This window comes from Ramlibacter sp. 2FC, from assembly GCF_005503345.1.
GTDB lineage: Bacteria > Pseudomonadota > Gammaproteobacteria > Burkholderiales > Burkholderiaceae_C > SCMQ01.
In genome coordinates this window covers 54,692-101,208 of record NZ_SCMM01000010.1, presented here as the reverse complement: position 1 = coordinate 101,208, position 46,517 = coordinate 54,692, and the positions used below count along the sequence as shown (strand labels likewise).

The window sequence follows — 46,517 nt, the reverse complement described above, 5'->3', positions numbered from 1 at the left end:
GCTGTGGCTGGGCCTGTCGCCCGCCACGATGAAGGCCCTGGCCCCCCACGTCACGCTGCTGCCCACGCCCACCCCGGTCAACCTCAACACCGCCAGCGCCGAGGTGGTCTACGCGAGCATCCCGGGGCTGGACCTGGCCGGCGCGCGCAAGCTGGTCGCCGCACGCGAACGCGCGCCGTTCCGCACGCTGGACGAGGCCAGCCGCCAGCTGCCCGCCCAGGGCACCCTGCTCACCCCGGTCCGGCACGCCGTGGCCTCGCGCTTCTTCGAGGTGCGCGGCCGGCTGCGGCTGTCCCAGTACCTGGTCGAGGAGCGCTCCCTGGTGCAGCGCGACGGGCTCGACGTGCGCACGCTCTGGCGCGATCGCGGCGTGGCGGACGAGGCGGACGGCCGGCGCTGAGATCCGCCGCGTCCTCCAGGCCTCAGGGCGAGCCGCGCTCCGGCACGCCGCCGTCCGCGGCCACGCGGTCGCGGTACTCCTCGATCAGGCGCTCCCAGACGACCTCGAGCTCGTGGGCCGCCGAGCGGGCCAGTCCCTCGAGATCGGGGAACAGGGTGGAGTTGGTGATGTTCATGCGGTAGAGCGACTGCATCGCCGGCGCGCGCATCTCCGCAGGCAGCACGTACTTCACGATCATGGGCTCGCGCCCGGCGTAGCCGCGCAGGATGCTGTCCAGCGGCTGGTCGAGCACGCCGGGAAGCACGAACAGGCCCGACTGCGCCACCAGCCGCCGGTCCATCTCCGAGGGCTCGCCAAACCAGACGACAGGCGCCCGGTTGCCCAGGAAGTAGCGTTCGAAATTCCCGGACACGCGAGGGTCGATGCGCTCGCGCGTCAGCGCCGGATCGAAAGAAGGCGCGGCGGACCACAGCGCCGGTGTGTTCAGCGCGTACACCGCCGCGTCGGCGACCGCGTCCTCGAGGGCGAAGAACGCGGCGACATAGGGGGACTTCGTGAAGTCGAGCAGCCGCGTCGGCGCGCCATGGTGCTGCATCAGGGCCAGGCAGCGCAGATCGTCTTCGAGCGCCACGCGGTCGGACAGGTAGATGTGCGCCTTGCGGCGGAACACGCGCAGCGCGCGCGCCTCGCGCAGCGGCCACAGCGAGCGGTCAGCGCAATAGGTCTCGAGCCGCCTGGTCAGCGAGCTCACCAGCGGCCACTGCGCCGATGTCTCACCGCGAAAGGCCCAGCCGGGCTTGGACTCGGTGTGGGCCACGAACTCGGCCCACTGCGACAAACGAATCACCTCCATGCGCACCCCACGATAGGCTGAACCTTCGCACCCCAAGCGCGTATTGTCATCCCGAAAGCGATGCCGGTTCGCGCGCCACGGTCTGCCCGGCGATCCGCTCAGTCCGCCGTGAGGCCCATCTGCCGCGCCGCCTGCTCGAACCGGTCGATATCGACACGGATGATGCGCTGGAACTCGTCCGGGGTGCTGGTGGCCGCGGCGAAGCCGCGATCGGCCAGCTTTTGCCTGATGTCGGCCCGCGCCACGATCTTCCCGATCGCGGCGTTGAGCTTGTCGACGATCGCAGGCGGCGTCTTGGCCGGGACCAGGAAGCCGAACCACTGATCCACGTCGTAGCCGCTCACGCCCAGTTCCTGCACCGACGGCACTTCCGGCAGCAGCGACACGCGGTCCTTGGACGTGACGGCCAGGGCGCGCAGCTTGCTGCTCTTGAGGTGAGGCACGGTGTTGGCCAGGGTGTTGATGCTGACCTCGACCTGGCCGCCGAGAACGTCGGTCAGGGCCGGCGCGCAGCCCTTGTAGGGGACGTGGACGAGGTTGGCGTTGGTCGACATCCGCAGCAGCTCGCCCGCGAAATGCTGGGGCGTGCCGTTTCCACACGAGGCGTAGCTGACCTGCCTGGCGGCTTTCGCGCTCTCGATCAGCTCCCCCAGCGTGCGGACCTTGGAGCTGGCGGGGACAGCGATCACCGAAGGCGTCGACGCGATCAGGATCACGCCCTTGAGATCGTTTCGCGCGTCGAACGGCAGCTTGCGGAAGATCGCCGGATTGATGGCGTAGCTGCTGTTCACGACCAGCAGCGTCAGCCCGTCCGCCTGGCTCTTGGCGACGGCCTCGGCGCCGATGTTGCCGCTCGCACCGGGGCGGTTGTCGACGACCACGGGCTGCCCCACGCTCTGGCTCAGCTCGGTGGCGATCACGCGCGCCAGCGCGTCCGTGCCTCCCCCTGGCGGGAAGGTGACGATCATTCGCATCGGCTTGTCCGGGAAGGAGGCCGGATCGGCGGCCTGCACCTGGCCGGCCAGGCCGGCGATGCCCAGAAGCGCGGCGCAAGCGGTACGCCCCCATCGGATCAGACTCTTGTGCATGAAACGACTCCTCATGAATGGGCGACCGCATCGGCCGCGCTGCTGTGGGAATGAGCGTACTGCAGGGCGATGCCGCAGTCACTGGACGCTGCGGCCACGGCGCTCTCCAGGTCGGCCGCGGCGCTCGAATGGATGACGTAGAGCGCATCGCCGGCCTTGACGGCATCGGCCTGGCGGCACAGCAGGTCGACGCCGGCGCCCCGGTCCTGCGGCGCGCCGGCGCGGCGAGCCACCTCGGTGATCTGGGCAAAGTCGACGGCGCCGACGCGGGCGTCGCCGCGGGCACGCACGACGTGGGTCAGCAGTCCGGGGGCGATCGGTGGCGAGCGGCGTCCCTGGGCATCGACGATGGCGTCGAACTTGGCGCGTGCCTGGCCCGTCGCCAGCAGATGCTCGGCGCGCGCGCGCGCCTGCGCCGGACTGCCCAGGCCCGGGTCCCAGGCCAGGATGCGGCTGGCGAAGAACAGGGCTTTTTCGCGCAGATCACCGGGCGCGCCGGCCGCGTTGTCGAGCACCTGCAGCACGTCGCGCACTTCCAGCGCCGGGCCAATGCCGCGGCCAATCGGCCCGGAGCCGTCGGTTGCATGCGCCTCGACCGTCAGGCCCAGGGCCCGGCCCACGCGCTCGAACAGGCGGGCCAGCTCGACCGCCTCCTGGCGCGTCTTGAGCTTGGCCTGCGGCCCGAAAGGCAGGTCGACGATCACATGGCTGGAGCCGGCCGTCAGCTTCTTGGACAGAATCGACGCGACCGACCAGCGGTTGGACTCGACGCCCAGCGGCCGCGTGATGCTGTTCATCACGTCGTCCAGGACCGAGTGGTTGAGCCGGCCGTTCCAGGCGATGCAGCCGCGCGTGCGCCGCACCGTGTCGAGCAGTTGCGGCGCGCTCAGGTCGACGCGCGCCACGACGTCCATCGCGTCGGCCGTGCCGGCGGCCGAGGTGATCGCGCGCGACGAGGTCTTAGGAATCGCCAGGCCGTGCGCCGCGACGATGGGAATGACGATCAGGGTGATGCGGCTGCCTGGAATGCCGCCCATCGAGTGCTTGTCGACCACGATGGGCTCGTTCCAGTCCATGCTCGGCGTGAAGCTGGCGCGCACGCGGGCCAGCGACACCACCTCGGCATCGCTCAAGCTGCGCGTCGCGGCCACCAGGAAGGCGCCCACCTCGCTGTCGGGGTAGCGCCCCTGCATGATGTCGCGCAGCAGTTCGGCGTACTGGTCCTCGCGCAGTTCCTCGCCGCGGATCTTGGCGCGCAGCGCGGCCCGGCTCTCGGGCGCCGGGCTGCGGTGGATGGCGACGGCCGCTCCGGCAGGCAGGGCCAGATCCTCGAAGGCCTGCCGCGACAGGCCGACCTCGTCCGCGGCGAGCCCCTGGCCGGCGCCGACCACGTGAACGTTGGCGCGTATGCTTCGCCCGCCGCCGACGATGTCGATGCGCTCGGGGCCGAGGTAGCCCGCCGCGCCGACCAGGCTGTTCGGCGGCAGGTAGGCGGCAGGTAGGCGACAGGGTGGCGACCACGCGCAAAGTGCTGCTGGCCATCGCACGAAATCTTGCGCGGGACGAGGCATCCGCCGCAGGCACGGGCCGGCGCGTGAGGTCCACGCGCGAGGTCGGCCGGCGGCTGGCCGACATGTGACGCCCCCTCCCGCAAGCCGGCAGGATCAGTGACTTGTGCTCGCCTGGGCCCCGGGACTCGGGCCGATAGGCGAAGACTGCCGACACTCGCCGGGGCGGCCATCGCGCAAGCGTTTCGCCTGTGCGACGCTTGTCCCCTGCGGCAGCTCGACGCCGTTCTTCACCGCGAGTATTTCCGCCATCACGCTCACGGCGATCTCGGGCGGCGTCCTGCTGCCGATGTGGATGCCTATCGGTCCGCGCAGGCGGGCCAGCGAGCCCTCCGTGTGCCCGAAATGCGCCATCATCCGGGCGCGGCGCGCCTCGTTGTTGCGGCGCGAGCCTATGGCCCCGACGTAGAAGGCCTCGCTCGCTAGCGCCTCGAGCAAGGCGAGGTCGTCCAGCTTGGGATCGTGCGTCAGCGCGACCACGCAGCTGCGCCCATCGGGCTGGAACCCACTCACGATATCGTCCGGCATGTCGGCCGTCACGCTGACGCCGGGCAGAGACCATGCGGCGCGATGCTCCTGCCGCGGGTCGCACACGGTGACGGCAAAGCCGCAGGAGAGCGCCATGGCGGCGAGGTACTCGGCCAGGGGGCCGGCGCCGATCAGGAGCATGCGGTAGGCGGGCCCGAAGGTCGCGGACAGGGAGGTCCCGTCCATCTCCAGCGCCGCGGGCGAGGCGGCGATGCCGACGCTCACCGCGCCATCGCCAAGCCGCACGGTGCGGCGCATCAGGCGGCCGGCGGCCACGCCGCGGACCAACGCCTCCAGGGCCACCGGCGCCGGGTCGTATTCCAGCAGCAGCTCCAGCGTGCCGCCACAAGGCAAACCGAACCGGTGCGCCTCGTCGGCGCTGACGCCGTACCTGACGAGACGCGGCGCGCCGTCCGGCTTGGGCAGGCCCTCGCAGGCCTGCGCGTAGCGATCGACCAGGTCGTCTTCGATGCAGCCGCCGGACACCGACCCGACCACCGCGCCGCCTTCGCCCAGGGCCATGATCGAGCCCACGGGCCGCGGCGAGGCGCCCCAGGTGCGGACCACCGTGGCCAGCAGGGCGCGCCGGCCCGCCACCCGCCAGTCGAGCAGGGTGCGCAGCACCTTCAGGTCTATGTGTTCCATGCGCAGCCTCCTGCGGTCAGCGGTCGACGGCGATGGCCCGCTGCCGCATGGGTCCATCCATCCTCGAACACCAGGGCTCAGGCCGCCGTGTAGGCGGTCTTGACCGTGGTGTAGAACTCCGCCGCGTAGCGCCCCTGCTCGCGCGGGCCGTAGCTCGAACCCTTGCGGCCGCCGAACGGCACGTGGTAGTCGACGCCGGCCGTGGGCACATTGACCATCACCATGCCGGCCTGGGCCTCGCGCTTGAACTGCGTCGCGTGCTTGAGCGAGCTGGTGCACAGGCCGGCCGACAGTCCGAATTCGGTGTCGTTGGCCAAAGCCAGCGCATGCTCGAAATCCTCGGCCGCGATCACGCAAGCCAGCGGGCCGAAGATCTCCTCGCGCGCGATGCGCATGGCCGGGTCCGCGTCGACGAACAGCGCGGGCTCCAGGTAGTGGCCGCGCGTGCGGCGCTCGAGCAGGCGGCCGCCATGGGCCAGCCTCGCCCCCTCGCTGCGGCCGATCTCGAGGTAGGCCAGGTCCTGCTGCAGCTGCGCCTCGTCGACCACGGGCCCGATGTCGGTGCCGGCGGCACGCGCATCGTCCACCTGGAGCTGGCCCAGCCGCTCGACCACCGCGTCGACGAAGCGCGGCAGGATGCCCTTTTGCACGATGAAACGGCTCGAGGCGGTACAGCGCTGGCCGGTGGAGTAGTAGGCCCCCTGGACCGCGCAGTTCACGGCGGTCGCGAGGTCGGCATCGTCAAGCACGACCAGCGGGTTCTTGCCGCCCATCTCGAGCTGGACCTTGGCCAGGCGCTCGGACGCGGCGGCCAGCACGCGCCGGCCCGTGTCCGCCGAACCGGTGAAGCTGATGCCTGCCACGTCCGGATGGCCGAGCAAAGTCTGTCCGACCCGGCTGCCCGGGCCCATCACCAGGTTGAACACGCCGGCCGGCAGGCCCGCACGGCTGATGATCTCGGCCAGGGCCCAGGCCGAACCGGGCACCAGGTCGGCGGGCTTGAACACCACGCAGTTGCCCCAGGCCAGGGCCGGCGCGATCTTCCAGGCCGGAATCGCGACGGGGAAGTTCCACGGCGTGATGATGCCCACCACGCCCAGCGGCTCGCGCGTGATGTCCACCGTCACCCCTGGACGCACCGAGGGCAGGTGTTCGCCGCCGCCGCGCAGCACTTCCCCGGCGAAGAAGCGGAAGATCTGGCCGGCGCGGGCCACTTCGCCTACGGCCTCAGGCAGGGTCTTGCCCTCCTCGCGCGCCAGCAGCTCTCCCAGCTCGTCCTTGCGCGCCAGCAGCTCGGCGGCGATCTTTTCCAGGCTGTCCGCGCGGGCCTGCAGCGGCCCCCGGGCCCAGGCCGGAAAGGCCGCACGGGCCGCGGCGATCGCCGTCTCGGTCTGCGCGGCATCGGCGTGCGCGTACTCGTCGATCAAGTCGTCGAGATCCGACGGGTTGATGTTGCGGCGTATCCCCACGCCCTCGACCCATTGGCCTGCGATGTAGTTGCGCTTCACGGCGTGTCTCCTAATATCTTTCAAATGATGGAACTGCGCCTGAGCTCGGCAAGCGCAGGGGCGTCGAGCTGCAGCCAGTCGGCCAGCACCTCGTCGGTGTGCTGGCCCAGCTGCGGCGGCGCCTGCCGGTAGCGCACGGGCGTGTCCGACAGCCGGATCGGGTTGGCCACCAGCGGCACCCTGCCCGCCGACGGATGCGGCAGCTCGATGCGCATGCCGCGCGCCTGTACCTGCGGATCGGCGAACACCTCGTCGATCCGGTTGATGGGCCCGCAGGGCACGCCGGCGGCCTCGAGCGCGGCGACCCACTCGCGCGTCGTGCGCATCACCGTGGCCTGGCGCAGCAGCGGAATCAGCACGGCGCGGTGGGCCACGCGCTGCGGGTTGGTCGCAAAGCGCTCGTCGCTCGCCCATTCCGGACGGCCCGCGACCCGGCAGAACTTGGCGAACTGGCCGTCGTTGCCTATCGCCAGGATCATGTCGCCGTCGGCCGTCGGAAAATCCTGGTAGGGCACGATGTTGGGATGGGCGTTGCCCATGCGACGCGGCACCACGCCGCCGGCCAGGTAGTTGGAAGCCTGGTTGGCCAGGCAGGCGATCTGCACGTCGAGCAGAGCCAGGTCGATGTGCTGCCCGCGGCCGGAGCGCGCGCGCTCGGCCAGCGCGGCCTGCACCGCGATCGTGGCGTACAGCCCCGTCATGATGTCGGTGAGCGCGACGCCTACCTTCTGCGGCCCTGCGCCCTCCTCGCCCTCGGGCCGGCCGGTGATGCTCATCAGGCCGCCCATGCCCTGGATCAGGAAGTCGTAGCCGGCGCGCGGCGCGTAGGGCCCGGTCTGGCCGAAGCCGGTGATCGAGCAATAGACCAGGCCCGGGTTGCCTTCGGCCAGGCTCTCGTAGTCCAGGCCGTACTGCCTGAGCCCGCCGAGCTTGAAGTTCTCCAGCAGCACATCGGCGCGCCCCGCGAGCTCACGCACCAGTACCTGGCCCTCGGGGCGCGCGAGGTCGATGGTCACCGAGCGCTTGTTGCGGTTGGCGCACAGGAAATAGGCGGCCTCGGCGGTGTCGCGTCCGGCCTCATCCCTGAGGTAGGGCGGCCCCCAGGACCGGGTGTCGTCGCCGGCGCCGGGGCGCTCGACCTTGATCACATCGGCCCCCAGGTCGGCCAGCATCTGGCCCGCCCAGGGCCCGGCCAGCACGCGGGAGAGGTCCAGCACCTTGACGCCGGCCAGCGGCGCGGAACGCGGGCCCGCGGGCACCGCAGCGGCTGCGTCGTTCGAAGCGAGAGAAGGTATGTTCATGGTTGGCTTCAGAAGGGGTTACGGGGCCGAGGGCGTGGCGCGCACGCGCGCCACCGCCTGCTCGAGCTGGTCCCAGGCGGGCCGATCCGGCGCAAAACGCTGGCGCATGTAGCCGGCCAGTTCGGCGACCTGCCGGTCGTCGAACGCGTCCTTGAACGCCGGCATGAAGCCGATGTCGTGTGCGGCGGGCGCGCGGATGCCTTCGAGGATGGCGCGCAGCAGGTTGTCCGGCCGTTCGCTGTGCAGATTGCTGTTCAGCGCCAGCGGCACGTTCACCCCCAGCAGCCGGGGGCCGTCGCCGTCATGGTGGCAGGCGCCGCAGGCCTGGTCGAACATGCGCTGCGCCGGCCCCGCCAGCCCCTGGGCGGCGGCCTGTCCGCGCGCGACGGCGGCCTGCGCGGCCGCGGTCGCCTGGTCCTCGGAGACCTTGGGATTGAATGAGGTCAGGTAGTGCGCCATCGCGCGCACGTCCTCGTCGGGCAGGGCCCCCAGCTCGCGCACCACGGGCGCCATGGGGCCCGCAGCCACGCCGTGCTGGGCACTGTGGCCAAAGCGCAGGTAGCGGTAGAGCGCCTGTTCCGTCCAGGGCACAGGCGAGCGGCTGGCCGAGCTCAGGGCCGGGGCTTCCCAGCCCTTGATGAAGGCGCCGCCCAGGAAGGCCTGGCCGCTCCGTTCGGCTCCGAGCGCGTTGCGCTCGGTGTGGCAGGCGCTGCAATGGCCCAGACCGTTGACCAGGTAGGCGCCACGGTTCCACTGCGCCGAGCGCGCCGGCTCGGCCTGCGCGACCGCGCCGGGCGTGAGGAACAAGGCATTCCACATGGCCAGCAGCGGCCGGTATCCGAACGGGAACGCGAGCCGGCTCTCCGGCACCGGCGCGCGCACGGCTGGCTGCGCCATCAGGTAGGCGTAGAGGGCGGTGAGGTCATCGTCGGTGATACGCGTGAAGGCGGTGTAGGGAAAGGCGGGATACAGCCGGTGCCCGTCGCGGGAAATGCCCTCGCGCATGGCACGCTGGAAGGCGCTGAAGGACCAGGCACCGATGCCGGTCTCCACGTCGGGCGTGAGGTTGGTGGCGTACACCGTGCCAAAAGGCGTCTCCATTGCGCGCCCGCCCGCATAGGCCGCACCGCCCGGCGCGGTGTGGCAGGTGAGGCAGTTGCCCGCCGCGGCCAGCTGGCGGCCGCGCGCTATCGTTTCGGCCGTATAGACCGAAGCGTCGGGCCGGGTCACGGGAGCGATGACGGGGCGCCAGCCCAGCACGGCGGCGCCGAGCCCGATCGCCCCGACCGCCAGGGCCCCGGCACGGGCCCACCAGCGCCGCGCCTGGGGCCAGCGCGCGTCTTCCGGCGCAGCGCGGGCCGCCGGCTCGCGCCGCCGCGCGGCGACCGGCGCGTCGGCCGGAGGCGGCAGGGGATGAAGCGCGGCCCGTACCACTTCGGGCGTGAAGGGGGGCTGGCGAAAGCGCACCCCGGTGGCGTCGAAGATGGCGTTGGCGATCGCGGCCGTGCCCGGCACCGAGGCGGACTCGCCTGCGCCCAGCGGGGGCTGGTCGGGCCTGGGCATGGTCATCACCTCGATCACCGGCACCTCGCGGAAGCTCAGGATCGGGTAGCTGCCCCACTCGCGGCTGGCCACCATGCTGGTGAGCGGATCGACCCGCACGCTCTCCTTCAGGGCCCGGCTGGTCGTCTGCACCACGTTGCCGTGGATCTGATGGCGCACGCCGTCGGGATTGATCATCAGGCCCGCATCGTGGCCCACGACCACCCGCTTGACGTGCACCTCGCCGGTGACCTTGTTGACGTCGACGTCCGCCACCCAGGCCGCCCAGGCGGCGCCGAAGCCCGGCCACTTGCTGTGCACGTAGCGCGCGTAGGCCACGCCCTGGCCGTGCAGCCAGTCGCCGCTGGCGCCCTGCTGCTGAGGCCGGGTGTGCGGCAGCCATCCGGCGCGCTCGGCGGTGGCCTGCAGCAACTCGTGCGCGCGCGGGTCCTTCAGATGGCGCAGACGGTACTCGACCGGGTCGACCTCGGCCGCGGTGGCCAGCTCGTCGATGTAGGACTCGTGCGCAAAGGAGTTGGGCAGCGCGGACACGCCGCGCAGCCACGAGGCGCGCAGGATGGGCGGCATGTCGTTGACCGTGACACGCAGGTTGTCGATCTCGTAGGGCGGCCGCGCGGTGCGATCCCCCATCTCGAAGGCCTGCGCCTTGGGCTCGATGCTGCGCGTCAGCAGCAGGGCCAGGGTCGGCGCGCCATTGGAGGGGTAGGAGGTGGAGAAGTCGTAGGCCGCGATCGAGCCGTCGGACCGCAGCCCGCCGCGCACCTCCATCCACTGCGCCGCGCCCTTGGGCTCCCACAGATGCTCCTGCTCGCGCGTGAGCTGCACGCGCACCGGCGCCCCCACCGCGCGCGCCAGCAGCGCGGCATCGGCCGCCACGTCATCGGCGCAGTTGCGACCGTAGCAGCCCGCGGCCTCCATGCGCACCACCTCGACGCTCGTGTCGGCCAGCCGCAGCAGGCGCGCCAGGTCCGCCCGCAGCACGTGCGGGTTCTGCGTGCCGGCGTACACGGTCAGTGCATGCGAGCCGGCCGGTTCACCGTGCCAGAGGGCCAGCGCGCAGGAGGGCCCGATCGAGGCATGCATCTGGTAGGGCCAGGTGTAGCTGCGCGGCATGGACTGGGCGGCGCCGGCCAGGGCGCCCTCGACATCGCCCTCGTCGACCAGGCGGCGCGGCGTGGCCGGGTTGGCGCGCAAGGCCTGGCCGAGGTCGGCCAGCGGGGGCAGGCCAGGCCAGTCGCGCCAGCGCACCTGCAGCTGGGCTGCAGCCTGCTCCGCCTGCTCCTCGCGTTCGGCCACGACGCCTACGAAGTCGCGGATCACCACCACCGCGCGCACGCCGGGAATATGGGCGATCGAAGACTCGTCGACCGACTCGAGCGTGTTGCCTATGAAGTCGCCGTGGTCGGCGCCGGCATAGGGCGGCCGCACCACGCGTCCGTGCAGCATGCCCGGCACGCGCATGTCGTGGACGAAGCTGAGTTCGCCGAAGACCTTGGCGGGAATGTCGACGCGCGGCTGGGACTGCCCAACCACCCGGTATTCGGACACCGGCTTGAGCGGCGCGCCGCCGTCCAGGCGCAGCGTCACGCGCTGGCCCTGCAGCAAATCGCCATAGCTCACCCGAAGCGCGGTGTCGTCGCGCGAGCGAACAACTCCCTGCTCCACCATGAGCTGTGCCGGCGGAACCGCCAGCCGTTCGGCGGCGCGTGCCATCAGAAAGGCCCGCGCCTGCGCGGCCGCCTGGCGCAGCGGCACGGCATGGATCTGGATCGAGGCGCTGGCGATCGTCGGGCCCTGGTTCGGTGCCCGGGCCGTGTCGCCCAACACCATCTCGACCTGGGCCATGGCCACATCGAGCTCCTCGGCCACGATCTGCGCGAGCGCCGTGCGGATGCCGGTTCCCAGGTCCACATGGCCATTGAGAGCGATGACCTGGCCATCGTCCCAGACCGACAGCAGCACCTCCACCCCCTCCTCCGGGTTGGCAGGGATGATGGGCGGCTGGCCGGGTGCCGGCAGTGGGGGCGGCGGCGGATCCCGCGTGACCACGAGCACGCCCTGGGCCTGCAGGAAATCGCGCCGCGTGCGCAGCGCGGACAGACGCGAGTCCGCCTTCATGGCGCCTCCAATTCGTCGGCGCGCTGCCGCTCGAGCCGCTCAAGGATGTCTGACGCGCGCAGCACCGCGCGCACGATCTCGACATGGGTGCCGCAACGGCACAGGTTGCCCGACAAGGCCTGGCGCACCTGCTGATCGGTGGGACGCGGCGTGTGCGCCAGCAGGGCCACCGTCATCATGACCATGCCGTTGAGGCAATAGCCGCATTGCGCAGCCTGTTCGTCGATGAAGGCCTGCTGGACCGGGTGCGGCGTACTGGCGTCGCCCAGGCCCTCCAGGGTCGTGATGTCGCGGCCCGCCAAGCCGCCGGCGGGGATCACGCAGGCGCGCGCGGCCACGCCGTCGACCAGCACGGTGCAGGCACCGCACTGCCCCAGACCACAGCCATATTTGGGACCGTTGAGGCCCAGGTCATTGCGCAGCACGGTCAGCAGCGGCGCGTCGGGCGGCACGGACAGGGCGTGCCGCACGCCGTTGACGCTCAGCACGATCGGGGGAGCTTCGGCGGCCACAGGCTGCATGTGTCAGGGTCAGGTCGCGGCGCCGAGATCGGATATCCTGCGCAGCAGGGCGACCAGCGTCGCGCGCTCGGCCGCGTCGAGATCGGCGAAGGTGTGCTCCGAGATCTGCCTGGCGAAGGGCACGGTCTGCTCGATCATCTGCGCCCCTGCCGGCGTGAGGCTGACGGTCATGTGGCGGGTGTCGCCGGGCACATGGCTGACCATTACCAGGTCCCGCCATTTCAGGCGCTCGACGATGGCGCGCACCGAGACCTCGTCGATGGCGGTGGCGCGCACGATGGCGCCGACCTCACAGGGTCCGCCGTCGCGCACGGCGCACAGGGTCACGAACTGGGCGGCGCTGAGCTGCGCGTCGGGAACGGCCTCCTGGAAGATCGCCACATGCCGCTGGTAGGCTCGGCGCAGCAGGTGGCCGACCTGCTCGGAAAACTGGTAGTCGCTGGAAGGGGTAGAGGAAGACATGGAGGGCTCCGCGGTGGACTGAGGGAATGAGATGGGCTCAGACGCTGAGGTAGGCACGCCGCACCGTTTCGTTGGCGGCCAGCTCGTCCATCGAGCCGCTGTAGCGAATCTGCCCTTTTTCGAGCACGTAGGCGCGGTCGGACACCAGCTCGGCAAAATGCATGTTCTGCTCCGACAGCAGGATGCTCACGCCCTGCGCCTTGAGTTCGAGGATCATGTTCGCCATCTGCTCGACGATGACCGGGGCCACGCCCTCCGAAGGCTCGTCCAGCAGCACCAGGTAGGGGTTGCCCATCAGCGTGCGCGCCACCGTCAGCATCTGCTGTTCGCCGCCGCTCATGCGGCCGCCGGGGCGATCGGGCATCTCGCCCAGGTTGGGGAAAAGCCTGAACAGCTGCTGCGGCGTCCACAGCGGCGCGGCGCTGCCGTCGGGCCACTTGCGGGGCACCTGGCGGCCGACCTCGAGGTTCTCGGTCACCGTCAGGTCGGTGAAGATGCGCCGGTCCTCTGGAACGAAGCCCAGGCCATGCGAGGCCACCTCGTGCGGCTCGCTGTGGGAGATGTCGCGCCCCATGAACGACAGGGTGCCGCGGCGCTTGTCCAGCATGCCCATCACGGCCTTGAGCGTGGTGGACTTGCCCGCCCCGTTGCGCCCCATCAAGGCCACGACCTCGCCGCGCCTGACCTGCAGGTCCACGTCGAACAGGATCTGCGCCGCGCCGTACCAGGCGGCCAGGGCACGCACGTCCAGCAGCAGCTCGCCGCCCATGTTTTCCTCATCACTCATCACGCCGCCTCCTTGATGGACGTTTCCTTCTCGAAGGTCTTTCCGCTGCCGAAGTAAACCTCCTGAACCTTGGGGTGATCGCGGATCTCGTGCGGCCGTCCCTCGGCGATCAGCCGGCCGCGGGCCAGCACGATGGTGCGATCGGCATAGGCGAACACCACGTCCATGCTGTGCTCGGTGAACAGCACGGCCATGCCCCGCTCGACGACCAGGCGCTTGGTCAGGGCCATCAGCTCGTTGCGCTCCTTGGGCGCCATGCCCGCGGTGGGCTCGTCCATCAGCAGCAGCTTGGGGCGGTTGGCCATCGCCACGGCCAGCTCGACGCGCTTGACGTCGCCGTAGGCCAGCACGCTGCACGGCCGGTCGGCCTGCGCCGCCATGCCCACCTGGTCCAGCAGCGCCAGCGCCTCGCTGCGCTTGTGATCGGCTGCCCGGCGCCACATCGAATACAGGCGCTGATCGGCCGAGATCAGCGCCATCTGCACGTTCTCGACCACGGTCAGCGACGCAAAGGTCTCGGCGATCTGGAAGGTACGGCCGACGCCCAGGCGCCAGATCTCGCGCGGCCTGAGGCCCACGAGCTCCACGCCTTCGAGGCGGATCGACCCGGCGTCGGCACGCAACTGCCCGTTCACCATGTTGAAGGTCGTCGACTTGCCCGCGCCATTGGGCCCGATCAGCGCAAGCAGCTCGCCCGCCTGCAGTTCGAAATCGATGCCGTCGACCGCCTTGACCCCTCCGAAGGATTTGCCCAGGCCCGATACTTTCAAAAGGCTCATGACTGGAGCTCCCTGGCTTCACGCCTGCTGTAGACGATCTGACGCACGAAGCCTGCAATGCCTTGCGGGAACAGCAGCACCAGGATCAGGATGATGGCGCCCAGCATGGCGCGCCAGTACTCGGTGTTGCGGGCGATCGTGTCGTGCAGCCAGGTGAACGTCACCGCCCCCACCGCGGGCCCGGCCAGCGTCTGCAGCCCGCCGAGCAGGACCATCACGAGGCCGTCCACCGACTTGCCCACATGCAGGCTCTCAGGCGAGATGCTGCCCTTGGAGAAGGCGAACAGGGCGCCGGCCAGGCCGGCGAACAGCCCGGCCACGACGAAGGCCGTCCACTGGATGCGCTTGACGTCGATGCCGATGGCGTCGGCCCGCAGCGGCGAATCGCGTCCTGCACGCATGGCGTAGCCGAACGGGGAGAACAGGAAGCGCCGCAGCGCCACCACGGCCGCCAACACCAGCGCCAGGGTGAGGTAGTAGTAATGCCGCTTGTCGGCCAGCCATTCGGACGGCCAGACGCCGGTCAGGCCGTTGCTGCCGCCGGTGACGCTGTCCCACTGGTAGGCGATGGCCCAGGCGATCTGGGCGAAGGCCAGCGTCAGCATGGCCAGGTACACCCCGGACAGGCGCACGCTGAACCAACCCACGACCACGGCGCCGACCGCGGCGATCAGGGGTGCGACGAGCAGCGCCGCCTCCATCGGCAGCTGCAGCGAGCGCACCAGCAGCGCCGCGGCATAGGCGCCGAGGCCGAAGTAGGCGGCGTGGCCGAACGAGTGCATGCCGGCCGGCCCCATGATGAAGTGCAGGCTCGCGGCGAACAGCACCGCGATGAGCAGGTCGATCACCAGCACCGTCACGTAGGGCGAGGCCTGCGTCAGCGCCGGCAGCGCGACCAGCACCAGCGCCAGGGCGGCTGCGCCGGCCTTGAACAGGTTGTCGGCGGGCCGCAGCGGCGCTTCGGGTGAGCCGAGGTGGCGGCTCGCCGCCTGCGGCCGGCCCATCAGCCCCCAGGGCCGCACGACCAGCACCACGGCCATCACCAGGAATTCGACCACCAGCGTCAGCTTGGAAAACGAGATGCTGAAGCCGAACAGCTCCACCAGCCCCAGCCAGATGCAGATGGCCTTGAGCTCGGCGATCAGCAGCGCGGCGACGAAGGCGCCAGGTATCGAGCCCATGCCGCCGACCACGACGACCACGAAGGCCGCGCCTATGGTGTGCAGGTCCATCTCCAGGTTGGCGGGCTCGCGCGGCAACTGCAGCGCCCCACCCAGGCCGGCCAGCATCGCGCCCAGTGCGAACACGGCGGTGAACAACCAGGCCTGGTTGACGCCCAGCGCGCCAATCATCTCGCGGTCCTGCGTGGCCGCCCGCACCAGGGTGCCCCAGCGGGTGCGCGTGAGCAGCAACCACAGCAAGCCCAGCACCAGCGGGCCGACGACGATCAATAACAGGTCGTAGGCCGGGAACTGGCGATCCAGGATGGTCACCGAACCCGACAGTCCGGGGGCACGCGGCCCAAGCAGTTCTTCGGGTCCCCAGACCCACAGCACCGCATCCTTGATGACCAGCACCAGCGCAAAGGTGGCCAGCAGCTGGAACAGCTCCGGCGCACGGTAGATGCGCCGCAGCAGCAAGACCTCCACCAGCGCGCCGAGCGCCCCCACGGCCAGCGCCCCGAGCAGCAGGGCGGGCCAGAAGCCGAGACCGCTGCCCAGACGCTCCACCAGCGAATACGCGATGTAGACGCCGGCCATGTAGAACGAGCCGTGCGCGAAGTTGACGATGCGCGTCACGCCGAAAATCAGCGACAACCCCGCCGCCACGAGGAACAGCGAGGAGGCACCAGCCAGTCCATTGAGGAGCTGGACGAAAAAACCTGAGAAGCTCATGGGACGACCCTAGGGTTATCGGGGGAGCGGAAGGGGCGCCGTCACTCGGCCGGCCGCAGCTTCTTGACCTCGTCGGCGGAGGGCAGGAACTTGGCGCCGTCGAGGTATCGGTAGTTCACCATGACGCCCTTGCCGCCTTCGTTCTTGGTCCGTCCCACGTAGCCGCCCATCGTGGATTGATGGTCCTCGCTGCGGTAGGTGATCATGCCGAACGGAGTGGACACCTGCAGGCCCTTGAAGGCGGCGATCAGCTTCTCGGTCTCGGTGGACTTGGCCTTCTTCATGCCTTCCGCCAGCGACTTGATCGCGCTATAGCCGACGATAGAACCCAGGCGCGGCGACTCCTTGAACCGGCCCTCGTAGGCAGCCAGGAAGGTCTTGTGCTCGGGCGTCTGTATGCCGTACCAGGGGTAGCCCGTGACCAGCCAGCCATTGGGCGCCTCGTTCTTGAGCGGGTCCAGGTACTCCGGCTCGCCGGTCAGCAGGCTCACCACCTCGCGGCCCTGGAACAGGCCCCGCGTGTTGCCTTCGCGCACGAACTTGGAGAGGTCGGCACCGAACAGCACGTTGAAGATCGCATCGGGCTTGGCATCGGCCAAGGCCTGAACCACGCTGCCTGAGTCCACCTTGCCCAGCGGCGGCGCCTGCTCGGCGACGAATTCGACATCCGGCTGGGCGGCCTTGAGCAGCTGCTTGAAGGTGGCGGCGGCCGACTGCCCGTACTCGTAGTTGGGATAGACCAGCGCCCAGCGTTTCTTCTTGAGCGCCGCCACGTCGGGCACCAGCATGGCCACCTGCATGTAGGTCGAGGGGCGCAAGCGGAAGGTGTAGCGGTTGCCGTTCTGCCAGACGATCTTGTCGGTCAGCGGCTCGCCGGCCAGGAAGAAGACCTTCTTCTGCTTGGCGAAATCGGTCAGCGCCAGGCCTATGTGCGACAGGAACGAACCCGTCAGCACGTCCACCTTTTCCCGGGACATGAGCTCCTCGGCGACCCGCACGGCGTCGCCCGGGTTGGCGTTGTCGTCCCGCGTGATCAGCTCGAGCTTGCGGCCGTTGATGCCGCCGGCCGCGTTGATCTCCTCGACTGCGAGTTCCATGCCCTTCTTGTAGGGCTCGAGGAAGGCGGGCTGCGCCTTGTAGCTGTTGATCTCGCCGATCTTGATGACGCCCTGCGCGTGCGCAGGCATCGTGAAGGCGGCCACGCAGGCGCCGAGAAAGGCCGCATTCACCGCGTGCCGTAAGGATTGCATCGTCATCGTCTTCTCCTGGTTACGCCAATTGAGAGTGGGAAACTTGCGCGGATCGCGAGCGCTCAGCGCAGGCCGTCTTCGCCCTTGATCTCTTGCACCTGCAGGCCGCCGACACGCGGCAGCGGCCGGCCGCCGTCCGTGACCACGACCGCGACCACGATCTCGTCGGCCCTGGGCGCGTCGCTCACACGCGCCTCCATCGCGTCGAAATGGCTGCGCACGTAGGCGGCGTCCTTGTGACCGAGCGGCACGTCGATCGCGGTGCCGAGGCCGCCCCGCTTCTTGCTCGAGGGCACGAGCGCCGCCCCCTTCTCGACCGCCTGGCGCAGCGGCGCCCCGAGCTTGGGGTGCAGGATGGCGGCGGCGTGCTCGAGCTCGCCCGCCTCGCCGACGATCGCGGCCTTGCCATAGCTGTGAGCCTGGCCCGGCGCGATGCCCAGGGCCTGCACACATTTGCGGCCCAGCAGGCCGCCCAGTTCTTCGCCGACGGCGATCAGCTCGTCGAGGTTCTCGACATAGCGTCCCGCGCAGGGGTTGGCGATGACGGCCATGGCGAGCGCCTTGCGCACCGGCGGGTTGACCGTCTGCCCCAACTCGATGCGGGTCTCGTCGATCTGGACGATCAGTTTGCGGATCTGTGCGGACATGGTGTGCCTTCTTGGTCGATAGGGGTTGATGCGGGGCCCGCGCTCAGCGCAGACCGTCCCATTTGGAGATCTGTTCGGCCCGCAGGCCGCCCACGCGCGCGTGCACCCGCGGCCCCGTGCTCATGGCCAGGATGAAGACGATCTCGCCGGACAGCGGGGCGCCCGGCACGCGCACCTCGATCGCGTCGAAATGGCTGCGCACGTAGCTGGCGTTGATGTGCGTCAGCGGGACGTCGAGCGTCGCCCCCGGCCCGCCCACCTTCTTGGTCGAAGGCACGATGGACAGGGCGTTGCCGGGCTGGCCTTTCTTGTCCTCGGCCTCGCCCCTGGCGTAGGCGGCGCGGTCGCCCTTCCAGCCGAGCAGCTCCCGCATCGCGTAGCCGCCCGGCACATGCCACAGCGCGCCGTGCTCGAGCTCGCCCGCGGCCCCGACGATGGCGCCCTTGCCGTAGGCCTCGATGCGTTCGGACGGCACCTCCATGGCCGAGCACAGCCGCCGCGCCATGTCCACGCCCACCTCGCCCAGCGCGTCCATCATCGGCAGGATGTCGGGCTCGTAGCGCCCGGCAAAGGGATTGGTCAGCACCGCGGCGATCGCGCCGCGGCGCAGGGGAGCGGCCGCCACCGGCCCGAACTCGTGGTGAATGTCCTCCACATGGGTGTGGATGCGTCGTATCTCGATCATCTTCGTTTCCTTCGTCTGTGATCAATGCGCGAGAGCGGGTGCCGGCGGCGCCAGCTCGACCGCTGCGCCGCCGGTGCTGATCACCCGGCCCTGGCACACCAGCGCGCTGGACCAGATCAGCCCCTGGGATTGCAACTTGCGTGCCTGCGCCAGGCCCGCCGCGAGCGCACGCTGCACCGTTTCGGCGTCCAACGCCGGCACGTTCACCGTCACCGGGATGTCGCCCAGGTCGCTGTCGTCCTTGAGTGCGCTCGCGGGCCGGCGCTCGATGCGCGGATCGTCGACATCGACCGCGTTGGCGATCACCGTGGCCGCCGCATCGGCCTGAGCCGCCGTGGCGGCCAGCACCGTCACGCTGTCGGCGATGCCCAGCGAGAAGCTGCGCCCGCGCCAACCGCTGGTCGCGATGCCGCGCACCGGCATCGCATGGCCCACCTCGAAGCGACCGTCGATCTCTATGCCATCGCGCAGCTGGCGCAGGTCCAGGCGCGCCAGATCGGAGAACATGCCGACCCGCACCGACTGCCCAGGCGTCAGGTGCAGCGCAATGTCTCCGCCGTTGTTGACCCATGCCCGTTCGACGCCCTCGCGCTCGTAGGCGGCGATCAATTCCTGCGCCACCGCGCCCGCCACCGCCGCCATGGGCGTGATGTAGCGGTCGCGATACGGTCTGCAGGCCTGCCACATGCGCCGCGCCACGCGGCCGCGCAGGGGGCAACCCGCCGCCACCGGACGGCGCAGCAAGGGCAATTCGGCCACGAGCTCGTCGAGCAGCTGCGTGAAGCGCTGCCAGGCCGACTCGTGCGCCGCGGCGACAGCGCCGGCCTGGCCCTCTGCCTCTATCACGATGTCCATGGGCCCGTGCTGGAAATGCCAGCGGCCCGGTGACAATGCGGTACGTTGCGCAGACATGATGCACCTCATCCCAGCAGCGGCGGCCGGCCCAGCGGCCAGGGGTTCGCGGCGGCGATCCCCGTCCAGCGACGCGCGGTCGGCGCACCGTCGTTGTGCCAGGCCCCACGGCGCAGCACCTCCTCCAGCGTGCGCACCTGCTCCATGTGTCCACCCAGTGCGCGGTAGTCCTCGCGCCGCATGCTGAACTCGATCGGCGCCACGATGGCTGGCGTGGGCACGGTGCCGAAACTGTTGTCGGGCATGCGCATCACGTCGACCATCACGGTGATGCCGCCTCCCGGCCACACATAGGCCGGCGCCCCTCCGCAGGTCACGTTGACCAGCGCCTGCTTGATGGACCGGGTGAGCAGCACGGGGTTCTCCGTCACCCCCGCCCGCAGACTACCGCCCGCGCCGCCGAGGAACAGCACTGTGGTCAGCGAGGGCTCGCAGTTCTCGCCGATGCGGTCCACCACGGCGCGCACGTCGGCGGGCATCTCCTGCTCGCGCGGCGTCAGCGTTTCATCGAGCACGTACCAGGCTGCGTGTTCGCCGGTGGTCGACGTCATCAGCAGGCGCAGCCCCGGCCAGGCGACCTCGGGCTCCCAGCCCTCGATGATCGACAGGGGATCGGCGATGTCGGTACCGCCCCATCCCGTACCGGGATTCGCCACCTGGAAGTAGCGCCCGGGCGTCGACTTGCGCCCCCTCATCATGATGCCCGAAGGGCGCATGTCCAGGCAGCGGCCGGCCTGGTGGGGGGTCAGCACGCCGGTGATGTGGTCGTCGACCACGACCACCTCGTCCACGCGGCCGAACAACTGCTTGGCGAAGATCCCCACCGTGGCGGACCCGCAGCCCACGCGCATGCGCTGCTCCTCGACCCCGTTGACGATGGGCGGGCGACCCGCCTGGATCACAAGCTGCGCCCCGCCGTCTATGGTCAGCTCCACCGCCCGCTTGTTGCCCAGCGCCTCCATCATCTCGACCGTGATCCGCCCCTCCTTCTTGCTGCCGCCGGTTAGGTGATGCACACCGCCCAGGGACAGCATCTGGGACCCGTATTCGGCCGTGGTGACATGGCCCACGACCTCGCCCTTGCTGCGCACATTGGCCTGCTCGGGGCCGAGGTAGCGGTCGGTGTCGATCTTCACCTTGAAGCTGCAGTAGCTGAAGATGCCCTCGGTGACCACCGTCACCATGTCGACGCCGTCGACCTTGGAGCCCACGATGAAGGGGGCGGGCTTGTAGTCCGGATAGGTCGTCGACGATCCCACGCCGGTCACGAAGACCTCGTCGGCCAGCAGCAGGTCGCCGCTCCAGTCGGCGACGGCCTGCGCATCCTCGTGTGCCGCCGCGCCATCCGCCTCGCCTGGCGCCGGCAAAGCCGCCCGCCCCTCGAAAGGCACCAGCCGTCCGTCGCCGCCGGCCAGCGTCTTGCGCAGCAGCACCACGGGGTCGACCCGCACCAGGACGCCGCCGTGATTGGCATAGCGGTCGCAGGCGCCGGTGCGCCCGGGACCGATCTGGCACAGCACAGGACAGGCGTTGCATTCGACCTTGTCGCCGGCCATGCGCTCGTTGCGCAGGCGCGCCCGCTCCAGCACCTGCGGCAGCGGCGGCTCGTCCATGCCCGGCAAGCCATCGGTCTTGGTGTGTTCAGTCATCGAAGAACCTTTCATGTCGGAGCACTCACCCTTGTTGCCCCCGATACTTTCATGTAGTATTCGCTTAACCAACGTGTTGCGAATGCTACATGAAAAATAATGTAGTGCAACTTCTGAAAGAAGGCAACGAGTTTTTCCCCTAAGGCCTGACTGGCAAGACAAAGGAGACCAATATGACCCATGTGGTGACTGACAGCTGCATCCGGTGCAAGTACACGGACTGCGTCGACGTATGCCCGGTGGACTGTTTTCGCGAGGGACCAGAGTTCCTGGTCATCGACCCCGACGAGTGCATCGACTGCGCGGTGTGCATTCCGGAATGCCCGGTCAATGCCATCTACGCCGAGGAGGACACGCCGGGCGGGCTGCAGTCCTTCGTCGAAATCAACCAGCGACTGTCCAAGCAGTGGCCGTCCATCACGAAGCGCAAGGAGCCGCTTCCCGACGCCGAGCGCTGGAAGGACGTGAGCGGCAAGCTCGCGCAGACCCAGGCTTGACCACACCACCCACAGGAGTCCCAGCATGAGCGCACTCATTGAAGAACGCGTACTGAGCGTCCACCACTGGACCGACCGACTGTTCAGCTTCACGACCACGAGGGATCCCGCGCTGCGGTTCAGCAACGGCCATTTCACGATGATCGGCCTGCGCGTCAGCGAAAAGCCCCTGCTGCGCGCCTACAGCATCGCGAGCGCCAACCACGAGGAGCATCTGGAGTTCCTCAGCATCAAGGTCGACGACGGCCCGCTGACCTCGCGCCTGCAGCACATCCAGGTCGGCGACACCGTGATCGTCGGCCGCAAGCCCACCGGCACCCTGGTGGTCGACTACCTTCTTCCCGGCAAGCGGCTTTACATGCTGGCCACCGGCACGGGCCTCGCACCGTTCATGAGCATCGTGCGCGACCCCGCCACCTACGAGAAGTTCGAGCAGGTCATCCTGGTGCACGGCGTGCGCATCGTCGACGAGCTGGCCTACCACGACCTGCTGCTGGAGCACCTGCCCTCGCACGAGTTCCTGGGCGACATGGTCTCCAGCCAGCTGCGTTACTACCCCACGGTGACGCGCGAGGACTTCCGCAACACCGGCCGCATTCCCGACCTGATCGAAAGCGGCAAGCTGTTTGCCGACCTCGGCGTGCCCGAGCTCGACCCGGCAGAGGACCGCGTGATGATCTGCGGCAGCCCCGGCATGCTGCGCGACCTCAAGCACCTGCTGGAACGCAGGGGCTTCAACGAAGGCAACACCTCGAAGCCGGGCGACTTCGTCATCGAGCGCGCGTTCGCGGAGCAATGAACGCTGCGGGACTGCGAGGCGCGCTCACAGGCCCTTTGCACCCACCGGCGACAATCAAGCGCTCAAGAGGAGGCCCCAAGCATGAACACACGAAGCACTGCACGCGCCGCAGCAGGCCGGTCCGGAACGGCCCGCAAGCCGGGCGTGAGGGAACTGGCGGCGCAGGCCACGCGCGACAGCCTGCTGCGCGCGGCGATCAAGGTCTTTTCCAAGCAGGGGCTGGACGGCGGCAGCGTCGAGCAGATCTCCAAGGCGGCGAAATCCTACGACCGCATGATCTATTACTACTTCGGCAACAAGGAGGGCTTGTACCTCGCCGCGCTGGAAGAGATCTACCGCCGCTTCAACGACGCAGAGTCCGCACTCGAACTGAACTTGGAGCAGCCCGTCGCATCGCTGCAGGCCGTGGTCCGCTTTATCCTGAACTACTACCGGAAGAACCCGGAGTTCGTGGCGCTGCTCAACACTGAAAACATGCATCGCGGCAAGCACATCGGCAAGTCGCTGCGCGCGCGCGAGTATTCGTCTCCGGCCATCGGCGTCATCGAGCAGCTGCTCAAGAGCGGGGCGGCCCAGGGCATGTTCCGAAACGACCTGTCGGCGCGCGACCTGTACCTGATGATCGCCGCGCTCGGCTACTTCTACCAGTCCAACCGCTTCACCCTCTCCGCCTTCCTCGGCGAGAACCTCGACGCGCCCGAGGCGACCGCGCACTGGGAGGCCTTCGTCACCGACGCCGTGCTGCGCACGGTCGCATCCCATTCCATTGAAGCCTTGCAAGGCCTCGACGCGCCATCCGCGCCAGGGGCCTCCCCCCAAGCCACCTAGCATTGAAGGAGAAACCCATGGCTGACGCAGCAATCTCGGAAAAACCCGGCAAGCTGGTCATCAGGAACATCGGCCTGCTGCTGTCGGGCGACATCGACCGGCCCATCCTGGACGCCGACACCATCGTCGCCCGTGACGGCCTGATCGTGGCCGTCGGCAAGGAAGCCGACTGCGACACCGCCGAGCCCGATGTCCTGATCGACGCGCGCAAGACCTGCGTCAGTCCCGGACTGATCGACAGCCACGTGCATCCGGTGTTCGGCGACTGGACGCCCCGTCAGGGCCAGATCGGCTGGATCGACTCGACCATGCACGGCGGCGTGACCACCATGATCTCCGCCGGCGAGGTGCATCTGCCCGGGCGCCCCAAGGACATCGTCGGCCTCAAGGCCCTGGCCATCACGGCGCAGCGCGCCTTCGACAACTTCCGCCCCGGCGGCGTGAAGGTGCTGGCCGGCGCGCCCGTCATCGAGAAGGGCATGACCGAGCAGGACTTCAAGGACCTGGCCGAGGCCGGCGTCAAGCTGCTGGGCGAGGTCGGCCTCGGCTCGGTGAAGGCCGGCGAGGAGGCGCAGCGCATGGTGGCCTGGGCACGCAAGTACGGCATACAGAGCACCATCCACACCGGAGGCCCCTCGATTCCGGGCTCCGGCCTGATCGACAAGGATGTGGTGCTGGAGGCGGATGCCGACATCATCGGCCACATCAACGGCGGCCATACCGCCCTGCCCGAGGCCCATGTCTGCGAGCTGTGCGAGAAGTCCACGCGCGGCATCGAGATCGTGCACAACGGCAACGAGAAGGTGGCGATCGCCGCAGCCCAGGCGGCGATACAGCTCAAATGCCCGCACCGCGTGATCCTTGGCACCGATGGGCCCGCCGGGTCGGGCGTGCAGCCCTTGGGCATCCTGCGCATGATCGCGCTGCTGTCGAGCCTGGGCGGCCTGCCGGCCGAGCTGGTGTTCTGCTTCGCCACCGGCAACACCGCTCGCATGCGCGGACTCAATTGCGGCCTGGTCGAGGCCGGGCGCGCCGCGGACTTCGTCTTCATGGACCGCGCCCAGCACTCGGCCGGCAAGGACCTGCTGTCCAGCGTGCAGCTTGGCGATATCCCTGGCGTGGGCATGGTGGTGATCGACGGCATCGTGCGCTGCGGACGCAGCCGCAACACGCCGCCAGCCACCGAAGTTCCGGTGGTGCAGACGGCGCATTGAGCGCATTTGGCTCGCAGCTGTTTTCTATAAGGAACCCAAGATGAAAATCCTCGTCCCCGTCAAACGCGTGGTCGACTACAACGTCAAGGTGCGCGTCAAGTCCGACGGCAGCGGCGTCGACCTGGCCAACGTCAAGATGAGCATGAACCCCTTCGACGAGATTGCCGTCGAGGAGGCCGTGCGCCTCAAAGAAAAAGGCGTGGCCACCGAAGTCATCGCCGTCTCCTGCGGCGTGGCCCAGTGCCAGGAAACCCTGCGCACCGCCATGGCCATCGGCGCCGACCGCGCCATCCTGGTCGAGACCAGTGAGGAACTGCAGCCCCTGGCCGTGGCCAAGCTGCTGGCGGCCCTGGTCGAGAAGGAAAAACCCGGCCTGGTGATCCTGGGCAAGCAGGCCATAGACGACGACGCCAACCAGACCGGCCAGATGCTGGCGGCTCTCGCCGACCTGCCCCAGGCCACCTTCGCCTCCAAGGTCGAAGTGGCGGGCGACAAGCTCAGCGTCACGCGCGAGATCGACGGCGGCCTGGAAACCCTGTCCCTGTCCCTGCCGGCCGTGGTCACCACCGACCTGCGCCTGAACGAGCCGCGCTACGTGACCCTGCCCAACATCATGAAGGCCAAGAAGAAGCCGCTGGACAACGTCAAACCGGAAGAGCTCGGCGTCGATGTGACCCCGCGCCTGAAGACCCTCAAGGTCGCCGAGCCGCCCAAGCGCGGCGCCGGCATCAAGGTGCCCGACGTCGCCACCCTGGTCGACAAGCTCAAGAACGAAGCCAAGGTCATCTGAGGCAAGGAACAGGAGAAACACCATGACCGCACTCGTCATTGCCGAACACGACAACGCCTCCATCAAGGGCGCCACGCTCAACACCGTCACCGCCGCGGCAGAAATCGCCAAGCTGGGCGGCGGCGAGGTCCATGTGCTGGTGGCAGGCCACAACGCAGGCTCCGCCGCCCAAGCCGCCGCAAGAATAGCCGGCGTCGCCAAGGTGATTCACGCCGACGGCGAAGCCCTGGCCCATGGCCTGGCCGAGAACATCGCCGCCCAGGTGCTGGCCCTGGCACCGGCCTACAGCCACATCCTGTTCCCGGCGACGGCCGGCGGCAAGAACTGCGCCCCGCGCGTGGCCGCCAAGCTGGACCTGGCCCAGGTCAGCGAGATCACCAAGGTGGTCGCCCCCGACACCTTCGAGCGCCCGATCTACGCCGGCAACGCGATTGCCACCGTGCAGAGCCTGGACGCCCAGAAGCTGATCACCGTGCGCAGCACCGGCTTCGACGCCGCGGATGCCCAAGGCGGCAGCGCCGCCATCGAGACCATTGCCGCAGCCGCCGACAGCGGCAAGAGCAGCTTCGTGTCCAGCGAGATCGCCAAGAGCGAGCGCCCCGAGCTGACCGCGGCCAAGATTGTGGTCTCGGGTGGCCGGGCCCTCGGATCGGCCGAGAAGTTCAACGAAGTCATCACCCCGCTGGCCGACAAGCTCGGCGCGGCGATCGGCGCGAGCCGCGCGGCGGTCGATGCGGGCTACGCCCCCAACGACCTGCAGGTCGGCCAGACCGGCAAGATCGTGGCGCCGCAGCTCTACATCGCCTGCGGCATCTCCGGGGCGATCCAGCACCTGGCGGGCATGAAGGATTCCAAGGTGATCGTGGCGATCAACAAGGACCCGGAGGCGCCGATCTTCAGCGTCGCCGACTATGGGCTGGAGGCCGATTTGTTCCAGGCTGTGCCGGAACTGGTCGAGGCACTCTGAGCCTGCCGCTGGCGACGCTCTCCGGCCTCGCCTGCATACGCATCGACGGATGGCGAGCGATGCGCCGCGTCACGGGGGCGCCTACCGAATTCGCTCCAGATGGTCCATGACCACGTCGCAGATGTGGTCGCCCCAGGCGTTGAGTCGGCCGGCCTCCATCAGATCGGCATCTAGCCAGCGCGAAGTCGTGTATTGGTTGGCCACGTAGAAGAAGCCGAGCGACATCACGGTCATCAGCATGCTCTGAGGGTCGGCGTCCTGCCGGAAGACCCCCTTCTTCTGGCCCGCCTCAAGAACTTCCTGAATGCGCTCGATCAAGGGCAGCAAGGTGCCCTTGATCTTGGTCGACTTCTTCAAGTACTTGGCGCGCAAGAGGTTCTCGGTGACGACCAATCGCACGAGCTCGGGGTGATGGAGATAGTGCTCCCATGAATGGCGGATCAGCTGCCGCATGCCCTGGACCGGATCGCGCTCGTCCATGTCGAAACTGCGCTGGGCCGCAATCAGTTCGGCGTATACGTGCTCAAGCACAGCCTGGTACAGGCGCTCCTTGCTTCCGAAATAGTAATAGAGCATCCGGTCCACGGTCTTGGCCCGCTTGCTGATCCGATCGATCCGTGCGCCCGAAAAGCTGTGCTCCGCGAACTCCGCAACGGCTGCAGCGAGGATGCGCGCCTGAACCTCCTCCGGGCTTCGCCTGCGCTTGGTCGGCCGTGTCGGCGCACCATTGGCCCTTACAGACTTGGCGGCTGATGCCTTCCTGGCCGCGGGCGCGCGTGTCTTGGCCCCCTCCAGCGATGCGGAACCATCGTTCATTGTTTGCATATCAGTACCTCGGTTGGCATCGGAGCGAGCCAGGTCAGAAATCCCGCGCAGGCCCAAGACCCAGCCCCGTCCGGAAGGGGCGCACCATCGCGCCCCTCGATAGAGAGGCCGCCGACCGCACAAACGGAGAGGGTCCGCCTCAGTTTACAGGATTCATTTTATGGAGTATCTTCTACATAAATAAAGGAAATACACCAAACATATCATGTACCGGATGCTCGCCGAGAGGCTTGTTTGCGACAACACCTTCCTGACAAGGAGTGCACGAATGAAACGCGTTCTGAGAATCACCGCTTTGCTGGCCACGCTTTGGGCCGCATTGGCCAGTCCGTCCCACGCACAGCCGATCAAGATCGGCGAGATCAACAGTTACAAGGCACTGCCGGCCCTGATGGGGCCCTATCGCAAGGGGTGGGAGCTCGCCCAGGACGAAATCAACGGCAGTGGCGGACTGCTTGGGCGCAAGGTCGAGACCATCTTCAGGGACGACAACGCCAATGCCGGCGACGCGGTGCGCGTGGCCGAGGAACTCCTTTCTCGGGAGCGGGTTGACGTTCTTGCGGGCGTGACGCTGTCGAACGTCGGGCTGGCGGTGGCAGACTTCGCGAACCAGCGCAAGGTCTTCTTTCTCGCCTCCGGCCCGTTGAGCGACAAGGTCGTCTGGGAAAGCGGCAACCGCTACACCTACCGGCTTCGCTCGGGAACGCACGCTCTGGCCGCCTCCGTCGTCGACGAAGCGGCCAGGTCGAAGAAGAAGCGCTGGGCCTTGGTTTACCCGAACTACGAATATGGACAGGCGGCCGCCTCCACCTTCAAAGCCGCGCTGAAGAAGGCCCAACCCGACGTCGAGTTCGTGGCCGAGCAGGCGCCGCCGTTTGGCAAACTGGACGCGGGTGCCGTTGTCCAGGCGCTGGAGGATGCCAGGCCCGATGCGATATTCAACGTCCTGTTCGGCGCCGATCTCACGAAGTTCGCTCGCGAGGGCAAGACGCGAGGCCTGTTCAAGAACCGCCTGGTGGTCAGTCTGCTGACGGGCGAGCCTGAGTACCTCGACCCGCTCAAGGACGACGCACCCGAGGACTGGCTCGTCACCGGTTACCCCTACCAGCAGATCTCCACGCCGCAGCACCAGGCCTTCCTGACCGCGTACCAGAAGAAATACAACGACTACCCGCGCCTGAACTCTGTCGTCGGCTACGCCACCATGAAGGCCATCGCAGCCGGCATTCGGAAGGCGGGCTCCGTCGACACCGAGAAACTGGTCGCTGCCTTCAAGGGACTGAACTTCGATTCACCCTTCGGACCGGTGGTTTTCAGACCCCAGGACAACCAGTCCACGCTGGGCATCTACGTCGGCCGCACCGCGCTGAAGGAAGGCAAAGGCTACATGAGGACCGGCACTTACATCGACGGCTCGAAGCTCACGCTCTCCGACGATGAGATCGCCAAGCTCAGGACCGTCAAGTGATGCGCCTCGCGTCATGTTCGACCCATCGATCCTTTGAAACGAGAATGCCATGAGCAACTACGTCTTGAATACCTGGTACCCGCTGACCTGGTCGCGCAACGTGGGCCACGCCCTGACGGCGCACCAGATCCTGGAACAGCAGGTGGTTCTGTACCGAACCGAAGGCGGCAAGGTGATCGCCATGGAGGATGCCTGTCCCCACCGCCTTCTTCCGCTCTCGATGGGCAAGCTCAGGGGCGATGCCATCGAGTGCGGCTACCACGGGATGACCTACGACTGCTCCGGAAAGTGCGTGCGTGTTCCCGGACAGGACTTGATCCCCTCCAGCGCCTTCGTCAGAACCTATCCGATCCACGAGAACATGGGCCTGGTCTGGATCTGGATGGGCGACCCCGCCATGGCCGACCCGGGCAAGGTGTTCGACCTGCCCCAATACCACGACCCCCGCTGGAGCGCCGTGGAAGGCGATGCCCTCGAGATCAAGGCCAACTACCTGAACCTGGCCGACAACCTGTGCGACCCGGCGCACGTCAGCTTCGTGCACCTGAGCACGCTGGGCAACGCGGCGAGCGAAGACGTCCCCGTGCACTCTGAGCAGCAAGACGGCAAGGTGGTGACATGGCGCTGGGTCATCGACGCCCCGCCCATCCCGCTGTTCGCGAAGCACGGCCATTTCAAGGGCAATGTGGACCGCTGGCACTACTATTACTACCATGCCCCGAGCATCGCCGTGATCGACTTCGGCAGCGCGGAAACCGGCACCGGCGCGCCTGAAGGCAGGCGGGACAACTGCATCCAGATCTTTGCCTGCCATTTCATTACCCCCGTCGATCAGGATACTTGCATCGACCATTGGCTGCACGTGAAAAACTTCCAGGCAGACGCTCAGGTCAACGCGGAGCTTTCGGCCGACTTCCGGGTGGCGTTTTCCGAAGACAAGACGATTCTCGAGGCCATTCAGCGCAACGAGCGCCGCCTCCCCTCCCGCCGGACCGTCAAGATTGCCATCGATGCCGGATCGCAGCGGATGCGCCGCCTGGTAGAGCGCATGCGTGAAGCCGAGGCACCTACAGCATGAGCGGCTCCGCACCCTTCCTGCTGGGATGCAATGGCCGAGGGGTCCAGTTGTCGTCCCTAGAGCGCCCCGTGCAACTCGAGGAGCTGCCGATCCGGGAGCAGTTTCGCCTCGTCAATCAAGCTGGGGTGTTCGACTACTTCGACCGTCTCCCGCTGCGCAGCCAACTGCCCGAGTACCTTGAGGCGATCGACGAGTTCGATCTGCCGGTGCATACCTGCAGTTGGTTCTATCGTCTCGGCGACCCAGCCGACGAGGCGCTGCTGCTGGACAACCTGAAGGTCTGCCGGGAGGTCGGGGCGAAGGTCCACAACATCATGACCTTCACGCACCACAGCGATGGCCATGTTCTGACAGACACCGAGATCGTAGACCACTACCTTGCGGTCTACGATGCCGGCATGAAGCTGGGCGTCGAGCCCAGCTTCGAGCTCCACGTCAACATGTGGACCGAGGACTTTCTGCGCGTCGAGAAGCTGGCGCGCAAGGTGCAGGACCACGGTGTGCCGTTCAACTTCACGCTCGACTATAGCCACGTCAATTTCAAGATCAACAACCCAAAAGAGCTCGATCGTTCTGGCGTGCGCGAGGCCGTGGCCCGTGGCGAGCTGATCCTCGACCCGTTTGAGCCGGGCTCCCTGTGCGAGCGCTGGCTCGAACTCAACATCGTCAAATGGACCCAGCTGCGCAGCGTCGCGCCGAACCAGCCCAGGAACCTCTGGCATCACAACGAGGACGGCCAGTTCGCGCGCGGGATTCAATACCCGATGATCAAACCGGCACCGGGTGAGTGGCATTCGCCGTGGAACGCCTACCTGCTCGAACCCTCGAAGGAAGCCATTCGCAAGGTGCTGCGCTACCACGTCACCCATCCGGAAAGTCCGCTGCGTTTCATCACCACGGAAATGATCAACCTTCCGGACTACGGCCTGGGCGCCCGCTACAACCTGTTCGAGCAGAACGTTGCTGCGGCGAAATTCATTCGCCGCGCCTGGGAAGAGACGCTGGCGCTTCATGCCGCCGGACTGTTGTCCCCCCCCTTTGAAGACCACACACACCCATGAAAACCAAAGCTGCTGTTGCGTGGAAAGCCGGCGCGCCATTGACCGTCGAGGAAGTCGACCTCGACGGGCCCCGCGCACTGGAAGTCCTGATCGAAGTCAAGGCGACCGGCATCTGCCATACCGACTACTACACGCTCTCTGGCGCGGACCCGGAAGGCCTGTTCCCCGCCATCCTCGGCCACGAGGGCGCGGGTGTGGTGGTGGATGTTGGGCTGGGGGTCACCAGCCTCAAGAAGGGCGACCATGTCATCCCGCTCTACACGCCCGAGTGCCGCAACTGCAAGTTCTGCCTCTCGCGCAAGACGAATCTCTGCCAGGCCATTCGCGCGACCCAGGGTCGGGGGCTGATGCCCGACGCGAGCTCGCGCTTCTCGCTCGACGGCAAGCCGCTGTTCCATTACATGGGAACGTCGACCTTCTCGAACCACATCGTCGTGCCGGAAATCGCCGTGGCCAAGGTCAGGGAGGACGCGCCCTTCGACAAGATCTGCTACATCGGATGCGGCGTGACCACGGGCGTGGGCGCGGTGCTGTTCACCGCCAAGGTGGAAGCCGGCGCCAACGTGGTCGTGTTCGGCCTTGGCGGCATCGGCCTGAACGTCATCCAGGGCGCACGCATGGTCGGCGCGGACAAGATCATCGGCGTGGACCTGAACCCTGCCCGGGAAGCCATGGCACGCCAATTCGGTATGACGCATTTCGTGAATCCGAACGAGGTCGACAACGTGGTCGACCAGATCGTGCAACTCACCGACGGCGGCGCCGACTACTCCTTCGAATGCATAGGCAACACCAAGGTGATGCGCCAGGCACTCGAGTGCTGCCACAAGGGCTGGGGCCAGTCCATCGTCATCGGCGTGGCCGAGGCGGGCGCCGAGATCAGCACCCGCCCGTTCCAACTGGTCACCGGACGCGAATGGAAGGGATCGGCCTTCGGCGGCGCGCGCGGGCGCACCGACGTCCCCAGGATCGTCGACTGGTACATGGAGGGCAAGCTGCGGATCGACGAGCTGATCACCCACCGCCTGCCGCTCGAGCGCATCAACGAGGGCTTCGACCTGATGAAGCGCGGCGAGTCGATCCGCTCGGTCGTGGTGTACTGATGGGCCTCGAGCTTCTCGCAGAGCACGGCTGCTTCGGCGGCGTGCAGCGCTTCTACAGCCACCCGTCGGCCGCCATCGGGATGCCCATGCGCTTCTCGGTCTTCCTGCCCCGGCGCGCGCTGCAGGGCGAAACCTGCGCCGCGGTGGTCTATCTTGCCGGCCTGACCTGCACCGAAGAGACGTTCATGGTCAAGGCCGGCGCGCAGCGCGTCGCCGATGCGCTGGGCCTGGTCCTGATCGCCCCCGACACGAGCCCCAGGGGCGCAGGCATCCCTGGGGAGACGGAGCGCTGGGACCTCGGCGCCGGCGCGAGCTTCTACGTCGACGCGACCGAGGCGCCATGGGCCCGGCATTACCGCATGCACAGCTACCTGGCGGCCGAACTCCCCGGCCTGCTCGCCGCCGAGCTGCCCGTGGATGGGAACCGGCTGGGCATCATGGGGCATTCGATGGGGGGTCACGGCGCGCTGGTGCTCGCGCTTCGCAACCCCGACCGGTTCAAGTCCGTCTCGGCATTTGCGCCAGTCGCGGCTCCAAGCCATTGCCCCTGGGGTCAAGTTGCCTTTACCGCCTACCTGGGCCCGGACCCCGAGGTCTGGCGCCGCTACGACGCCTGCGAGCTGATCGCGCAAGCAAAGGCGCCACCGTTCCCGGCAGGCATCCTCGTCGACCAGGGCCTCGGCGACCCTTTTCTCGCGACGCAGCTGCACCCGCACCTGCTGGAGGCGGCCTGCGCGGCCGCCGGCCAGCCGCTCGAGCTGCGGCGACATCGCGGCTACGACCATGGCTACTACTTCATTTCGACCTTCGTCGAAGACCACTTGCGCCGACACGCCACCCAGCTGGCGGCCGGGCGTTGAAAAAACAGGAAGGAGCGCATGATGGACACCACTGCCCATGTCGTGATCGTTGGCGCCGGCCATGCGGGAGGCACGGCGGCCGGGCTGTTGCGTCAGTACGGTTTTGACGGACGCATCACTCTGGTCGGCGACGAAGGCGAACTGCCCTACCAGCGCCCACCGCTTTCCAAGGCGTGGCTGAAAGCAGAGGTCGATGTCGATGCGCTGTATCTCAGGCCCGCCTCTTTCTACGAGCAAAACGAGATCCAGCTGCACCTGGACGAGAAGGCCGTACGCATCGATCCGCGGCGGCGCCGCCTTCACCTCTCGGGTGACAAGACGCTGGCCTACGACAGCCTGATACTCGCAACCGGGGCCCGCGCGCGCCGCCTGCAGATGGCTCACGGCGACAGCGAAGGCATCGTCTACCTGCGTGACATGCGCCACGCTGCCGCGCTCAAGGACCGACTGGCGGGGGCGCGTCGCATGGCGGTGCTGGGTGGCGGCTATGTCGGCCTGGAGGTTGCAGCGACGGCGAGGCAACTTGGGGTGGATGTCCTGGTGATCGAGCGTGAACCCAGACTGCTGGCCCGGGTGGCTTCGGCCCCCGTGTCGGACTTCGTGCTCGGGCTGCATCAGCGCGAAGGCGTGCAGTTCCGCTTCAGGGCGTCCGTGTCGGTACTCGAGTCCCGGCAAGGCCGGCTTGCGGCGCTCGTCCTCGATGACGGAGAAAGGATTGCATGCGACCTGCTCCTGGTCGGCATCGGAGCGGTGCCCAACGACGAGTTGGCGCGTGAGGCGGGACTCGACTGCGAGCAGGGCATCGTGGTCGACGCAACATCCAGGACCTCGCATCCCCACATCTACGCGATCGGCGATGTCACCCGGCGACGGGCGTCCGAGAATGAACTGGCCCCCAGGATAGAGAGCGTCTCCAACGCCCTGGACCAGGCCAGACAGGTCGCCAGTGCGATGGCAGGCCGCACGGTGCCGGCAGCCGAGACGCCCTGGTTCTGGTCGGACCAGTACGCGACGAAATTGCAGAGTGTGGGCCTGCCTAGGCCCACCGACACGACCATCGTACGCCCCTCGGCGAGCGGCAGCGGCCTGGCGGTGCTCCACCTGCGCGACAACGTCTTGCGCGCCGCCGAAACGGTCAACAGCGCGCGCGACTTTCTCCTGGCCAGGCGAGCCATCGCATCGGGATGCGTCGTGGACCCAAGGGCACTCGCCAGCGAGGATGCACCGCTGTCCGCCTTGCTGAGCTGAGCGCTTGCGGCAGGCTCGCCACGCCGGCAGGAATTGAAGAATGGCAAACATCACCTACATCGAATCCACAGGCAAGTCCCACCTTGCCGAAGTCAAAGAAAGTTGGAGCGTCATGAAAGGCGCTGTTCACAACGGCATTCCAGGCATCGTCGGGGAATGCGGTGGCGCCTGTGCCTGCGCAACATGCCATGTGTATGTGGACGACGCCTGGAAGGACCGGCTGCAGCCCATGCAGGAACTCGAGCGCGACATGATCGAATTCGCGCTCGACGTTCGGGCGAACTCCCGGCTGGCCTGCCAGATCACCGTTCAGCCCGAGCTGGACGGCTTGATCGTCCGCATGCCTGAAACGCAGAACGCCTGATCCCCCGTACCGCGGCGCTCGCTGGCGTCGCCTCCACGGTCGGACAAGGCTCCGCTGGGGAAGTCGCCCCAAGGTGAATGATGCAGTTGGCTCAGGAAGGGGGGCGAGTCCATCGCCCTGGCACCAGCTGCCCCCTACAATGCCCGGGACCACCCATGAGCAGCCTGATCCTCACCCTGCCCGCCAGCGACGCCGACCCCCAGGCCGGCTACGCCTATGCGCTGACGCCCGACGGCCAGCAGCTGGGCAGCCATGCGAGCGCGCCGGCCGCGCTGCTGCCGGCGCCCGGCCGCGGCGGCGAGGTCGTGGCCGTGGTGCCGGCCGGGCGGCTGTCCTGGCACAGCGTGGAATTGCCGCGCGGCGTGGGCCCGGGTTCGACGCGCCTGCGCCCGGTGCTGGAGAGCCTGCTCGAGGACCGGCTGCTCGACGAGCCGGAACAGCTGCACCTGGCCCTGGCGCCCGACGCGTCCGCCGGCGCACGCGCCTGGGTGGCCGCCTGCGACCGCGCCTGGCTGCGTGGCCACCTGCAGGCGCTGGAAGCCGCGCAGCGGCCGGTCGCGCGCATCGTGCCCGAGCTGGCGCCGGCCACCGGCCCCACGCAGTGCCACGCGGTGGGCGAGCCCGGGCAGGCCAGCCTGCTGCTTACCGGCGAGGCCGCAGGCGGCACCGTGCTGGTGCTGCCTTTGAGCGCCGCCGCGCTCTCGCTGGCTGCGCCCGAGATCGAAGCGCACGGCCTGCTGACGGCCGAGCCCGGCCTGGCGGCCGAGACCGAGCAGCTGCTGCAGCGCAAGGCCGAGCTGCGCACGCAGCCGCAGCGCGCGCTGTTGGCGACGCAGTCCGCCTGGGACCTCGCACAGTTCGAATTCGGCGGTTCGGGCCGCCACCGCGCCGCAAGGCGGCTGGCCGCGGCCTGGCAGGATTTCCGCCACGCGGCGGCCTGGCGGCCCGCGCGCTGGGGCCTGGCCCTGCTGTTGCTGGCCCAGCTCGCCGGCCTCAACGCCTGGGCCTGGCGGACCGAGGCGGCAATGAAGGCGCGCCAGGCGGCAATACGCGACACGCTCAGCCAGACCTTTCCCCAGGTGCGGCTGGTGGTCGACGCACCGCTGCAGATGGCGCGCGAGGTCGCCGCGCTGCGCCAGGCCACCGGCGCCACTTCGGGCCGCGACCTCGAGGCCATGCTGGCCGCCCTGGGCCAGGCCCTGCCCCCCGGACAGGGGATCGGCGCGATCGAGTACAGCGCCGGCGCGGCCCGCTTCAAGGGCCTGCAGCTAGGCGCGGCCGAACTCGGCGAACTGGGCAAGAGCCTGCGCCCGCTCGGCTACCAGGCGCACGCCGAAGGCGACAGCCTGCTGCTGCAGGCCGCGGAGACCAGCCCATGAAGCGGCCGGCCGCCTTGGACGATCTGACAAGACGCTGGCAGGCGCTCGACGCCCGCGAGCAGACCCTGCTGCGCGGCGCCGCCGGCCTGCTGGCCCTGGCCCTGCTGTGGTGGCTGGCGATCGCCCCCGCCTTGGCCACGCTGCGCCAGGCCGGGGCGCGCCAGAGCAGCCTGGAGGCACAGTGGCAGCAGATGCAGCGCCTGCAGGCCGAAGCCCGCGCCCTGCAGGGCCTGCCGCGGCCCGGTCATGACGAGGCCTTGCGCACGCTGGAAGTGTCGGTGCGCCAGCGCCTGGGCGCTGCGGCGCAGCTGCAGCTCAGCGGCGAACGCGCCACGCTCACGCTCAAAGGCGCGCCGGCCGACGCGCTGGCCGAATGGCTGACGCAGGCGCGGGTCAACGCGCGCCTGGTCCCCGCCGAGGCCCGGCTGCAGCGCAGCGCCGATGCGGACGCACCGAGCTGGGACGGCCAGTTGGTGCTGACCCTGCCGCCGCGCTGAGGCCATGCGCGCACGCCGCCCCGCCTTGGCCTCTGTCGAGCCGCACCGCGGCCCCCGCCCCGAATCGGCCCCTTGGCGCTGGGCCCTGGCCGGCGCCCTGCTCGGCCTGGCGCTCACCCTGGCCCTGTTCGCCCCGGCCGCCTGGCTGGCCGCGGCCGTGCAGCAGGCCAGCGGGGGCCGGGTCCAGCTGGACGAGCCGCGCGGCACGCTCTGGCGCGGCTCGGCCCGCCTGGTCCTGAGCGGCGGCGCCGGCAGCCAGGACCGCACCGCCCTGCCCGGCCGGCTGGACTGGCGGCTGCTGCCGCACTGGTCCGGCCTGCGGGCCCTGCTACAGGCTGACTGCTGCATGGGCCAGCCGCTGCGGCTGGCACTGGCGCCGCGCTGGGGCGGCGCCTCCCTGCTGCTGACCGACCCCGGCTCGCGCTGGCCCGCGGCCCTGCTGGCCGGCCTGGGCGCGCCCTGGAACACGCTGCAACCCGAGGGCCAGCTGGACCTGTCCACACCAGGGCTTTCAGTAGAATGGGCCGCAGGGCGGGTGTCGGTGACCGGGAGCGCCACACTGATGGTCAAGGGCCTGTCGTCGCGCCTGTCCACCCTCAAACCCATGGGCACCTACCGCATCCAGCTCCAGGGCGGCCAGCCGGCCACCGTCGCGCTCGCCACGCTCGAAGGCGGTCTGCAGCTCAGCGGCAGCGGCCGCTGGATCGGCTCGCGCCTGCATTTCCAGGGCGTGGCCAGCGCCGCCCCCGAGCACGAGGCCGCGCTGGCCAACCTACTGAACATCGTCGGGCGCCGCAGCGGCCCCCGCTCCCTCATCACCGTGGATTGAATCGCATGCCCATTCGCCCGACACGCCCCTTCCTGCCGCCGCGCCAAGCCGTTCGCCAGACGGCGCTGGCACTGGCCCTTGCCGCCATGCTGGCCGGCGCCGGCGCGCCTGCGCTGGCCCAGGGCGGGGCCTCGCGCGCGGGCGAGCCGGTCACGCTGAACTTCAACAACGCCGAGATCGAGGCCGTGGCGCGCACCATCGCCACCATCACCGGGCGCAACGTGGTGGTCGACCCGCGCGTCAAGGGCACCATGACCCTGGTCAGCGGCGCGCCGGTGCCGCCGGCCCAGGCCTTGCGCCAGTTCGCCGCCCAGCTGCGCACCCAGGGCTTTGCCCTGGTCGAGTCGGCCGGCCTGTACCTGGTCGTGCCCGAGGCCGAAGCCAAGCTGCAGGGCGGCACCGTCTCGGCCGGCGCCGTGCCCGCGAGCAGCGGCCAGATCGTCACCCAGATCTTCCGGCTCAACCACGAGTCGGCCAACAACCTGGTGCCGGTGCTGCGCCCGCTGATCAGCCCGAACAACACCATCAACGTCAACCCCGGCACCAACGCCCTGGTCATCACCGACTACACCGACAACCTGCAGCGCCTGGCGCGCATCATCGCCGCGCTCGACGTGTCCAATGCCACCGGGGTCGAGGTCATCCCGCTCAAGCACGCGATCGCCACCGACCTGGCGCCGCTGGTGACCCGGCTGATCGAGTCGGGCGCCGCGGCGCCGGCGGCCGGCCAGGGCCAGCTCGACACCTCGTTCAAGACCACGCTGGTCGCCGAGCCGCGCAGCAACGCGCTGATCCTGCGCGCCGCCAACCCGGCGCGCGCGGCCCAGGTCCGGGCCCTGGTCGAGCGGCTCGACCAGCCCGCCAGCCCCGGAACCCCGGCCAGCGGCAACATCCATGTGGTCTACCTCAAGAACGCCGACGCCACCAAGCTGGCCACCACGCTGCGCGCCGCGCTCTCCGCCGAGCAGCGCGCCAGCACCACGGCGCCGACCGGCACGGGCGCCGCGGCCGCCACGCCGAGCACCGCCGGCGCCGCCAGCGCCATGGGCAGCAGCCTGTCGGCGACCACCAGCGCCGCGGCCCAGCCCTCCACCGGCGGCCAGATCCAGGCCGACCCCGCCACCAACTCGCTGATCATCACCGCGCCCGAGCCGCAGTACCGCCAGCTGCGCGCCGTGATCGACAAGCTGGACGCGCGGCGCGCCCAGGTGTTCGTGGAAAGCCTGATCGCCGAGGTCAACGCCGACAAGGCGGCCGAGTTCGGCATCCAGTGGCAGGGCGCGCTGGGCCAGAAGGGCAACAGCAACATCGGCGTGCTCGGCACCAACTTCAACGTGGGCGGCGCCAACATCATCTCGCTGTCCACCGGCGCGGCCGACGGCACGACCCGGCCCTCGACCGGCATCAACCTCGGCATCGCGCACAACTTCGGCGGCGTCTACGCGCTGGGCTTCCTGGCGCGCTTCCTGCAGGCCAACGGCGACGGCAACATCCTGTCCACACCCAACCTGCTGACGCTGGACAACGAGGAGGCCAAGATCGTGATCGGCCAGAACGTGCCCTTCGTGACCGGCCAGTTCACCAACACCGGCGCCGCCACCGGCTCGGTCAACCCGTTCCAGACCATAGAGCGCAAGGACGTGGGCCTGACCCTGCGCGTGAAGCCGCAGATCAGCGAGAACGGCACGGTCAAGCTGCAGATCTACCAGGAGGTCAGCAGCGTGCTGGCCTCGTCGGTGAACTCGAGCACCGGCCTGATCACCAACAAGCGATCCATCGAGTCCAGCGTGCTGGTCGAGGACGGCGCCATCGTGGTGCTGGGCGGCCTGCTGTCGGACGAGTACGCGGGCAACCAGGAGAAGGTGCCGGGCCTGGGCGACGTGCCGCTGCTCGGCCATCTGTTCAAGAGCGAGGCGCGCTCGCGCAAGAAGACCAACCTCATGGTGTTCCTGCGCCCGGTGGTGGTGCGCGACGCCGCCGCCACCGACAGCCTCTCGCTGGACCGCTACGACCTGATGCGCGCGACGCAGAAGGACGCCCAGCCCGTGCCCAGCGCGGTGGTTCCGGTGAACGAAGCACCGGTCATGGCGCCGCTGCGCGCGAACCAGCCGCTGTCCGAGGCCATCGTGCCGCGCAATGCGCCGCCGGCGGCTCCTGCGCCCGCCCCTGCACGCTGACAGAGCGAAGGCCATGCGCTACCCCCTGCCCTACGCCTTTGCCCGCAGCAGCGGCCTGCTGCTGGAGGACGACGGCCAGGCACTGACCCTGTGGCTGAGCAGCCGCAGCGACCGCGCGGCGCTCGCCGAGGTGCTGCGCAAGCACGGCGCGCCGCCCGCGGCCCTGGCGCTGCAGCAGGACGAGGCCGGCGCGCTGGCCCAGCGCATCAGCGCCGCCTATGCCGAGGGCGAGTCCAGCGCCGCGGCCGTGGTCAGCGAGGTCGAGTCCGACGCCGACCTCTCGCGCATGATGCAGGAGCTGCCGGCGGTGGAGGACCTGCTGGAGACCGCCGACGATGCGCCCATCATCCGCATGCTCAACGCACTCTTGACCCAGGCCGCGCGCGACGGCGCCAGCGACATCCACATCGAGCCCTACGAGCGCCATTCCAGCGTGCGCTTTCGCGTCGACGGCACGCTGCGCGAGGTGGTGCAGCCCAACCGCGCCCTGCACGCGGCGCTGATCTCGCGCCTGAAGATCATGGCCGATCTCGACATCTCCGAGAAGCGCCTGCCGCAGGACGGCCGCATCTCGCTGCGCATAGGCACGCGCGCGGTCGACGTGCGCGTCTCCACCCTGCCCAGCGCGCACGGCGAGCGCGCCGTGCTGCGCCTCCTGGACAAGAGCGAGAGCCGGCTCAGCCTGGAGGCCATAGGCATGCAGGGCGACGTGCTGGCGCGTTTCGAGCCGCTGATCGCCCAGCCGCACGGCATCATCCTGGTCACCGGCCCCACCGGCTCGGGCAAGACCACCACCCTGTACGCGGCCCTGCAGCGCCTGGACGCGGGGCGCAGCAACATCATGACGGTGGAGGACCCGATCGAGTACGAGCTGCCCGGCATAGGCCAGACCCAGGTCAATGCCCGCATCGAGCTCACCTTCGCCAAGGCCCTGCGCGCCATCCTGCGCCAGGACCCCGACATCATCATGATCGGCGAGATCCGCGACTTCGAGACCGCGCAGATCGCCATCCAGGCCTCGCTGACCGGCCACCTGGTGCTGGCCACGCTGCACACCAACGACGCCGCGAGTGCCGTGACCCGCCTGACCGACATGGGCGTCGAGCCCTTCCTGCTGAGCTCTTCGCTGCTCGGCGTGCTGGCCCAGCGCCTGGTGCGCAAGCTCTGCGTGCATTGCCATGGCACGGGTTGTGCCGAATGCGGCCAGACCGGCTACGCGGGCCGCACCGGCGTGTTCGAGCTGCTGGTCGCCGACGAGACGATCCGCGCCCTGATCCACGACCGCGCGGCCGAGGCCGCGATCCGCGAGGCCGCCCAGGCCACCGGCATGCGGCTGATGCGCGAGGACGGCGAGCGCCTGGTCGCGGCCGGCATCACCTCGCGCGAGGAACTGCTGCGCGTGACGCGAGACTGATATGTTGCCCCCACGCTTGTCACTTCGTGTACTGCGCTGCCCCCCGAGGGGGCCCAGCCCGCCTTGGGGCGGCCCGGCGGCGGGCTGAGCGAGGCCACCTATGCCCGCCTACGCCTTCGAAGCCCTGCAGAACGACGGCCAGCTGCGCCGAGGCGTGATCGAGGCCGACACGGCCAAAGCCGCGCGCGGCCTGCTGCGCGCCCAGACCCTGGTGCCGCTGGTGGTCGAGCCGGTCGCCGCCGAGGCCGGCGACGCTGCAGCGGGCTGGCGCCGGCCGCTGTTTGCCGGCCGCGTGCTCAATGCCACGCGCCTGGCCATCTGGACGCGCCAGCTGGCCGGCCTGGTGGCCGCCGGCCTGCCGCTGGAGCGCGCGCTGACCGCGCTGACCGACGAGGCAGAGGACGAGCGCCTGCGCAACCTGGTCGCCGCGCTGCGCGCCGAAGTCAACGCCGGCGCCCCCTTCGCCAAGGCCCTGGCCCAGCACCCGGGCGAGTTCTCGCCCATCTACACGGCGGTGATCGACGCCGGCGAGCAAAGCGGCCACCTGGGCACCGTGCTCGAGCGCCTGGCCGACGACCTGGAGGAGCGCCAGGCGCTCAAGGCCAAGCTGGTCGGCGCCGCGCTCTATCCGGCCATCGTGACGCTGGTGGCGATCGCCATCGTGGTGTTCCTGGTCAGCTACGTCGTGCCCCAGGTGGCCCAGGTGTTCGCCGGCACCAAGCAGAGCCTGCCCTGGCTCACCGTGGCCATGCTGGCGCTCAGCGGCGGGGTGCGCAGCTACGGCTGGGCCCTGCTGGCGGCCCTGGCGCTGGCCGCCCTGGGCGGCCGGCTGGCACTCAGAAACGATGCGCTGCGCGAGCGCTTCGACGCCGCCTGGCTCAGGCTGCCGCTGCTGGGCCGCCTGGCGCGCGGCTACAACGCCGCGCGCTTTGCCGGCACGCTGGCCATGCTGGCCGGCGCCGGCGTGCCCATACTGCGCGCCCTGCAGGCCGCCGCCGAGACCCTGTCCAACCGCGCCATGCGCGCCGACGCGCTGGAGGCCCTGGTGCTGGTGCGCGAAGGCGCGCCGCTGGCCTCGGCGCTGGCGCAGAAGAAGCGCTTCCCGGGCCTGCTGGCCATGTTCGCCCGCCTGGGCGAGCAGACCGGCCAGCTGCCGCTGATGCTGCAGCGCGCCGCCGCGCAGCTGTCGGCCGAGGTGCAGCGCCGCGCCATGCAGCTGGCCACCATCCTGGAGCCGCTGCTGATCGTGGCCATGGGCGTGGTGGTGATGCTGATCGTGCTGGCCGTGCTGCTGCCCATCATCCAGATGAACCAGTGGGTGAGGTAGGAAGATGGGCGCTTCGCTCGAAGGTCAGCTCGTCGTCGCCATTTCCTCGCGCGCGTTGTTCGACTTCGAGGAGGAGAATCGCCTGTTCGACGCCGGCGACGCGCAGGCCTACATGCAGCTGCAGCTCGAGCGGCTCGAGGTGCCGGCCCCGCCCGGCGTGGCCTTCTCGCTGGTGCGCAAGCTGCTGGCCTTTAACGACGGCGCGGCGACACCCCGCGTCGAGGTGGTCATGCTCTCGCGCAACGACCCGGTCTCGGGCATGCGCGTGTTCCGCTCGGCCCGTGCCCATGGCCTGAACTCGATCCAGCGCGGCGTGTTCACCCAGGGCGCCGACCCGTTCCGCTACCTGCGGCCGCTGGGTGCCCACCTGTTCCTTTCTGCCAATGCCGCCGACGTGCGCGAGGCACTGGGCATGGATTTCCCGGCCGCGCAGGTGGCGACGCACGCCGTGCGGGCCAGCGACACCCATCCGAGCGAGGTGCGCATCGCCTTCGACGGCGACGCCGTGCTGTTTTCCGACGAAGCGGAACGCGTGTTCCAGAACGACGGGCTCAGCGCATTCCAGGCGCACGAAGCCGAGAAGGCCCACCTGCCCTTGCCGCCCGGCCCCTTCAAGCCCTTTCTGGCCGCCCTGCACCGCCTGCAGCAACAGGGCACGCCCGCCATGCGCATACGCACGGCCCTGGTCACGGCGCGCAGCGCGCCGGCGCACGAGCGCGCGATCCGCACCCTGATGGACTGGCACATCGAGGTCGACGAGGCCATGTTCCTCGGCGGCCTGCCCAAGGGCGAGTTCCTGCGCGAGTTCGAGCCCGACTTCTTCTTCGACGACCAGACCGGCCACATCGAGTCGGCCGCGCGCCATGTGCCGGCCGGCCATGTGGCCAGCGGCGTGCGCAACAGCGGCTAGGCCGATGGGCTTGCCGGGCTCGCGGCCCGCGCCAGCCAGTCGGCCAGCTCCTGAGCCGCCAGCGGCCGGCTGAAATGCCAGCCCTGTGCCCCGTCGCAGCCTTGCTGGCGCAGGTAGTCGGCCACGGCCTGGGTCTCGACGCCCTCGGCGATGGCCGCGCATTGCATGGCGTGCGCGATGTGGATGATCTGCGGCACCAGCAGGCTCGCGCCAGGATGCGGCGCGAGATCGCGCACGAAGCTCTGGTCGATCTTGATCTTGTCCAGGGGCAGGCGGCGCAGGTAGCTCAGCGAGGAGTAGCCGGTGCCGAAATCGTCGAGCGAGACCGTCACGCCCAGCGCGCGCAGCTCATTGAGCGCGTCCACCGTGTCCTCGATGCGGCGCATGACGACGCTCTCGGTGATCTCGAGCTCCAGGTGCCGCGGCGGCAGCCCGGTCTCGGCCAGGATGCGCGACACCAGGCCGACCACGTCGCCCTGCCAGAAATGCCGCGCCGACAGGTTCACCGCGACGCGCTCCAGCGCCAGTCCATCGCGCCGCCAGGCCAGCATCTGGGTGCAGGCCGTGCGCAGGGCCCATTCGGTCACGGGCGCGATCAGGCCGGTCTCCTCGGCCAGCGGGATGAAGCGCGCCGGCGACACCACGCCGAGCTCGGGGTGGCGCCAGCGCGCCAGCGCCTCGGCGCCGCGCACCCGCCCGGTGACCAGGTCGACCTGGGGCTGGTAGTGCAGCTCGAGCTCGCCGCCGCTGAGCAAGGCCTTGCGCAGCGCCTGCTCGAGCCGCACCTTCTCGTGCACCTCGGCACTCATCTGCCGCGCATAGAGCTGCACGCCGTTGCCGCCCTCGGCCTTGGCGCGGTGCATGGCCGCATGCGCGTGCTGCAGCAGGGGTTCAGCGCCGTCGCCGTCGCCGGGGTAGATGGCGGCCCCCAGGCTGGCCGTGATGTGCAGCTCGTGCCCGTCGACGGACAGGGGACGCGTCAGCGCCGTGTAGGCCTTGGCCATCGCGGTCAGAGCCCCGTCCGGCCGCTTGAGATCGTCGGCCAGGATCGCGAACTCGTCGCCGCCGAGCCGGGCCACGGTGTCGCCGCCGCGCATGGTCTCGCGCAGCCGCTGCCCCACCGCGACCAGCAGGCGGTCGCCCACGGCATGGCCGAAGCTGTCGTTGATCTGTTTGAGCCGGTCGAGGTTGACCACGGCCACGGCCAGGGTGCGCTGGTTGTGGCCCACATGGGCCAGCGCCTGCTCGATGCGGTCGATCAGCAGGCGCCGGTTCGGCAGGCCGGTCAGCGCATCGCGCGTGGCCAGGTACTCGACCTGCTGCTCGTAGGCCTTGCGCTCCGTGACGTCCGCCGCGACCCCGTCGATGCGCCGGACTTGGCCCCCGGCGTCGCGCACCAGGCGCAGACGCGAGTCCAGCCAGCGGATCTCGCCGTCGGGACGCACGATGCGGTATTCGCGCTGCACGGCGTCGACCCCCGGGTCCTCGCAGAACAAGGCCGCCGCCAGCGCGCGGTCCTCCGAATGCACCATCTCCAGCCAAAGCTCCGGCCGCCGGTAGAAATCCTCGGGCGGCCGGCCCAGGATGCGCTGAGCAGCCGGGTTGAGGTAACGCAACTTCCTGCCCGGCAGAGACAGCGACCAGATCAGGTTGTCGATCGAGGACAGGATGCCGCGCAGCTTGGCCTCGCTGTCCGCCAGCGCCTGCTCGGCACGCCTGTGGTCCTCGCGCGCACGCAGGGCCTCGATGCCGAACGCCAGGTCGGAAGCCGTTTCCTCGAGCAGGGCCACCTCCTCGGCGTCGAAGGCGTCCGGCTCGGCAGCCACGATGGTCAGCACGCCCCAGACGGACTGGTCCGGGCCACGCAGCGGCACGGCCAGCACCGAGCCATGACCACGCCGCAGCGCCTGCTCGCGCCAGGGACCGAAATTCGGGTCGGCGGCGACGTTGCGCACCAAGCGGGTCTGTCCGGTGCGTATGGCCGTGCCGGTCGGTCCCAGGCCGTGCTCGGACCCGTCCCAGCGCATCGCCGGCCAAGCCTCGTCCAGCAGGTCTTCGCCCGCCTGGGCCAGCACCTTCACCGTCCTGGCTTCGTCGTGCAATGCCTCGCCGACGCGCGCCTGCAAATAGCCGCCCGTTTCGACCACGGCATCGCAGATCGCCTGCGGCAGCCTTGCCCTGTCCTGCGCATGGGTCACGACGCCGTTGACGCGGTGCAGCACCCGCAGCGCGCGGTTGCTGCGCCGCAGCTCGGCCTGGGCATCGAGCAACAGCACCTCGCGGCGCTGCAGCTCGTCGGCCATCGTGTCGAAGGCGCGCCCGAGCTGCCCGAGCTCGCCGCCGTCACGCAGCCGGGCGCGCGCGCCGAGGTCGCCGGCGCCCAGGCGCCGCGCCATCTCGCTCAGCCGCTCGACCGGGCGCAAGACCAGCCGGCGGCTGACCCACCAGCCCAGCACGAGCATCAGCGCCGTGGCCAGGCCCAGCAGCGCCAGGTCGCGCACGCGGATGCGCCAGGCCTCGGCCAGGGCGGCCTGGGCCGGCATGTCGACATGCACGTAGGCATAGACGCCGCCCTCGCCGGCACCATCGACCTGCGCGAGGCCCACGATATGGGGCACGCCACCGGGCCCACGCCAGGTCAGGACTCCATCCCGCCGCAAGGCCCTCAGCGCATGAAAGGCCTCGAGGTCCGGCAGGGGCCTGCCGGCCCCATCGGCCCCCGGGGGCTGGCGCGCCAGCATGGTGCCGTGGCCGTCCACCAGCGTGGCCACCGCGCCCTTGGGCAGCGCCAGCTCGGACATCGGGCCACCGAATTCGCCCAGGTCCAGACCGACGGCCAAGACCGCCTGCACCGTCCCATCGTCGTCGACCACCGGGTGGGCCAGCGCAAAATTGCTCTGGCCCGTGACGCGGCTGACCTGGTAGTCGCCGGTGGCGAAGGCCATGGACTCTATGACCCGGCGGAAATAGGGACGATCGGCGACATTGACCGGCGCCGACAGCGGCTCGCCGCTGCAGCGCACCCGGCCGTCGCGCCGCGCGACGATCATGCTGTTGTACTGCCGGTGCAGCTTCAGCAGGCCCGCCAGCAGCTCGTTGCAGGCCGCGTCCGGCATGCGGCCGCGAACCTCGGGCAGGCGCGCCAGGCTGGCCAGCAGCTGGTGGGCGTGCAAGATCCGCCCCTGGTTGTGCGCCGCGACGATGCGCGCCGACGCAAGCACCCGCTCATGGGCTTCCTGCACCGCCTTGGCATGCCGATCGACACCGCTGTAGACGATGATCGCAAAGGCCGGCGCCACCGACACGAGGATCAGCATCAGCAGCCGGATATGCAGCCGCGACAGGCCGGCGCGCAAGGCCTGGCGCCAGGCCGGCCGGCGGCGCGGGCCAATGGCGGGCGTTGACGGGGCGCCCTCGGGGCGCAGAGGATCTGGGGTGATGGACAGGAAGCGCTCCCCGCCGCGATCTGGCGCGCGGCCGTTGTGATTTTTTGTTACAGATTATACGAGCACCGCAGGACGCGACAAGGCGGCGGCGCGCCCGCCGGGTACGATGCAGCCTCCGCCCCAGAGCCAAGAACCGAGAGCCGCCCGCATGAGCCTGATCCGCAAAATCGCCTCGTTCCACGCCTTCGCCCGCCAGGTCGGCGCCCTGTCCCTGCCCTACTTCCGCTCGAGCGAGAAATGGAAGGCGCGCGGCCTGCTCGCCGCCATCGTGCTGCTG

General features: G+C 69.3%; 41 protein-coding genes (1 of these 41 cut by a window edge). 22 read left to right on the top strand and 19 right to left on the bottom strand.

Going from position 1 to position 46,517, the window contains the following annotated elements:
• The coding region (locus tag FFS10_RS06855; protein WP_137892902.1) for a type II secretion system protein GspK at window positions 1-400 on the top strand (400 nt) is incomplete at its 5' end.
• Window positions 401-422: 22 nt separating this feature from the next.
• On the opposite strand, the gene FFS10_RS06850 is transcribed toward FFS10_RS06855, so the two are convergent.
• From FFS10_RS06850 to FFS10_RS06770, 17 genes are all read right to left on the bottom strand, one after another.
• Window positions 423-1,253, bottom strand: coding sequence for an FRG domain-containing protein (locus tag FFS10_RS06850; protein ID WP_137892900.1), 831 nt, complete (start codon window positions 1,251-1,253; stop codon window positions 423-425).
• Window positions 1,254-1,351: 98 nt separating this feature from the next.
• Window positions 1,352-2,341 carry a tripartite tricarboxylate transporter substrate binding protein gene (locus FFS10_RS06845; RefSeq protein WP_249931191.1) on the bottom strand — a complete coding sequence of 330 codons (990 nt, stop codon included), beginning with the start codon at window positions 2,339-2,341 and terminating at the stop codon, window positions 1,352-1,354.
• Between the two features lie 11 nt (window positions 2,342-2,352).
• Complete coding sequence (locus tag FFS10_RS06840; RefSeq protein WP_249931190.1) at window positions 2,353-3,888, bottom strand: thymidine phosphorylase; 1,536 nt, start codon at window positions 3,886-3,888, stop codon at window positions 2,353-2,355.
• Between the two features lie 117 nt (window positions 3,889-4,005).
• A complete protein-coding gene (locus tag FFS10_RS06835; RefSeq protein WP_137892895.1) occupies window positions 4,006-5,082 on the bottom strand; it encodes an XdhC family protein in 1,077 nt (358 codons plus the stop codon).
• Between the two features lie 77 nt (window positions 5,083-5,159).
• Window positions 5,160-6,590 carry an aldehyde dehydrogenase family protein gene (locus FFS10_RS06830; RefSeq protein ID WP_137892893.1) on the bottom strand — a complete coding sequence of 477 codons (1,431 nt, stop codon included), beginning with the start codon at window positions 6,588-6,590 and terminating at the stop codon, window positions 5,160-5,162.
• Window positions 6,591-6,610: 20 nt separating this feature from the next.
• Entirely contained in the window at window positions 6,611-7,891 is a 1,281-nt protein-coding gene (locus FFS10_RS06825; RefSeq protein ID WP_137892891.1) for a CaiB/BaiF CoA transferase family protein, read from the bottom strand.
• An 18-nt stretch (window positions 7,892-7,909) separates the two neighbouring features.
• The gene (locus FFS10_RS06820) at window positions 7,910-11,572 is read right to left on the bottom strand and encodes a molybdopterin cofactor-binding domain-containing protein (protein ID WP_137892889.1); all 3,663 of its coding nucleotides are present in this window, start codon (window positions 11,570-11,572) and stop codon (window positions 7,910-7,912) included.
• Window positions 11,569-12,093, bottom strand: coding sequence for a (2Fe-2S)-binding protein (locus tag FFS10_RS06815; RefSeq protein ID WP_137892887.1), 525 nt, complete (start codon window positions 12,091-12,093; stop codon window positions 11,569-11,571). Before FFS10_RS06815 ends, FFS10_RS06820 begins: the two co-directional genes overlap by 4 nt.
• Before the next feature lie 9 nt (window positions 12,094-12,102).
• On the bottom strand, window positions 12,103-12,555 hold the full coding sequence (locus FFS10_RS06810) for a MarR family winged helix-turn-helix transcriptional regulator (protein ID WP_137892885.1): 453 nt from the start codon (window positions 12,553-12,555) through the stop codon (window positions 12,103-12,105).
• 37 nt (window positions 12,556-12,592) lie between these two features.
• Window positions 12,593-13,342, bottom strand: a complete 750-nt coding sequence (locus FFS10_RS06805) for an ABC transporter ATP-binding protein (protein WP_249931189.1) — start codon at window positions 13,340-13,342, stop codon at window positions 12,593-12,595.
• Window positions 13,342-14,121 carry an ABC transporter ATP-binding protein gene (locus tag FFS10_RS06800; protein ID WP_137892883.1) on the bottom strand — a complete coding sequence of 260 codons (780 nt, stop codon included), beginning with the start codon at window positions 14,119-14,121 and terminating at the stop codon, window positions 13,342-13,344. Before FFS10_RS06800 ends, FFS10_RS06805 begins: the two co-directional genes overlap by 1 nt.
• Entirely contained in the window at window positions 14,118-16,016 is a 1,899-nt protein-coding gene (locus tag FFS10_RS06795; protein WP_137892881.1) for an ABC transporter permease, read from the bottom strand. Before FFS10_RS06795 ends, FFS10_RS06800 begins: the two co-directional genes overlap by 4 nt.
• 41 nt (window positions 16,017-16,057) lie before the next feature.
• Entirely contained in the window at window positions 16,058-17,266 is a 1,209-nt protein-coding gene (locus FFS10_RS06790; protein WP_137892912.1) for an ABC transporter substrate-binding protein, read from the bottom strand.
• Between the two features lie 62 nt (window positions 17,267-17,328).
• Entirely contained in the window at window positions 17,329-17,913 is a 585-nt protein-coding gene (locus tag FFS10_RS06785; RefSeq protein ID WP_137892879.1) for an amino acid synthesis family protein, read from the bottom strand.
• 43 nt (window positions 17,914-17,956) lie between these two features.
• Entirely contained in the window at window positions 17,957-18,598 is a 642-nt protein-coding gene (locus tag FFS10_RS06780) for an amino acid synthesis family protein (protein ID WP_137892877.1), read from the bottom strand.
• Between the two features lie 21 nt (window positions 18,599-18,619).
• Entirely contained in the window at window positions 18,620-19,510 is an 891-nt protein-coding gene (locus FFS10_RS06775; RefSeq protein WP_137892874.1) for a UPF0280 family protein, read from the bottom strand.
• A gap of 8 nt (window positions 19,511-19,518) precedes the next feature.
• On the bottom strand, window positions 19,519-21,159 hold the full coding sequence (locus FFS10_RS06770; RefSeq protein ID WP_137892872.1) for a 6-hydroxynicotinate reductase: 1,641 nt from the start codon (window positions 21,157-21,159) through the stop codon (window positions 19,519-19,521).
• 173 nt (window positions 21,160-21,332) lie between these two features.
• Between FFS10_RS06770 and fdxA the strand changes: the two genes are divergently transcribed.
• The 6 genes from fdxA (at window position 21,333) to FFS10_RS06740 (ending at window position 26,254) form a co-directional block, all read left to right on the top strand.
• A complete protein-coding gene (gene fdxA / locus FFS10_RS06765; RefSeq protein ID WP_137892870.1) occupies window positions 21,333-21,656 on the top strand; it encodes a ferredoxin FdxA in 324 nt (107 codons plus the stop codon).
• A gap of 25 nt (window positions 21,657-21,681) precedes the next feature.
• Window positions 21,682-22,455 (top strand): ferredoxin--NADP reductase, encoded by a 774-nt coding sequence (locus FFS10_RS06760; RefSeq protein WP_137892868.1) that lies wholly within the window; start codon window positions 21,682-21,684, stop codon window positions 22,453-22,455.
• An 81-nt stretch (window positions 22,456-22,536) separates the two neighbouring features.
• On the top strand, window positions 22,537-23,283 hold the full coding sequence (locus FFS10_RS06755; protein WP_137892866.1) for a TetR/AcrR family transcriptional regulator: 747 nt from the start codon (window positions 22,537-22,539) through the stop codon (window positions 23,281-23,283).
• Window positions 23,284-23,300: 17 nt separating this feature from the next.
• Window positions 23,301-24,497 (top strand): amidohydrolase family protein, encoded by a 1,197-nt coding sequence (locus FFS10_RS06750; RefSeq protein ID WP_137892864.1) that lies wholly within the window; start codon window positions 23,301-23,303, stop codon window positions 24,495-24,497.
• A 40-nt stretch (window positions 24,498-24,537) separates the two neighbouring features.
• Window positions 24,538-25,287: an electron transfer flavoprotein subunit beta/FixA family protein gene (locus FFS10_RS06745; RefSeq protein WP_137892862.1), complete on the top strand. Its 750-nt coding sequence runs from the start codon at window positions 24,538-24,540 to the stop codon at window positions 25,285-25,287.
• Between the two features lie 22 nt (window positions 25,288-25,309).
• Window positions 25,310-26,254: an electron transfer flavoprotein subunit alpha/FixB family protein gene (locus FFS10_RS06740; RefSeq protein WP_137892861.1), complete on the top strand. Its 945-nt coding sequence runs from the start codon at window positions 25,310-25,312 to the stop codon at window positions 26,252-26,254.
• 81 nt (window positions 26,255-26,335) lie between these two features.
• On the opposite strand, the gene FFS10_RS06735 is transcribed toward FFS10_RS06740, so the two are convergent.
• Window positions 26,336-27,070 carry a TetR/AcrR family transcriptional regulator gene (locus FFS10_RS06735; RefSeq protein ID WP_171016092.1) on the bottom strand — a complete coding sequence of 245 codons (735 nt, stop codon included), beginning with the start codon at window positions 27,068-27,070 and terminating at the stop codon, window positions 26,336-26,338.
• A 277-nt stretch (window positions 27,071-27,347) separates the two neighbouring features.
• Here FFS10_RS06735 and FFS10_RS06730 point away from each other — a divergent pair, with 277 nt between their 5' ends.
• The 14 genes from FFS10_RS06730 (at window position 27,348) to FFS10_RS06665 (ending at window position 42,794) form a co-directional block, all read left to right on the top strand.
• Complete coding sequence (locus FFS10_RS06730) at window positions 27,348-28,547, top strand: ABC transporter substrate-binding protein (protein ID WP_137892857.1); 1,200 nt, start codon at window positions 27,348-27,350, stop codon at window positions 28,545-28,547.
• Window positions 28,548-28,596: 49 nt separating this feature from the next.
• Window positions 28,597-29,625 carry an aromatic ring-hydroxylating dioxygenase subunit alpha gene (locus tag FFS10_RS06725; RefSeq protein WP_137892855.1) on the top strand — a complete coding sequence of 343 codons (1,029 nt, stop codon included), beginning with the start codon at window positions 28,597-28,599 and terminating at the stop codon, window positions 29,623-29,625.
• 68 nt (window positions 29,626-29,693) lie between these two features.
• Window positions 29,694-30,686 (top strand): IolE/MocC family protein, encoded by a 993-nt coding sequence (locus FFS10_RS06720; RefSeq protein WP_249931188.1) that lies wholly within the window; start codon window positions 29,694-29,696, stop codon window positions 30,684-30,686.
• Complete coding sequence (locus FFS10_RS06715) at window positions 30,683-31,789, top strand: S-(hydroxymethyl)glutathione dehydrogenase/class III alcohol dehydrogenase (protein WP_137892851.1); 1,107 nt, start codon at window positions 30,683-30,685, stop codon at window positions 31,787-31,789. The genes FFS10_RS06720 and FFS10_RS06715 overlap by 4 nt, the downstream gene beginning before the upstream one ends.
• Complete coding sequence (gene fghA / locus FFS10_RS06710) at window positions 31,789-32,649, top strand: S-formylglutathione hydrolase (protein ID WP_137892848.1); 861 nt, start codon at window positions 31,789-31,791, stop codon at window positions 32,647-32,649. The genes FFS10_RS06715 and fghA overlap by 1 nt, the downstream gene beginning before the upstream one ends.
• A gap of 18 nt (window positions 32,650-32,667) precedes the next feature.
• Window positions 32,668-33,897 (top strand): NAD(P)/FAD-dependent oxidoreductase, encoded by a 1,230-nt coding sequence (locus FFS10_RS06705; RefSeq protein WP_212744097.1) that lies wholly within the window; start codon window positions 32,668-32,670, stop codon window positions 33,895-33,897.
• 40 nt (window positions 33,898-33,937) lie between these two features.
• Window positions 33,938-34,261 (top strand): 2Fe-2S iron-sulfur cluster-binding protein, encoded by a 324-nt coding sequence (locus FFS10_RS06700; RefSeq protein ID WP_137892846.1) that lies wholly within the window; start codon window positions 33,938-33,940, stop codon window positions 34,259-34,261.
• A 155-nt stretch (window positions 34,262-34,416) separates the two neighbouring features.
• Window positions 34,417-35,640 carry a type II secretion system protein GspL gene (gene gspL, locus FFS10_RS06695; RefSeq protein ID WP_137892844.1) on the top strand — a complete coding sequence of 408 codons (1,224 nt, stop codon included), beginning with the start codon at window positions 34,417-34,419 and terminating at the stop codon, window positions 35,638-35,640.
• Window positions 35,637-36,137 carry a type II secretion system protein M gene (locus FFS10_RS06690; RefSeq protein WP_137892842.1) on the top strand — a complete coding sequence of 167 codons (501 nt, stop codon included), beginning with the start codon at window positions 35,637-35,639 and terminating at the stop codon, window positions 36,135-36,137. Before gspL ends, FFS10_RS06690 begins: the two co-directional genes overlap by 4 nt.
• A 4-nt stretch (window positions 36,138-36,141) precedes the next feature.
• Window positions 36,142-36,966, top strand: coding sequence for a type II secretion system protein N (gene gspN, locus FFS10_RS06685; RefSeq protein ID WP_137892840.1), 825 nt, complete (start codon window positions 36,142-36,144; stop codon window positions 36,964-36,966).
• A 5-nt stretch (window positions 36,967-36,971) separates the two neighbouring features.
• Window positions 36,972-39,143, top strand: coding sequence for a type II secretion system secretin GspD (gene gspD, locus FFS10_RS06680; protein ID WP_171016091.1), 2,172 nt, complete (start codon window positions 36,972-36,974; stop codon window positions 39,141-39,143).
• A 13-nt stretch (window positions 39,144-39,156) separates the two neighbouring features.
• The gene (locus FFS10_RS06675; RefSeq protein ID WP_137892838.1) at window positions 39,157-40,557 is read left to right on the top strand and encodes a GspE/PulE family protein; all 1,401 of its coding nucleotides are present in this window, start codon (window positions 39,157-39,159) and stop codon (window positions 40,555-40,557) included.
• Window positions 40,558-40,657: 100 nt separating this feature from the next.
• Window positions 40,658-41,884: a type II secretion system inner membrane protein GspF gene (gspF, locus tag FFS10_RS06670; protein WP_137892836.1), complete on the top strand. Its 1,227-nt coding sequence runs from the start codon at window positions 40,658-40,660 to the stop codon at window positions 41,882-41,884.
• Between the two features lie 4 nt (window positions 41,885-41,888).
• Window positions 41,889-42,794, top strand: coding sequence for a 5'-nucleotidase (locus tag FFS10_RS06665; protein ID WP_137892834.1), 906 nt, complete (start codon window positions 41,889-41,891; stop codon window positions 42,792-42,794).
• Here the strand turns inward: FFS10_RS06665 and FFS10_RS06660 are convergent.
• Entirely contained in the window at window positions 42,791-46,150 is a 3,360-nt protein-coding gene (locus FFS10_RS06660) for an EAL domain-containing protein (protein WP_137892832.1), read from the bottom strand. The two genes, FFS10_RS06665 and FFS10_RS06660, sit on opposite strands and share 4 nt — an antisense overlap.
• A gap of 238 nt (window positions 46,151-46,388) precedes the next feature.
• Between FFS10_RS06660 and FFS10_RS06655 the strand changes: the two genes are divergently transcribed.
• Window positions 46,389-46,517 carry the 5' end (the start) of an ABC transporter ATP-binding protein/permease gene (locus FFS10_RS06655; protein WP_137892830.1) on the top strand. The gene runs 1,650 nt beyond the window's last position, so 129 of the gene's 1,779 nt are visible here — the first part of the coding sequence; it begins with the start codon at window positions 46,389-46,391; its stop codon lies beyond the right edge, outside the window.

Bases quoted from the DNA above. Each gene is read 5' to 3' on its own strand.
- FFS10_RS06740 (WP_137892861.1), top strand. From the start codon at position 25,310: ATGACCGCACTCGTCATTGCCGAACACGACAACGCCTCCATCAAGGGC.
- FFS10_RS06675 (WP_137892838.1), top strand. From the start codon at position 39,157: ATGCGCTACCCCCTGCCCTACGCCTTTGCCCGCAGCAGCGGCCTGCTG.
- FFS10_RS06755 (WP_137892866.1), top strand. From the start codon at position 22,537: ATGAACACACGAAGCACTGCACGCGCCGCAGCAGGCCGGTCCGGAACG.
- FFS10_RS06825 (WP_137892891.1), bottom strand. From the start codon at position 7,891: ATGAACATACCTTCTCTCGCTTCGAACGACGCAGCCGCTGCGGTGCCC.
- FFS10_RS06810 (WP_137892885.1), bottom strand. From the start codon at position 12,555: ATGTCTTCCTCTACCCCTTCCAGCGACTACCAGTTTTCCGAGCAGGTC.
- FFS10_RS06705 (WP_212744097.1), top strand. From the start codon at position 32,668: ATGATGGACACCACTGCCCATGTCGTGATCGTTGGCGCCGGCCATGCG.
- FFS10_RS06715 (WP_137892851.1), top strand. From the start codon at position 30,683: ATGAAAACCAAAGCTGCTGTTGCGTGGAAAGCCGGCGCGCCATTGACC.
- gspF (WP_137892836.1), top strand. From the start codon at position 40,658: ATGCCCGCCTACGCCTTCGAAGCCCTGCAGAACGACGGCCAGCTGCGC.
- FFS10_RS06845 (WP_249931191.1), bottom strand. From the start codon at position 2,341: ATGCACAAGAGTCTGATCCGATGGGGGCGTACCGCTTGCGCCGCGCTT.
- FFS10_RS06745 (WP_137892862.1), top strand. From the start codon at position 24,538: ATGAAAATCCTCGTCCCCGTCAAACGCGTGGTCGACTACAACGTCAAG.
- FFS10_RS06700 (WP_137892846.1), top strand. From the start codon at position 33,938: ATGGCAAACATCACCTACATCGAATCCACAGGCAAGTCCCACCTTGCC.
- FFS10_RS06850 (WP_137892900.1), bottom strand. From the start codon at position 1,253: ATGGAGGTGATTCGTTTGTCGCAGTGGGCCGAGTTCGTGGCCCACACC.
- FFS10_RS06770 (WP_137892872.1), bottom strand. From the start codon at position 21,159: ATGACTGAACACACCAAGACCGATGGCTTGCCGGGCATGGACGAGCCG.
- FFS10_RS06750 (WP_137892864.1), top strand. From the start codon at position 23,301: ATGGCTGACGCAGCAATCTCGGAAAAACCCGGCAAGCTGGTCATCAGG.
- FFS10_RS06775 (WP_137892874.1), bottom strand. From the start codon at position 19,510: ATGTCTGCGCAACGTACCGCATTGTCACCGGGCCGCTGGCATTTCCAG.
- FFS10_RS06665 (WP_137892834.1), top strand. From the start codon at position 41,889: ATGGGCGCTTCGCTCGAAGGTCAGCTCGTCGTCGCCATTTCCTCGCGC.
- FFS10_RS06815 (WP_137892887.1), bottom strand. From the start codon at position 12,093: ATGCAGCCTGTGGCCGCCGAAGCTCCCCCGATCGTGCTGAGCGTCAAC.
- fdxA (WP_137892870.1), top strand. From the start codon at position 21,333: ATGACCCATGTGGTGACTGACAGCTGCATCCGGTGCAAGTACACGGAC.
- gspD (WP_171016091.1), top strand. From the start codon at position 36,972: ATGCCCATTCGCCCGACACGCCCCTTCCTGCCGCCGCGCCAAGCCGTT.
- FFS10_RS06820 (WP_137892889.1), bottom strand. From the start codon at position 11,572: ATGAAGGCGGACTCGCGTCTGTCCGCGCTGCGCACGCGGCGCGATTTC.
- gspL (WP_137892844.1), top strand. From the start codon at position 34,417: ATGAGCAGCCTGATCCTCACCCTGCCCGCCAGCGACGCCGACCCCCAG.
- FFS10_RS06780 (WP_137892877.1), bottom strand. From the start codon at position 18,598: ATGATCGAGATACGACGCATCCACACCCATGTGGAGGACATTCACCAC.
- FFS10_RS06835 (WP_137892895.1), bottom strand. From the start codon at position 5,082: ATGGAACACATAGACCTGAAGGTGCTGCGCACCCTGCTCGACTGGCGG.
- fghA (WP_137892848.1), top strand. From the start codon at position 31,789: ATGGGCCTCGAGCTTCTCGCAGAGCACGGCTGCTTCGGCGGCGTGCAG.
- FFS10_RS06785 (WP_137892879.1), bottom strand. From the start codon at position 17,913: ATGTCCGCACAGATCCGCAAACTGATCGTCCAGATCGACGAGACCCGC.
- FFS10_RS06735 (WP_171016092.1), bottom strand. From the start codon at position 27,070: ATGAACGATGGTTCCGCATCGCTGGAGGGGGCCAAGACACGCGCGCCC.
- FFS10_RS06800 (WP_137892883.1), bottom strand. From the start codon at position 14,121: ATGAGCCTTTTGAAAGTATCGGGCCTGGGCAAATCCTTCGGAGGGGTC.
- gspN (WP_137892840.1), top strand. From the start codon at position 36,142: ATGCGCGCACGCCGCCCCGCCTTGGCCTCTGTCGAGCCGCACCGCGGC.
- FFS10_RS06795 (WP_137892881.1), bottom strand. From the start codon at position 16,016: ATGAGCTTCTCAGGTTTTTTCGTCCAGCTCCTCAATGGACTGGCTGGT.
- FFS10_RS06690 (WP_137892842.1), top strand. From the start codon at position 35,637: ATGAAGCGGCCGGCCGCCTTGGACGATCTGACAAGACGCTGGCAGGCG.
- FFS10_RS06725 (WP_137892855.1), top strand. From the start codon at position 28,597: ATGAGCAACTACGTCTTGAATACCTGGTACCCGCTGACCTGGTCGCGC.
- FFS10_RS06790 (WP_137892912.1), bottom strand. From the start codon at position 17,266: ATGCAATCCTTACGGCACGCGGTGAATGCGGCCTTTCTCGGCGCCTGC.
- FFS10_RS06730 (WP_137892857.1), top strand. From the start codon at position 27,348: ATGAAACGCGTTCTGAGAATCACCGCTTTGCTGGCCACGCTTTGGGCC.
- FFS10_RS06805 (WP_249931189.1), bottom strand. From the start codon at position 13,342: ATGAGTGATGAGGAAAACATGGGCGGCGAGCTGCTGCTGGACGTGCGT.
- FFS10_RS06760 (WP_137892868.1), top strand. From the start codon at position 21,682: ATGAGCGCACTCATTGAAGAACGCGTACTGAGCGTCCACCACTGGACC.